This is a genomic window from Pseudoalteromonas luteoviolacea (genome assembly GCF_018100925.1).
In the GTDB taxonomy this organism is placed as follows: domain Bacteria; phylum Pseudomonadota; class Gammaproteobacteria; order Enterobacterales; family Alteromonadaceae; genus Pseudoalteromonas; species Pseudoalteromonas obscura.
Window position 1 is genome coordinate 1 of sequence record NZ_JAGJEH010000017.1, and the last position, 57,671, is coordinate 57,671.

General features: G+C 44.2%; 46 protein-coding genes and 4 tRNA genes (1 of these 50 running past the window's edge). 26 read left to right on the forward strand and 24 right to left on the reverse strand.

Translation table 11 applies throughout. The features are described 5' to 3' along the window. Positions 1 to 135: 135 nt before the first annotated feature. The 7 genes from J8M00_RS25210 to murB form a co-directional block, all read right to left on the reverse strand. Positions 136 to 211: transfer RNA gene (locus tag J8M00_RS25210), tRNA-Thr, on the reverse strand. 12 nt (positions 212 to 223) lie between these two features. Then, positions 224 to 298 (reverse strand) — tRNA-Gly (locus tag J8M00_RS25215). 45 nt (positions 299 to 343) lie between these two features. After that, positions 344 to 428: transfer RNA gene (locus J8M00_RS25220), tRNA-Tyr, on the reverse strand. 44 nt (positions 429 to 472) lie between these two features. After that, positions 473 to 548, reverse strand: a tRNA-Thr gene (locus J8M00_RS25225). A gap of 117 nt (positions 549 to 665) precedes the next feature. Next, positions 666 to 1,373, reverse strand: coding sequence for a type III pantothenate kinase (locus J8M00_RS25230; protein ID WP_211013157.1), 708 nt, complete (start codon positions 1,371 to 1,373; stop codon positions 666 to 668). Continuing rightward, positions 1,373 to 2,368, reverse strand: a complete 996-nt coding sequence (gene birA, locus J8M00_RS25235; protein ID WP_211013158.1) for a bifunctional biotin--[acetyl-CoA-carboxylase] ligase/biotin operon repressor BirA — start codon at positions 2,366 to 2,368, stop codon at positions 1,373 to 1,375. Before birA ends, J8M00_RS25230 begins: the two co-directional genes overlap by 1 nt. Beyond that, positions 2,361 to 3,371 carry a UDP-N-acetylmuramate dehydrogenase gene (gene murB / locus J8M00_RS25240; RefSeq protein WP_211013159.1) on the reverse strand — a complete coding sequence of 337 codons (1,011 nt, stop codon included), beginning with the start codon at positions 3,369 to 3,371 and terminating at the stop codon, positions 2,361 to 2,363. Before murB ends, birA begins: the two co-directional genes overlap by 8 nt. A 131-nt stretch (positions 3,372 to 3,502) precedes the next feature. Between murB and J8M00_RS25245 the strand changes: the two genes are divergently transcribed. After that, positions 3,503 to 5,347: a M1 family metallopeptidase gene (locus tag J8M00_RS25245; RefSeq protein WP_211013160.1), complete on the forward strand. Its 1,845-nt coding sequence runs from the start codon at positions 3,503 to 3,505 to the stop codon at positions 5,345 to 5,347. A 64-nt stretch (positions 5,348 to 5,411) separates the two neighbouring features. Here J8M00_RS25245 and J8M00_RS25250 read toward each other — a convergent pair whose 3' ends face one another. Then, positions 5,412 to 5,999 (reverse strand): DUF2057 domain-containing protein, encoded by a 588-nt coding sequence (locus tag J8M00_RS25250; RefSeq protein ID WP_211013161.1) that lies wholly within the window; start codon positions 5,997 to 5,999, stop codon positions 5,412 to 5,414. A gap of 155 nt (positions 6,000 to 6,154) precedes the next feature. Here J8M00_RS25250 and J8M00_RS25255 point away from each other — a divergent pair, with 155 nt between their 5' ends. The 5 genes from J8M00_RS25255 (at position 6,155) to J8M00_RS25275 (ending at position 17,007) form a co-directional block, all read left to right on the forward strand. Next, positions 6,155 to 6,526, forward strand: a complete 372-nt coding sequence (locus J8M00_RS25255) for a histidine triad nucleotide-binding protein (RefSeq protein ID WP_211013162.1) — start codon at positions 6,155 to 6,157, stop codon at positions 6,524 to 6,526. Positions 6,527 to 6,753: 227 nt separating this feature from the next. Beyond that, positions 6,754 to 7,410, forward strand: a complete 657-nt coding sequence (locus tag J8M00_RS25260; RefSeq protein ID WP_023400213.1) for a helix-turn-helix transcriptional regulator — start codon at positions 6,754 to 6,756, stop codon at positions 7,408 to 7,410. 178 nt (positions 7,411 to 7,588) lie between these two features. Further along, complete coding sequence (locus J8M00_RS25265) at positions 7,589 to 9,748, forward strand: ATP-binding protein (protein WP_211013163.1); 2,160 nt, start codon at positions 7,589 to 7,591, stop codon at positions 9,746 to 9,748. A gap of 276 nt (positions 9,749 to 10,024) precedes the next feature. After that, positions 10,025 to 13,345 carry an amidohydrolase family protein gene (locus J8M00_RS25270; protein ID WP_211013164.1) on the forward strand — a complete coding sequence of 1,107 codons (3,321 nt, stop codon included), beginning with the start codon at positions 10,025 to 10,027 and terminating at the stop codon, positions 13,343 to 13,345. 353 nt (positions 13,346 to 13,698) lie between these two features. Then, positions 13,699 to 17,007 carry a methyl-accepting chemotaxis protein gene (locus tag J8M00_RS25275; RefSeq protein WP_211013165.1) on the forward strand — a complete coding sequence of 1,103 codons (3,309 nt, stop codon included), beginning with the start codon at positions 13,699 to 13,701 and terminating at the stop codon, positions 17,005 to 17,007. A 35-nt stretch (positions 17,008 to 17,042) separates the two neighbouring features. Here J8M00_RS25275 and J8M00_RS25280 read toward each other — a convergent pair whose 3' ends face one another. Both J8M00_RS25280 and J8M00_RS25285 read right to left on the reverse strand, forming a co-directional pair. Next, positions 17,043 to 17,813 (reverse strand): nitrilase-related carbon-nitrogen hydrolase, encoded by a 771-nt coding sequence (locus J8M00_RS25280; protein WP_211013166.1) that lies wholly within the window; start codon positions 17,811 to 17,813, stop codon positions 17,043 to 17,045. After that, entirely contained in the window at positions 17,801 to 18,940 is a 1,140-nt protein-coding gene (locus J8M00_RS25285; protein ID WP_211013167.1) for a methionine aminotransferase, read from the reverse strand. Before J8M00_RS25285 ends, J8M00_RS25280 begins: the two co-directional genes overlap by 13 nt. A gap of 97 nt (positions 18,941 to 19,037) precedes the next feature. Here J8M00_RS25285 and J8M00_RS25290 point away from each other — a divergent pair, with 97 nt between their 5' ends. Genes J8M00_RS25290 through J8M00_RS25300 form a run of 3 tightly spaced genes read left to right on the forward strand, consistent with a single transcriptional unit; the run spans position 19,038 to position 20,877 of the window. Continuing rightward, entirely contained in the window at positions 19,038 to 19,655 is a 618-nt protein-coding gene (locus tag J8M00_RS25290) for a methylthioribulose 1-phosphate dehydratase (RefSeq protein ID WP_211013168.1), read from the forward strand. Beyond that, positions 19,652 to 20,338: an acireductone synthase gene (gene mtnC / locus J8M00_RS25295; RefSeq protein WP_211013169.1), complete on the forward strand. Its 687-nt coding sequence runs from the start codon at positions 19,652 to 19,654 to the stop codon at positions 20,336 to 20,338. Before J8M00_RS25290 ends, mtnC begins: the two co-directional genes overlap by 4 nt. Beyond that, the gene (locus tag J8M00_RS25300; RefSeq protein WP_211013170.1) at positions 20,335 to 20,877 is read left to right on the forward strand and encodes a 1,2-dihydroxy-3-keto-5-methylthiopentene dioxygenase; all 543 of its coding nucleotides are present in this window, start codon (positions 20,335 to 20,337) and stop codon (positions 20,875 to 20,877) included. Before mtnC ends, J8M00_RS25300 begins: the two co-directional genes overlap by 4 nt. Positions 20,878 to 20,932: 55 nt before the next feature. Here J8M00_RS25300 and mtnA read toward each other — a convergent pair whose 3' ends face one another. Next, the gene (gene mtnA, locus J8M00_RS25305; RefSeq protein WP_211013171.1) at positions 20,933 to 21,940 is read right to left on the reverse strand and encodes an S-methyl-5-thioribose-1-phosphate isomerase; all 1,008 of its coding nucleotides are present in this window, start codon (positions 21,938 to 21,940) and stop codon (positions 20,933 to 20,935) included. A 124-nt stretch (positions 21,941 to 22,064) separates the two neighbouring features. On the opposite strand from mtnA, the gene mtnK reads away from it, so the two are divergent. Beyond that, entirely contained in the window at positions 22,065 to 23,267 is a 1,203-nt protein-coding gene (mtnK, locus tag J8M00_RS25310) for an S-methyl-5-thioribose kinase (RefSeq protein WP_211013172.1), read from the forward strand. 36 nt (positions 23,268 to 23,303) lie between these two features. Here mtnK and J8M00_RS25315 read toward each other — a convergent pair whose 3' ends face one another. Beyond that, positions 23,304 to 25,070, reverse strand: coding sequence for a DUF885 domain-containing protein (locus tag J8M00_RS25315; protein WP_432652293.1), 1,767 nt, complete (start codon positions 25,068 to 25,070; stop codon positions 23,304 to 23,306). A 310-nt stretch (positions 25,071 to 25,380) separates the two neighbouring features. Between J8M00_RS25315 and J8M00_RS25320 the strand changes: the two genes are divergently transcribed. The 12 genes from J8M00_RS25320 (at position 25,381) to J8M00_RS25375 (ending at position 37,949) form a co-directional block, all read left to right on the forward strand. After that, positions 25,381 to 26,388 (forward strand): GGDEF domain-containing protein, encoded by a 1,008-nt coding sequence (locus tag J8M00_RS25320; protein WP_211013173.1) that lies wholly within the window; start codon positions 25,381 to 25,383, stop codon positions 26,386 to 26,388. 107 nt (positions 26,389 to 26,495) lie between these two features. Then, a complete protein-coding gene (gene ubiE / locus J8M00_RS25325) occupies positions 26,496 to 27,251 on the forward strand; it encodes a bifunctional demethylmenaquinone methyltransferase/2-methoxy-6-polyprenyl-1,4-benzoquinol methylase UbiE (protein ID WP_023400226.1) in 756 nt (251 codons plus the stop codon). 20 nt (positions 27,252 to 27,271) lie between these two features. After that, positions 27,272 to 27,871 (forward strand): ubiquinone biosynthesis accessory factor UbiJ, encoded by a 600-nt coding sequence (locus J8M00_RS25330; RefSeq protein ID WP_211013174.1) that lies wholly within the window; start codon positions 27,272 to 27,274, stop codon positions 27,869 to 27,871. Between the two features lie 16 nt (positions 27,872 to 27,887). Then, positions 27,888 to 29,501, forward strand: a complete 1,614-nt coding sequence (ubiB, locus tag J8M00_RS25335; protein WP_211013175.1) for a ubiquinone biosynthesis regulatory protein kinase UbiB — start codon at positions 27,888 to 27,890, stop codon at positions 29,499 to 29,501. A gap of 63 nt (positions 29,502 to 29,564) precedes the next feature. Further along, on the forward strand, positions 29,565 to 29,801 hold the full coding sequence (tatA, locus tag J8M00_RS25340; RefSeq protein WP_211013176.1) for a Sec-independent protein translocase subunit TatA: 237 nt from the start codon (positions 29,565 to 29,567) through the stop codon (positions 29,799 to 29,801). Positions 29,802 to 29,806: 5 nt separating this feature from the next. Further along, complete coding sequence (gene tatB / locus J8M00_RS25345; protein ID WP_211013177.1) at positions 29,807 to 30,124, forward strand: Sec-independent protein translocase protein TatB; 318 nt, start codon at positions 29,807 to 29,809, stop codon at positions 30,122 to 30,124. A 26-nt stretch (positions 30,125 to 30,150) separates the two neighbouring features. Then, entirely contained in the window at positions 30,151 to 30,897 is a 747-nt protein-coding gene (gene tatC, locus J8M00_RS25350) for a twin-arginine translocase subunit TatC (RefSeq protein ID WP_211013178.1), read from the forward strand. Beyond that, on the forward strand, positions 30,890 to 31,390 hold the full coding sequence (locus J8M00_RS25355; RefSeq protein ID WP_211013179.1) for a type VI secretion system-associated protein TagO: 501 nt from the start codon (positions 30,890 to 30,892) through the stop codon (positions 31,388 to 31,390). The genes tatC and J8M00_RS25355 overlap by 8 nt, the downstream gene beginning before the upstream one ends. Then, entirely contained in the window at positions 31,391 to 32,182 is a 792-nt protein-coding gene (locus J8M00_RS25360) for a TatD family hydrolase (RefSeq protein WP_211013180.1), read from the forward strand. Then, positions 32,179 to 34,065 (forward strand): sensor domain-containing diguanylate cyclase, encoded by a 1,887-nt coding sequence (locus J8M00_RS25365; RefSeq protein WP_211013181.1) that lies wholly within the window; start codon positions 32,179 to 32,181, stop codon positions 34,063 to 34,065. The genes J8M00_RS25360 and J8M00_RS25365 overlap by 4 nt, the downstream gene beginning before the upstream one ends. Before the next feature lies 1 nt (position 34,066). Continuing rightward, complete coding sequence (gene hemB, locus J8M00_RS25370; RefSeq protein WP_211013182.1) at positions 34,067 to 35,074, forward strand: porphobilinogen synthase; 1,008 nt, start codon at positions 34,067 to 34,069, stop codon at positions 35,072 to 35,074. A 145-nt stretch (positions 35,075 to 35,219) separates the two neighbouring features. After that, the gene (locus J8M00_RS25375; RefSeq protein WP_211013183.1) at positions 35,220 to 37,949 is read left to right on the forward strand and encodes an ExeM/NucH family extracellular endonuclease; all 2,730 of its coding nucleotides are present in this window, start codon (positions 35,220 to 35,222) and stop codon (positions 37,947 to 37,949) included. A 35-nt stretch (positions 37,950 to 37,984) separates the two neighbouring features. On the opposite strand, the gene J8M00_RS25380 is transcribed toward J8M00_RS25375, so the two are convergent. From J8M00_RS25380 to J8M00_RS25400, 5 genes are all read right to left on the reverse strand, one after another. Then, the gene (locus tag J8M00_RS25380) at positions 37,985 to 38,410 is read right to left on the reverse strand and encodes a hypothetical protein (RefSeq protein WP_211013184.1); all 426 of its coding nucleotides are present in this window, start codon (positions 38,408 to 38,410) and stop codon (positions 37,985 to 37,987) included. Positions 38,411 to 38,812: 402 nt separating this feature from the next. Further along, positions 38,813 to 40,900: an elongation factor G gene (gene fusA / locus J8M00_RS25385; RefSeq protein ID WP_211013185.1), complete on the reverse strand. Its 2,088-nt coding sequence runs from the start codon at positions 40,898 to 40,900 to the stop codon at positions 38,813 to 38,815. A 163-nt stretch (positions 40,901 to 41,063) separates the two neighbouring features. Next, positions 41,064 to 41,852, reverse strand: a complete 789-nt coding sequence (locus J8M00_RS25390) for a TIGR00266 family protein (protein WP_211013186.1) — start codon at positions 41,850 to 41,852, stop codon at positions 41,064 to 41,066. Between the two features lie 118 nt (positions 41,853 to 41,970). After that, positions 41,971 to 43,272: a GntP family permease gene (locus J8M00_RS25395; protein ID WP_211013187.1), complete on the reverse strand. Its 1,302-nt coding sequence runs from the start codon at positions 43,270 to 43,272 to the stop codon at positions 41,971 to 41,973. A 124-nt stretch (positions 43,273 to 43,396) separates the two neighbouring features. Next, positions 43,397 to 44,233 carry a hypothetical protein gene (locus tag J8M00_RS25400; protein WP_211013188.1) on the reverse strand — a complete coding sequence of 279 codons (837 nt, stop codon included), beginning with the start codon at positions 44,231 to 44,233 and terminating at the stop codon, positions 43,397 to 43,399. 1,220 nt (positions 44,234 to 45,453) lie between these two features. Here J8M00_RS25400 and J8M00_RS25405 point away from each other — a divergent pair. Continuing rightward, on the forward strand, positions 45,454 to 46,923 hold the full coding sequence (locus J8M00_RS25405) for a sensor domain-containing diguanylate cyclase (protein ID WP_247687563.1): 1,470 nt from the start codon (positions 45,454 to 45,456) through the stop codon (positions 46,921 to 46,923). Here J8M00_RS25405 and ylqF read toward each other — a convergent pair whose 3' ends face one another. After that, entirely contained in the window at positions 46,924 to 47,868 is a 945-nt protein-coding gene (gene ylqF / locus J8M00_RS25410) for a ribosome biogenesis GTPase YlqF (RefSeq protein WP_211013189.1), read from the reverse strand. Between the two features lie 103 nt (positions 47,869 to 47,971). Between ylqF and J8M00_RS25415 the strand changes: the two genes are divergently transcribed. Together J8M00_RS25415 and J8M00_RS25420 are read left to right on the forward strand one after the other, a co-directional pair. Beyond that, positions 47,972 to 48,508 (forward strand): YaeQ family protein, encoded by a 537-nt coding sequence (locus tag J8M00_RS25415; protein WP_023400243.1) that lies wholly within the window; start codon positions 47,972 to 47,974, stop codon positions 48,506 to 48,508. An 8-nt stretch (positions 48,509 to 48,516) separates the two neighbouring features. After that, positions 48,517 to 49,122: a DUF7379 domain-containing protein gene (locus tag J8M00_RS25420; RefSeq protein ID WP_211013190.1), complete on the forward strand. Its 606-nt coding sequence runs from the start codon at positions 48,517 to 48,519 to the stop codon at positions 49,120 to 49,122. Between the two features lies 1 nt (position 49,123). On the opposite strand, the gene J8M00_RS25425 is transcribed toward J8M00_RS25420, so the two are convergent. Then, positions 49,124 to 49,333, reverse strand: coding sequence for a hypothetical protein (locus J8M00_RS25425; protein WP_023400245.1), 210 nt, complete (start codon positions 49,331 to 49,333; stop codon positions 49,124 to 49,126). A 353-nt stretch (positions 49,334 to 49,686) separates the two neighbouring features. Between J8M00_RS25425 and J8M00_RS25430 the strand changes: the two genes are divergently transcribed. Then, positions 49,687 to 50,154, forward strand: a complete 468-nt coding sequence (locus J8M00_RS25430; protein WP_023400246.1) for a Dps family protein — start codon at positions 49,687 to 49,689, stop codon at positions 50,152 to 50,154. Here J8M00_RS25430 and J8M00_RS25435 read toward each other — a convergent pair. The 5 genes from J8M00_RS25435 to J8M00_RS25455 form a co-directional block, all read right to left on the reverse strand. Continuing rightward, the gene (locus tag J8M00_RS25435) at positions 50,151 to 50,552 is read right to left on the reverse strand and encodes a hypothetical protein (protein WP_211013191.1); all 402 of its coding nucleotides are present in this window, start codon (positions 50,550 to 50,552) and stop codon (positions 50,151 to 50,153) included. The genes J8M00_RS25430 and J8M00_RS25435 overlap by 4 nt on opposite strands. A gap of 48 nt (positions 50,553 to 50,600) precedes the next feature. Beyond that, on the reverse strand, positions 50,601 to 52,667 hold the full coding sequence (locus J8M00_RS25440) for a S9 family peptidase (RefSeq protein ID WP_211013192.1): 2,067 nt from the start codon (positions 52,665 to 52,667) through the stop codon (positions 50,601 to 50,603). Positions 52,668 to 52,948: 281 nt separating this feature from the next. After that, entirely contained in the window at positions 52,949 to 56,089 is a 3,141-nt protein-coding gene (locus tag J8M00_RS25445) for an efflux RND transporter permease subunit (RefSeq protein WP_211013193.1), read from the reverse strand. Between the two features lie 16 nt (positions 56,090 to 56,105). Continuing rightward, positions 56,106 to 57,272, reverse strand: a complete 1,167-nt coding sequence (locus J8M00_RS25450) for an efflux RND transporter periplasmic adaptor subunit (RefSeq protein WP_211013194.1) — start codon at positions 57,270 to 57,272, stop codon at positions 56,106 to 56,108. A gap of 89 nt (positions 57,273 to 57,361) precedes the next feature. After that, positions 57,362 to 57,671, reverse strand: partial view of an ABC transporter permease gene (locus J8M00_RS25455; RefSeq protein WP_211013195.1) — the final stretch only. Its footprint extends 2,093 nt past the window's final position; only the last 310 of its 2,403 coding nucleotides appear in the window; its start codon lies off the right edge, out of view; it ends in the stop codon at positions 57,362 to 57,364.

A 57,671-nucleotide genomic window follows, 5' to 3' on the forward strand; every position in this document is an offset into this window, starting at 1 on the left:
GACGGAACCTATAAGTTTTTGTGTATCTAGATTACATATAAAAATAATCCACGCGCGCGCGGATTAGGTTTATTCTTTACAATTATAAATGTTTTTGTGACAAATCAAAGGAAGTATTTGGGAAGATCCGGAGACTGGTGCTGATAGGCAGATTTGAACTGCCGACCTCACCCTTACCAAGGGTGCGCTCTACCAACTGAGCTATATCAGCACACCAGAAATCTGGAGCGGGCAGCGGGAATCGAACCCGCATCATCAGCTTGGAAGGCTGAGGTAATAGCCATTATACGATGCCCGCTTTAGGAACCTGTTCTTAACTACCTCAGAACCGTCAAGAATAAAGTGGTGGAGGGAGCTGGATTCGAACCAGCGAAGGCTGAGCCGTCAGATTTACAGTCTGATCCCTTTGGCCGCTCGGGAACCCCTCCACATAAAAATTCTTTTCTAAAGCGTGTTCTAAATCTTTTAAAGATGGTGCCGACTATCCGAGTCGAACGGATGACCTACTGATTACAAGTCAGTTGCTCTACCAACTGAGCTAAGTCGGCACTGCTTTAGTACGGGGCGAGATATTAGAGCAACCGATGACACTATGCAACAGTTAAATCAAAAAAAATCGCAATTTCTTGTTTAAATGCTCATATTTACGACAAAACATTCATTATTTAAACGTTTTGCTGATATTTACGCCAAAACACCAGCCCTTGCATTACTAGATCATCAAAATAGATCCCAGATGGATCAAGATGTTGCTGTATCAACTCGCCGTATCCGCCCGCATAAATCAGCTGTACTTCATTACCCACTCGCTCAATTTGTTCCACAGCTTGTTTAGCCAGTGCCACGGTGGCACTTAATGCAGCATTTTTCACAGCATTAGGCGTGTTAGTTCCCAGCACGGTATCAAACGAAGTAGTTGAATCACTGAATACTTTTTGCGTATTGGCAACCAAGCTTTCAATCATCATGTCCAAGCCCGGTAAAATCCACCCGCCTTGATGCTGACCATCGGCTCCAAGAACATCTACTTTAGTTGCCGTGCCTGAGTCGACAATAATGCAGGCTTTGTTAGGAAATAAATGATAACTCGCCACCACAGTCAACCATCTATCGATCCCTAAATTTTTAAATTCAGGGTAAGCGCACTTGAGCGCCCCCAGCGAAGCTGAAACAGACGCAAAATAGTGAGGAATTTGGTGCAAGTGAGCATTGTGTAATATCGGTTCAAGACCTTCATTACCACCTACCTGAGCTATCAATACTTCCTCTATTTTCTGCCAAGGTATATGCGCTGCACTAATAACCGATATATTACCACTGCGCTCTAACGCAACTTTTACTGCCGTATTACCGACATCCACCAGTAATCGCATTAGCCTTCCTTTCGCAGTGATAGTTCACCACCATAATAGGTTTTGCACTCACCATCTTGGCGCAATATCAATCCACCCTGATGATCAATTCCCTCACAGATCCCGCGCCATTGCCTTTGTCCAGTGCTCAAACTAACAGCCTGATCGCGAAATGCATTGAGCTCATTCCATTGCTCAACCATCTCGCTTAGACCATTCTTTTGGTACATGTAGAGACGCTTTTGCAAACATAACGTCAGTACCACCACAAGCTGATTTTTATCAATGTCAGCGATGTGCTGGCTTAGGTCAGTCCATGCTTGGTCAATGTATTGCGCAGCGGTATTTGGCATCGCCACATTTAACCCAATACCAATCACTAAATGACATGGGCCCTCCATTTGGCCATCTAACTCCACCAGCACGCCTGCTAATTTGTGTTCATTAATATAGATATCATTAGGCCATTTTAACTGCACGTCCAATTCATACAGGGCTTTTAGAGCATCGTACACAGCTAGACCAACAGCAACCGACACCCCCATCGCTGCTTGCATACCCTCTTCAAAATGCCAGTAATAGCTGTAATACAAATTTGCCCCAAATGGCGACTGCCATTGCCTACCACGGCGACCCCGACCCGCCTGCTGCATTTCAGCAACGAGCACATGTCCCGAGTTTAAATCATCGACATTAGTTTGAATGCGGCGCATTAATTCGCTGTTGGTTGAGTCGATGATAGGTTGTACCTCTATACGACAAGGGCTGTCACTGAGCGCTTGCCAAATGGGCAAAATTTTATTCTGGTCTAACAGCGGTAAACTGTGATTGAGCCGATACCCTTTTCCCGATACCTTAAAAATATCGATGCCCATATCTTGTAATGACTTGATATGCTTAGAGACTGCTGCTCGGCTGATACCAAGCGCCTCACCCAATGTCTGACCTGAAATAAAATGGTCGCGACTTAATGCACTCAATATAGCAAGTTTATTGCCCACAGGTGCTTTAACCATAGTTGTCTCCTTGAACCCATTCACCTTGCTGGGCAACCAGCCTCACCTCAGGTATTAATGCAATGGCAAATTTCTCTGATACTGCCTGCTGAATGTACGCAATCATATTTAACAGTTCCGTCCCTTGCCCTTGTTGATCATTGACCAAAACCAGCGCTTGCTTGTCATAGACACGAATGCCTCCTATTCGATGTCCTTTCAATCCAGCTTGTTCAATGAGCCAACCCGCAGCGAGTTTAACCGTGAGCTCACTCACCGGATACACTGGCATATCTGCATACTGCTCACACAATTTGCGCGCAGTTTCTTTGCTAACCACAGGATTTTTGAAAAAACTCCCAGCATTGGCACATACGTTGGGGTCTGGTAATTTACTGCGTCGTATCTGCATTACCCGCTCAGCGACATCCTTTGCATTCACACTCTGTCCAACGAGATCTTTTAATGGTCCATAATTTAATACTGGTCGCCACTGTTTGGGTAATTTAAGTACCACTTGTGTAATAACAAAACGCCCTTGTAATGCCCCTTTGAAAGTCGAATCTCGATAGCCAAATTGACAAGCAACCTTGTCCAGTGTCTCAAATGCCTTTGTGTCTATGTTGTACCCCGTAAGAGAATCAAACACATCTGCCAATTCGACCCCATAAGCGCCTATATTTTGCACAGGAGCGGCCCCGACAGTTCCGGGGATCAAAGCAAGGTTTTCTAATCCACCAATGCCCATGTCCAGTAGTTTGAGCACCAATTGGTGCCAATTTTCTCCGGCACCTGCTTTCACTGTATAGTGCAGCTCGGTTTCTGTGACTTCAATGCCTCGATTGGCCACCAGTACTACCGTACCGTGAAAGTCTTCTAAAAAAATACAGTTACTGCCCTCTCCCAAAATGAAAAAGGGGGTATCAAAATCAATGTGAGTTAACTGCTCCGGCACTTCTATGCGCACCAGTTCACGGCAGCGAGAGGGCAAAGCAAATGTATGTAAGGACTGTAAAGAGTGCACTGGCAGCGCCTATCTAAAATACCAACTATTTTCCTTAGTTTACCCGATTGATGTCTCCAACGCATCCGAGTGTCATTTATATACTGAAGTGGTATAACAGGGATAACTCTCAATCATGAGCAAGGATAAAAATGAAACTCTCAGCCTTAACATTTGGTCTCGCATTGGCGGGCCTCTCTCATACTGTTTTGGCGGCAAAAGCCGTCGATGAACACACTTTTGCCAACCTAGACGATGTAGTGAGCACACACTTACACCTGGATTTAGATGTTGACTTTGATGACAAGCAGCTAGAGGGGTTTGTCGAGCACACATTACAGTGGCAAAACAAACACGCCCGTACATTAGTGTTAGATACCCGCGATCTTGAAATTGACCGCGTTATGTACCAAACATCTCAGGGAAAATGGCACCCGGCCCAGTTCACGTTGGCGCCTCGCAATGGGGTAAAAGGCGCGAAGTTAACGATTAAGTTTAAACAACAGGCTACCAAAGCGCGTATTTACTACAATAGCTTGCCTCAAGCCTCTGGCTTACAGTGGTTGACACCGGTGCAAACCGCCAGCAAAACACACCCATTTATGTATAGCCAGTCCCAAGCAATCCATGCCAGAAGCTGGATCCCTGTGCAAGATACCCCAGCGATGCGCACCACTTATACCGCACGTATCCAAACACCCAAAGATGTGCGCGCTGTAATGAGCGCTGATAATTCAGAGGCCTTCGTAAAAGACGGCGATTATTGGTTTGATATGCCCCAAGCCATCCCGCCTTACTTAATCGCCATTGGTGCCGGTAATCTCGAATACAAAGAAATGTCTCACCAAACAGCGATTTTCGCAGAGCCACAAATCCTCGAAGCATCTGTGGCCGAATTCAACGATACGCAGGCAATGATAGACAAAACCAATGCCATGTACGGTGAATATGCATGGGGCAGATATGACTTATTAATGTTACCACCGAGCTTCCCATTTGGCGGTATGGAAAACCCTCGTTTATCTTTCATTACACCGACCGTTGTAGCTGGAGATAAAAGCTTAGTCAATTTGATCGCACATGAACTCGCCCACTCTTGGTCAGGTAACCTTGTTACCAATGCCACTTGGGAAGACTTGTGGCTCAATGAAGGTTTCACCTCTTACGTTGAAAACCGGATCATGGAAGAAGTATTTGGCCGTGACCGTGCAGTTATGGAACAAGCCTTAGATGCCGCAGGACTGCGCGCACAGCTCAACAACATTCCAGCACCCGACACACGTCTAAACTTAAAGCTCAATGGCCGCGACCCTGATGATGCATTCAGCAAAGTGCCCTATATCAAAGGTCAGCTATTTCTCATTTACCTTGAAGAAAAGTTTGGCCGCGAAAAGTTCGACGTGTTTGTCAAAGGTTACTTTGATGCTTACGCTTTTAAATCACTGACTACCGCTGAGTTTGTGCAGTATTTAGATAAGCACTTATTGAAAAAACATCCGGGTATCGTATCTCTAGACAAAGCCAAAGAGTGGATATACCAGCCAGGGCTCCCTGCAGACGCCCCAACACCAACCTCTAATGCATTTAACCAAGTTGATGCGCATATGCAGGCTTGGCTAAGTGGAAGTAAACAACTCAATACTTTACCGACACAAAACTGGACAGTACATGAGTGGCTACACTTTTTAAATAATTTGCCAAGAGATCTGTCTTTGGACAAGATGCAGGCGCTGGACAAAGCGTTTAACCTAACAAATTCAAGCAATGCCGAATTAGCATTTGCTTGGTATATGCTCGCAGTCGGTAATGGCTACCAAGCTATCTACCCAGCGCTGGACAAGCACCTAACAGGAATTGGCCGACGCAAATTAATTGTTCCACTATATAAAGCATTGGCTAAGACGGATAAGCGAGATTGGGCTTATCGCGTCTATCAGAATGCTCGCCCAGGTTACCACCCACTGGCGCAGGGAACTGTTGACGCTATTTTTAAATAGACACGCCCTCAGAGATAAAGCACATTGCTTTATCTCTGACAAATTTCCACATTAGGACACACAATCAATGCTGTGCTTCGATGGAGGCTAAAAATGCCGCGCGTTGCTCCGGAGTAGCCTGCTGCCACCAAAATTCAAGCATTGATACTGCATCAGGTTTTCCTGCACTCGGCGCAGGCTTATCATTATCTATTTTTGCAGCAGATGTGTTATTTGGCACAGAAACATGTACTGGCGCTGCAACCGACTTTGTCGCTTCGCTCACACGACTAGCCGACACTTTGTTACCTTGCTTAGCTTGTAGCCAAATAGCAGGTGACTTTGCAAAAGCACGAGCTTGCTCTACCGTTTCTATAGACTTAAAGCGTACTTGGTAATCACCTTCCTTAATGTCTACCTCCACCCAGAATGGCTTTGAGTCAACTACCTCATGTTCGTCGTAGTCCAGTTCAAATAAATCTGAATACTTCACCTTGATCCGGTGAACACCTGCCGGTAATTCTAACGTGCGCACTTTGTTAAAAAATGAATGCTCAATTTCTCGCTCATTAACTTGTAAAGGCAGCAATTCTTCTGGGAAATTAACTTCCCCAGCAACAGAAATACCACTATAAAGTGCTATAAAAATTCCAAATATACTATTTTTCTTCATATTTCCTCTTTATTTGATTGCTACCTTGGTGGGGTAAGGTATTTGTGCCAAATTTAGTTACAATTATGAATAAGCATGAATTGTAATTTCCCTTGTATCTTGTTGAGTCCGCGCTATGCTGAACAGCTAAACTAACGTATATAAGGATAAAAGTAATGAGCCAAGAGACGATTTTTACAAAAATAATTAATCGTGAAATACCTGCAGATATTGTGTACGAAGACGACAAGGCGCTTGCATTTAAGGATATTAGTCCACAGGCTCCATTTCATGTTTTGGTGATCCCAAAGCTGCCGATCGCAACAATTAACGACGTGAACGAAGAAAATGCGCACTTAGTTGGGCACTTACATCTAGTAGCAGCTAAACTTGCGAAAGAGCACGGATTTGCTGAGGATGGTTATCGCGTTGTTATGAATTGCAATAATGATGGTGGACAAACCGTATACCACATTCACTTACATGTTCTAGCTGGACTGGAAATGGGTTGGCCTCCGTACCAAAGTAGGAAAAAAGTAGTATCTTAAATTATTCTTTGTTAAAAAATGTAATTAACTAAGCTATTACTCTACGAAAAAAAATTTATAATTTAATCAACCAGTTGAAGCTTTATCTAAATTTGGTCGTTTACAAAATAGGCTATCGTGCCACACTTTATGTCGTAAACTTCTTTTTATTGATGAAATTTCTAATACAAAAGGTCTGATTCACGTGTTAGCATTGCGTTATCAGACAGAATGAGAGTGTTTTTCAAATGAGCAGTACTGCATTTTTATTGCTAGATAAAGAGCCTATCAACACGATAGGAATAAACGTTTTGCAACCCCTGTTAAAAACACAAGGGTTAGACGTCGTCACAGGGACTGATATTTCCGAAGTACCAGAAGATACTCGGTTGCTTTTTATTGAGACAGCAGTCAATGATGCATGGGGCAAGCTGAAAGAGCAGTTAGTTAACCTCAAAGTCAGTTGCGACATCGTGCTGTTCAACTTAGATGAAAACCCTGAATTGGCTAATCGTGCATTACTCAGCGGCATTCGCGGTGTATTTTATACCACAGATAACGCAGATGTATTAATGAAGGGCATCCGCTTACTGATGGAAGATCAGCTTTGGTATCGCCGAGAAATCATGTGTAATGCGTTAAATCGCATGCTGCAATTTAACAAAGATGCGCTTCACAAACTGACTGAAGGTGATATCGAGCCTGTAAAACTCACTAAACGTGAAAAAGCGATCATTTCTTTGATGAGTAAAGGCGCCAAAAATAAAGAAATCGCGGAAGATTTAAATATCAGCCCACATACGGTGAAAACCCATCTATATAGTGCATTTCGTAAAACGAAATGCCGTAACCGTATCGAACTTTTGTCATGGGCACAGCAAAATATCCCTGACGAGATACGTTAATACACAACGTACACTTCCCTCTTCTGTCAAAAAGCATGCGATTAGCATGCTTTTTGTTTTTTAGACTTATCATGTAACGGTACGACAAGCCATCTCATTAATTTCTCGGTGCATCGCTTTACTGCGCTGAGTCTTCGCTCTATCCTAGGTACGTCTTTTAATTGTTAACAAAGCCCCTATGTTGGACCACAAAACCCTGTATGTAGCCAGTGCAGCGATGACGGCAATGATGACGCTCATTAATTATTTAACGTGGCGTGCAAATAAAAATACACCCGGTGTATTGCTGTATATTTTTTATCCATTAATTCTATTTGCCGCCATATCCATGTTCGCACTGCACAGCTTTCTCTCGCAGTGGCAAACCATCGGCATTGCCAACACCTTACTGTTTCTCGCTTCAATCATACATTGCTGGGCAATAAGTCAATTTCTTGGACAGCGGGGCGTCGAATTTAGAACTTACCTTTTTGCTACCTTAGCGCTACTGTCAGCACTGATCTATTATGCAATGGTGGATGACAATTTGCGCAAACGGATTTTAATCTCCGACCTTCAGCATATTGTAGAGGCAATCCTTCTCAGCTATTACTTTATTCGTTATGCCCGTAAACAATACCCCAACGGCAGTATTGTATATTTAATCGTACTGGGATTTATCTTTACTGCATTCATCGGTCGCACGGTATTTATGGGCGAGGTTGACCAAGTTTCTCTTTTTGATGACCCATGGTTTTCTATTGCCATATTTTTCAACGGTGTACTTGCTCCAATATTCTATGCAACCGGTATGGCGTTACTGTGTAATGAAAGACGCGAGCTCAACCTCAACAACCTCACAGAAAAAGCGCAAAAAGACCTCGAAATTCGCGGCTTGTTTTTATCTACCATCAGCCACGAGATCCGTACGCCACTCAATGGTATTCTAGGCAGTGCGCAATTGGTCCTAAACCGCAGCCATGATCAACACAGCAAAGCCTATTGTGAGGCAATCATTAATTCAGCTGAATCACTCAACTTATTGATTGATAAGGTACTAGACTATGCTAGTTTAGATCAGAGTGACGAAGTACTGTCGTCTGAAGACGTTGAGCTGAAAAGCTGGCTAGACAACTTGTGTTTATTGATGAGCCCACTGGCTGAGCAAAAGAAACTCACCTTTACCCTACTCTACGATTTGCCCGATCAAGTGTGCTACTACTGCGACCAACAAAAACTGCGGCAAATTTTACTCAACCTTGTCGGCAACGCCATTAAATTTACTGACAAAGGCGAAGTTAAACTACGTGTTGAACTGCTCGAAGAGGCCAATATGTCGCATATTGTCCGATTTAGCGTGGTCGACTCCGGTCCAGGTATTGAAGAGGAAGACATCGACAAACTGACCGAACCTTATGTGCAAAGTAACGCAGGTAAAACCAAAGGCGGAACAGGGCTTGGTTTAGCGATAACAGCGCGCCTTCTCAGCAAGCTGGGCAGCCAACTTGAAATCATCAGTGAACTGGGTAAAGGCAGCTCGTTTAGCTTTGACGTCAGCCTACCTGTCGGCGAGCTGAGCTTAGTTGAGCAGCGCCATCACAACCCAGAATACCCCACGGGGCTATCGGTACTGTTGGTCGAAGACTTAGACTTAAACCGCAAGATCGCCATCGAATTTATGGCTGCGGATGAGCATAAAATCAAATTGGCTTACGATGGTTCAAGTGCCATAGAGCACCTTAAAGAACATGTGTTTGACGTGGTATTGTTAGATATGAATTTGCCTGATTTTACCGGGCAAGAGGTACTTAGACATCTGCAAACCATAGAACACAAAAACAAGCGTACGCCATTTTTAGCCTTCACTGCGAGCTTAAGCCCTGAAGAGATTAAAGAATACCTCTCTCTAGGGATCAAAGATGTGGTGGGTAAGCCCATAAAACAAGAAAAACTACGACAGGCGATCAGTGACTCCCAAAAAGCCCAAAAACCAGATATGCGCGTAGAGTTAAGCGACACTTTATATGATGATACCGCTGTTAATTCACTTAAAAGTGGCTTTAGTGAAGATGAAGTATCCTCAATTTACAATGAATTTGTCTTATCTGCCCGCAATAAGTTGATCCACATCCAACAGCTTCTAAGTGAAGATGAAGAACAATGTATTAAGTCTCTCCACCGCCAAGCCAGTACCGCTTTGCAATTAGGCTTTAACCGCTATGGCCTTGCTTTGAAAAAAATAGAACGTCGCCTGCTAGACGGAAAACAGTGCGACGATGATTTAACACAGGCGATGGCACTGTGGCAAAAAAGCTTAGAGGCCTATTTGCAATTCGTGCGCCAGCAAACATTGAGCTAACCGTAGTTATTGCAGCTCCCTTTGGGAGCTGCAATCTTGCCTAATTAACAAAGTTCTCTTTCTAATTGCTCAAGAATTAATACAAGTGCCTCAAGAGCAGTATAAAAATAATGCAAAGTTGCCGCAAATGAGCGCACTTTTATCGACACATTGTCGACTTTAGTTAAAAAATTCGCCATCCTACCCGGGTAAATAGAAAATAAGCTCACAACAAGACAAGAAACCAAAACTCAGCAACAGACTGAGACTTGGCTTGACAACACATAGGAATACACCATGGCACTATTTAAATCACCTATTGCCGCTGCGATAGGTGCCGCATTGATCGGACTAAGCACTCCTTCTCTAGCCGCTGCAGGCGCAGAAGAAAGCACCGCAAAATGGGATGTACTCAACCCACCAGGTGAAAAACAAACAATCACCATAGATACCAATGAAACAACTTGGAGTAACGTGGATGTTAGCCCTGATGGCCAACACGTGATCTTCGACATGCTAGGTGATATTTACGTGATGCCAATTTCAGGCGGTAAAGCAAAGGCCATTACCAATGACCGTGCTTGGAACTTCCAACCGAAGTTCTCACCTGATGGCAAACATATCGCGTTTATTTCCGATCGCGCGGGTGCTGAAAACCTGTGGGTAATGGATATTGATGGCAGCAATATGCGTCAAGTATCTGATGAGTCACACAACCTACTGCACAATCCATCATGGTCACCTGATGGTCAATATATCGCGGTAAAACAAGGGCAAGTAACTGGCCGTACTATCCCGGGTGGCTCTATTCGCATGTACCACATTTCAGGTGGTAAAGGCGTGCTAGTACGTGAGAGATTGCACGGAGCCAAATCACAAAAGAATATTGCAGAGCCTGCGTTCTCAACTGATGGCAAAAAAATATACTACTCAGTGGACGCCACACCTGGTGTACGCTGGCAATACAACAAGAATGCTCTTACTTCGGTATTTGAAGTTCGCTCTTGGGATCTAGCAACTGGCGAAGAAGAAACGGTTATTCGCGGTGCAGGTGGTGCGATCCGTCCAACGCCAAGCCCTGATGGCAAGTCTCTGGCGTTTGTAAAGCGTGAAGACAATGGCGAGAAGATGATCAGTGCACTGTATATCAAAGATTTAAAGTCTGGTATCGAAACACAGATCTTCACAGGCCTAGATCGAGATCTGCAAGAAGCCAATGGTGCACAAGGTAATACACCAGCGTTTGCCTATACACCAGATGGCAAAGCTTTAGTATTTTGGTCAGGTGGCGTATTCCACAAAGTGGATATTGCTACAAAACAAGCGCAAGTTATACCAACTCGCGTCGTAACGGAAAAAGAAATCACGCCGGCATTAAAATTTGCGGTTGATGTGGCGCCTGACAACTTTAAAGTCAAGCTGGCACGTTGGTCACAGATCTCACCAAACGGCGAAACAGCATTGTTCCAAGCTTTGGGTCACCTCTATGTCAAAGACATCGAATCTGGCAAAGTGCGTCGAGTGACCAAACAAAATGATCACTTTGAATTCTACCCAAGCTACTCACGCGATGGTAAATACATTGTCTATACGACATGGGATGATCAGGAACTAGGTAGCATTCGTGTTGTTTCAGCCAAAGGTGGTAAAGGCCGTGTCATTACCCAAGATCCAGGTCATTACATTTCACCGAGCTTCTCACCAGATGGTAAAAAGGTCTTGTTCAAGAAAGTAACTGGAGGTTACCTATTGAGCGGTGATTGGTCAATGCACCCGGGCATTTACCTAGTCGATGCCAAAGGTGGCGAAGCCAAGCGCGTTGTAAAAAGCGGTGACAACCCGCACTTTGGTGCCGATCCTAAGCGCATTTATTTCTCAGTTGCCAGCAGCGAAACCAGTCGAGAGCTAAAAAGTGTCGACTTAAACGGTCATGAAGAGCGCAGTCATTTCAAAGGCGAATACATCTTTGATTACAAGGTCTCTCCTGATGGCAACTATGTCGCTTTTATTGAGCACTTCAATACATTTGTTGCCCCATTTACTAGCACAGGTAAAACACTATCGATCAACAAAGGCGGTAAGTCTTTCCCTGTAAAGCAAGTATCTAAGTACTCTGGTGACTTCCTAAACTGGAAGGCAGACAGCAGTGCTCTGACTTGGGCATTTGGTCCAAACTTATACCAACGTAAACTGACTGATACTTTCTCTTTTGTAGAGAATGCTGCAGATAACTTAGATGAGTTAACCGCAGAAGGTATTGATTTAAGCTTCGAGCAACCTTCAGACAAGCCAAAAGGTTTGTTGGCATTGGTTGGTGGTAAAGTTGTAACGATGCGTGATGCAGAGAATCAACAAGAAGTGATCGAAGACGGTGTGGTACTTATCGAAGACAACCGCATTATCGCAGTGGGCGCTCGTGGCGATGTCACCATTCCGAACTCTGCAAAAGTGATGGATATCAAGGGTAAAACGGTTATTCCAGGTCTTGTTGATGCACACGCACACGGTAGCTACGGTAGTCGTGAGCTACAACCTGAGCAAAACTGGAACCAATTCTCAAATGTAAGCTTTGGTGTAACCACTATTCACGACCCATCTAACAACTCTAACGAAGTCTTCTCTATGGCTGAGCTACAGCGTGCTGGTTTAACCGTTGCTCCGCGTATTTACTCTGTGGGCCGTATTTTATACGCAGGTGAAGCTCCGGGTTATAAAACGCCAATCAACAATTTAGAAGACGCTCAATTCCATGTTAAGCGCCTCAAAGATGCTGGTGCAATCTCAGTTAAGAGTTACAACCACCCTCGCCGTGATACTCGCCAGCAAGTACTGGAAGCGGCAAAGCAAATGGAAATAATGGTGGTACCAGAGGGTGGTTCGAAGTTCCAGCAAAACATGAACATGATCATCGATGGTCATACTGGCCTTGAACATGCTCTGCCTATTCCGAATATCTATTCAGACGTCACACAGATGTGGAGTCAAACAGAAGCTGGATTCACACCAACTTTCAACGTAGCGTACGGCGGGATCAAGGGGGAAGACTATTTCTATAACACCACTAATGTTTGGGAAAACGAGCGACTGATGAGCTTTGTACCTGAATATGTGGTTAAACCTATGTCTATCCGTCGTGAAAAGGCACCTGAACACCACTACAACCATATCGATGCTGCAAAATCGGCAAAACAATTGCGCGACAAAGGTGTAACGGTTCATATTGGTGCACACGGTCAGCGAGAAGGTTTGGGCGCACATTGGGAGCTATGGTCAATGGCACAAGGTGGCTTCAGTGCATGGGAAGCGCTGCGCAGCGGTACCATTGATGGTGCCAGATACCTTGCGATGGACCACGACATTGGCACCATTGAAAAAGGCAAGCTTGCGGATTTAGTCATCATTGATGGCGATGTTCTAAACGACATTCGTGAATCAGAAAAAGTGACCTACACGATTTTAAATGGTCGCGTATATGACGCAGCAACCATGAACGAAATCGGTAACGACACGCGCAAACGTCAGCCATTCTTCTTTGAAAATGGTAACAAGACGCCAATGCACCCAGATACTGAAGCATACATGGAAGAGAAAGCACATAAGTATCATTGGAAGCACTAATCGTTAAACGATAAATCAGAAAAAAGGAAGCAGCATACGCTGCTTCTTTTTTATAAAAATAAAAAAGTCATCAAAAATTCACAACACAGTTCGCTCATCTCTCATTATTGCAATATTCAGAGTTACCAAGCTACGCATTCAACAATCAAAACTAGCAGCAATTTTTGCTACTCCCCAACGCTAGATCTTATCGGGAAGTGATCTACACTAACGTTAATTCTGTACGTTTATTAGCCACACTTTTTGTATGGTTTATGCTGGTTGAAAACCATTGATAAACAATCAGTAGGCAGAATCATGTAGCAACACTCGCGTCGTACAAATGCCAGAATACAAGGATCGGAGGGCCACTTATGTCTCGTATTCGTCACTTCTTAAAATCTCTCGATTTAGCAAAAAAGCTGATGATCGCTTTTTTACTGGTCGCCCTCATCCCCACAGCTGTCATTATTACCTTTTCGTTGATCCAAGCTTCTAACACGATCAGCGAACAGGTATATGCACAATTGGGTGCTGTCGGGAAGGTGAAAAAACGCGCCATCGAAAGACATTTTAAAACCGTCGAGGATAAACTCCAGGCATTAGCTATCAACCCTTATCTACTTGAAGCAACACAAGATTTGCTAGATGGGTTTGATGAAATAGAATCAACCGACAGCCTACCCAATAATTTACAACGCTTTTACCAGCAAGAGTTTCTGCCTCGTTTCGAGCAGCAAACTAATAGCAAAGTCGCGCTCAACTCACTATTAGATTCATTGTCAGGACAAGGGGTGACACTGCAAACCCGCTATATTGCCGACAACCCCAACCCCATCGGAAAAAAAGACACATTAAAAGCGACTGGTCATCTCGATGCTTATGACAAAGCCCATCAACGCCATCATGAATTTTTCCGAAAGCTCACTGAAGTTTACCAACTTTACGATATCTTCATCGTGGACAACTACAGCGGCAATATTGTCTATTCTGTGTTTAAAGAAGTGGATTTTGCAACCTCGCTTAAAACAGGTCCTTATGCCAATAGTAGCATCGCCGACGTATTCACTCGGGCGCTGATTGAGCAAGATCAAATGCTGTTTGCAGACTATGAACCTTATCTACCTTCTTACAATACTCCTGCCAGTTTTGTTGCTATGCCATTGGACTTCGGGGGTATTTCCCAAGCAACTTTAATATTTCAGCTTTCTATTGATGCCCTCAATGAAATCATGAGCGAACGTCATGGACTCGGCCAAAGTGGCGAAACATATTTAGTCGGCCCAGATGGTTTAATGCGCTCAGACTCATATTTAGATCCGGTCAATCACTCAGTAGAAGCATCTTTTGCAAACCCCGCAACAGGTGCCATAGCTACTGAATCATACAAACTGGCCATGCAGGGCCAGCAAGGGCAAAAGGTCGTTATCGACTACAATGGTAACCCCGTGCTATCCGCATACAGTGATCTTCAAGTCTTTGATGTACGTTGGGCACTGCTGGCCGAAATTGATGAGGCAGAGGCCTTTTCCCCCGTTGTATCACTGCGTCAAACGATGGCAATTGTTATGGTCATCAGTATTGTGGTGATTCTTTTTACAGCACTGTGGTTTGCCAGAAGCTTATCTCGCCCTGTCCATAATCTAGTTACTACCATGCGCGCAGTGCAATCTCGCGGCGACTTTTCGCTCCGCGCCGAGGTAAGCTCTAGAGACGAAATAGGACAAAGCGCTCAAGCATTCAATTCCTTACTCGATGCGCTGCAACTATCTATATCAGAAGCCAATCGCGTTTTAAATCAAATGGCCAAAGGGAGATTCAACGATCGTATCAGCGCGCCATGCAATGGCGAGCTCAAAGAATTAAAAGATGCCACAAACGAATGCGCTGGCTGCTTAGAAACCGCATTGGGCGAGATCAACTTTGTGATGAAAGCGATGGCAAAAGGACAATTTGATCAGCAGATCGAAGCCCAGTTAAGTGGCGACTTAAACACATTAAAATCCAATATTAACCGCTCAGTTACCTCCATTGATGAAACCATGAATGACATTGTGGCCGTTATGACCTGTGTTGAGCAGGGCCAATTCAAAATGCAAGTAGAAGTCGCTGCCAGTGGCAGTCTGGCGCGGCTTAAAGATTGTGTAAATAATTCGATCCGCAGCTTAAGTGGTGCAATTGATGAACTCAGTTGTACCATGAGTGCCATTAGCAATGGGGACTTTTCCCAACGGATCACACACCCTTTATCAGGGCAATTGGCGCAGCTCAAAGTCGACACGAATCAAAGTATGGACAACCTTGAAGCCATTATTCGAGATATCGGCAACACCATGGAGGCTGTCAGCGAAGGGGATTTTAAACATACTATCTCTACCCCAGCGCATGGCCAGCTCGGGCTGCTAAAAAGTAACATAAACCTCTCTATCTCCGGTTTAGACCAAGCCATCGGAGAAATTTCATCGGTCATGATGGCAATTAGCCATGGCCGCTTTGACCGCACTATAAACTCTCCACTTAAAGGACAGTTATCGACCTTAAAAAATGATATCAATAATACCGTCAATAACCTTGATCAGGTCATCGAGGAGCTTGTCAGTGTTATGGCAGCGATGAGTGAAGGCGACTTTTCTCACAAGATAGAGTCTTCATTACAAGGGCAGCTGCTGTGCTTGAAAAAGGATGTTAACAGCTCCATTGACGCAGTTTCAGACGCAATTCACGCCGTGACAGATAGCCTCAGTGCCATTGCAAAAGGTAACTTAAACAGCCACATTCAAGGCAACTATCAAGGTGTCTTTGCCACGCTACAACAAGACGTAAACACCACCACACAAAAGCTCACCCACGTGATCGAGAGTATTCAAAGTGCCGCCAGTTTGGTTGCTCACAGTACCGAAGAAATAGCAGCCAGCAATGCGGAGATAAGTCGACGCACCGAGGAGCAAGCGGCCAACTTGGAAGAGGCCAGCGCCAGCACAGGTCACATGTTAGAAGAACTCACTCTAGTCGTACAGCAATCAGAAACCGCCGTTGAAAAGTCTCACAATGCAGAGCACATTGCCAAAGAAGGTGGCACACTTTCACAAGATACTGTACGCGCCATTGATGAAGTAAACACCGCCAGCAAAGATATTAATGAAATCGTTTCTGTCATCGACGAACTCGCCTTTCAAACGAATCTCTTGGCCTTAAACGCAGCCGTGGAAGCTGCGCGTGCAGGTGAACACGGTAGAGGCTTCGCTGTGGTTGCCAATGAAGTACGAGAACTTGCCGGGCGCAGCGCGGCTTCAGCAAAGCAAATTAAAGACATTATCAGCAACAGTAACGATAAGGTCCAACAGGGCACCACTTTGGCCAACAGCTCAGGAGAAAAGCTGGAACATATTGTTCAAGCCGTGGCCGATGTAAACGACAATATTGTCAGTATTAATCGCTCGACGTTAACTCAGAAGCAAGCAATCGAAGAAGTAGACGTGGTCGTGCAGCGACTGACAGATTTAATTCAGGAAAACTCCGCAATCACCGAAGAGACCATGTCAGCAGCAAAACGAATGGCAACTCAGGCAATGGAGATGAAAAACTTGCTGAACTACTTTACGCTGGCTGATGAACCACGCACACAGTCAAATGAAATGACAGAGCCCAATCAAGCATTGCTCGTACATCAATACAATGTTTAAACTAGGTGGAGCAGCATTGGCTGCTCCACTAACCCTTATAATCTAATCTCAAACCCATCAGCATCTAAATGCGCTGGGAATTGGCTTTTGTATTTAGCCAATTGACTTTTATCCAGTGTGACCGTCACAACGCCCATCTGATCGTCATTCACCTGCTCAATGGTCTGGCCCAAATAGTCCAGTGCTATGGTTCCCCCATTGTGGGCAATGCCATTGCCATCTGGACCTATTCGGTTTGTAGCCAATACAAAACACTGATTTTCGATAGCACGAGCACGCAACAGAGTATCCCAAGCGAAGCGCCTTGCTGATGGCCAGTTTGCAACATTTACCATCACATCATAATCGTTTTTACTGCGTTGAAAGACGGGAAACCGCAAGTCATAACACACTTGTGGCAAGAGCTTAAAACCATTGATTTCAAAAATTTTTCTTTCACTGCCTTGCGTCACATACTGGCCTTCATTGCCAAGACAAAACAAATGACGTTTATCGTATGCTTGCTGCGACCCATCAGGCCAAACCCAATAAAAGCGGTTAGCTTTCTTATCACCGTTGGGAACCAGCACTGAGCCAGCCACCACACATTGCAAACGCGCTGCAAGTTGCTGCATAAAACTCAGCGCTAGTGCAGCCTGTTCTGCGGTGGCTTGTTGCAGCGCAAAGCCAGTGGCAAAGGTTTCAGGTAACAGCAATAAATCACACCCTGTAGGTGCAGCTATCAGCTGATCAATAATGGAAAAATTTTGCTCTGGTGACAGCCAAGCAATGTCGTATTGCACCAAACTAACTGTTAAAGTTGACATAGTTTCTCCGCCGCCGCGATAAGCGTATCGGTCTCTTTTGCAAAACACAGACGAATAATTTTATCTTGCGTTGGGTTTTCATAAAATACACTTAACGGAATAGCGGCTACACCACTTTGCTCAACTAATTGCTGGCAAAATGTCACATCATCTAACGTTGAAATATCACTGTAATCTAGTAATAAAAAGTACGTGCCTTCACTGGGTAAAATGTTAAATCGACTTGGGGCGAGCGCTTGCACTAACACATCGCGTTTTTGTTGATAAAAGTCAGATAACTCATCGACATGCTCAGGCGCGTCACGCAACATTTCAGCTAGGGCAAACTGTGCCGGCGTAAAACTAGAGAAGTTGACAAACTGGTGAATTTTTCTGAACTCACTCGACAGTGCGGGCGGAGCCACGCAATAGCCCATTTTCCATCCGGTACAATGGAAGGTTTTACCGAAACTCGAGATCACAAAAGCGCGTTCAGATAACGCAGGGTCACGCAATACACTCAGGTGCGATGCGCCATCAAATGTAATATGCTCGTAAACTTCATCACTGATAAGGTATATATCATGCTGATCCAAAAGCGCTTTCAGCGAGTCTAAATCAACTTGCTTGAGTGTTTTTGCACTGGGGTTGTGTGGAGAGTTTATGATAATCGCACGGGTTTTATCGGTAACCTTACTGCTAACCAACGTCCAATCTATCGCATAATCCGGCGCATTCAATGGAATGTGTACGGTTTTACCTCCCGCCAATTCTACAGCAGGTCGATAAGAGTCATAGGCGGGATCAAAGACGATAACTTCATCACCTTCGCGAACCAGCGCTTGAATGGCAACAAACAAAGCCTCTGTTGCACCCGCTGTCACTGTTACCTGTGCGGCTGCATCAATGTCTTGGTGATATCGACGAGCAATCAATGCTGCAATCTCTTGTTGTAGCGCAGGGATACCCGGAGAGGGAGCATATTGATTGTAGCCTGCAAGTGTTTGCTCAGCCAGCGCTTGCTTTAGCTTAGTCGGAGTATCAAACTCAGGAAATCCTTGCGACAAGTTAAGGGCACCATGTGCATTGGCAAGACCCGTCATCTTAGTGAAGATACTGGTACCGACATCTGGTAATTTACTTTCCATACTGTAACTCTTTTGGTTATGGCGTAGGCGATAAAGCGATGCTATCATTGCCAAAGATAGAAGTATAGCCGTCCAAACCTCTTAAGGTAGATCGAATATGCAAACAAAGGCAGCAAAACAAGCACTGATTGACGCTGGACGCTGGGTAAGCCAACAAGGTTGGGTCCCTGCAACAGGTGGTAATTTTTCGATGAAGACAGATGATGGCTTCGTCGTCACCGCCAGTGGCTTTGACAAAGGGTACCTAACCCCTGAGCAATTTTTAGAACTAGACCAACAAGGCAATATTGTTTCGGGTGATGGTAAGCCTTCCGCTGAAACAGCTTTACACTTAAAGCTGTATGAGTTGCAACCTCAATCTGGTTGTATTTTACATACACATTCTGTTGCAGCTACAGTACTTTCGCGCTTTATACGTAGCGACAGTTTTGCGGTTACAGGTTATGAAATGCAAAAGTCTCTATCCGGTATTCACAGTCATCTGGATACGCTCTCCATCGCCATTTTTGACAATGATCAAGATATTCCTGCCTTGGCGGAACGCGTAGCCAAGCACCACCAAACACACCCCATTACCCACGGGGTCTTGATCCGTGGTCACGGCCTGTACGCGCTTGGCAACAGTATTTTTGAAACTCGCCGCCACATTGAAGGGTTAGAGTTTTTATTTGCTTGTGAGTTAGAGCGGATAAAACTAGAAGGAGCAGTAAAATGATTAAAGCCATACTCACAGATATTGAAGGCACTATTACCCGCATATCATTCGTGAAAGACATTCTTTTTCCTTATGCCGCAAAACACCTCGCCGACTTTGTCACAAGTGCGCAGCATGATGCGCAGGTAAGCGCTCAAATAGAGGCGGTCAGATCAGAGCTAAATCAACCGAATGCGAGCTTAGAAACCGTCATAGATACCTTGCTGAATTGGATTGAAGCCGATCAAAAAATCACCCCACTTAAACAACTTCAAGGCCTGATCTGGCAAAACGGCTATCAACAAGGCGACTTTACAGGCCATATCTATCCGGATGCATACACCTATTTAACCGAACAGCATCAGTCAGGAATCGTACTGTACGTCTATTCATCTGGTTCAGTCAAAGCGCAACAACTGCTTTTCGCGCATTCAGATTTTGGTGATATGCGACCGTTATTTAGCGACTATTTTGATACCCGGGTAGGCGCTAAGCAGCAAGCCCAGTCATATCACAACATCCTTCAAAGTGTCCCCTTTGCTGCACACGAAGTCCTTTTTTTAAGTGATGTAGTCGCAGAGCTTGATGCAGCGAAAGAAGCGGGAATGCAGACATTACAGTTGTGGCGCGATGGGCAAACAAAAAGTCCTGAACATGACTTCATAACCGACTTTGAGCAAATAAAAGATGAGAAACCGTCATGAGTTACTTACATATCTACCAAGAACACCAGCCAAATACGGCCACGTTTCAAAGTGACGATGTTAAACAAATTACCCAGCAACTCGCAGAAGTGGGGGTACGCTTTGAACAGTGGCAAGCAACACAAATACTGGCACTCGATGCTTTAGAAGCAGACATCATAGAGGCATACCAGCACGATATCACACGCTTAAAAGCACAGGGTGGATATCAAACTGTTGATGTGATCGCGCTGCAAAAAGGTAATCCGAATGCAGCACAATTACGCGAGAAATTTCTTTTTGAGCACACCCACAGCGAAGATGAAGTGCGCTTTTTTGTCGCAGGACAAGGTTTATTTTGCCTACATATTCAAGACAAAGTGTATCAAGTGCTGTGTCAACAAGGCGACTTGATCTCCGTGCCACAAAACACCCCACATTGGTTTGATATGGGCAGCGATCCTGAGTTTACGGCCATTCGTCTGTTCAATAATACCGAAGGCTGGGTTGCCAAAGAAACGGGGTCGAACATTGCAAAACAATTTCCAATGTTAGACTAAGAGCCAATCTCAAAGTGACACACAGGGCAAACATCACCCGCTGTGTCACTTCACATTACAGCGCTGAAAACGCCGGTCTGGTGTACACACCACTATCGAATACCCAGCCAGTTACCAGCTTTGCCGGTGTCACATCAAAAGCAGGATTATAAACATCAGCTTGCTTGGGTGCCCACTGACAGTCACCAAAACTGCCACTCACACCTGTCACTTCAAGTGCACTGCGCTGCTCTATTTCAATGTCTTGTCCACTGGCACACAGTGGATCGAAAGTCGTTTTTGGCGCCACCACATAAAAAGGTATCTGATGAAAATGTGCTAACACAGCTAGGTTATACGTGCCAACCTTATTTGCAAAATCACCATTTGCCGCCACCCTATCCGCACCGACAAATATTTTGTCCACCTTGCCAGCAGCCATCAAAGAAGCTGCCATGCTGTCGCACAATAAAGTGTACGGGATCTGCCAGCGAGCAAGCTCATACGCAGTCAACCGCCCACCTTGTAATAAAGGGCGCGTTTCATCTACCCAGACATGAATATTGCCATGGCGCTGTGCTGCTTGATAAATCACGCCAAGTGCAGTGCCAATTCCCGCTGTAGCCAGTGCTCCTGTATTACAGTGGGTTAATATATTATCCCCGGCATTGACTAGCTCAACACCATGCTCCGCAATACGTTTACACAGCGCAATATCTTCTTCAAATAATTGTTCAGCGACGGCAACAACCGACTCAACATATCGCTCATCGTTTACGACCGCTCTCAACCTATCCATACAGTGTTTGAGATTCACCGCCGTTGGACGCGTAGCTTCTAAATCATCTATCGCCTGACCTAATTCTTGCTGTGATCCGCCCTGCTCAGCCAGATATGCCACCAATAACGTTGCCGCTAGGCCAATTAAAGGCGCGCCTCGTACTTGAAGGTTATTGATCAGACCCTGCATCTCACTGACAGTTTGACATACATGCCAAACCTCTTGATGCGGCAATAAATATTGGTCAAGCACCTGCACTTTACCATCTTGATATTTCAAACTTTGAGCGATTAGGTCTTTCATTTTGTTTAAAGGATAGGCAGTTATTGTTGTTACTCATTCTACATAAAGATCTAAAGATGTATAGACATCTAAACATTTAAAAATATAGAATGCCAAAAGTTACTTTAATTTTTGGTGAATAACAGTGAGCAAATACGTTGCCTTTAATAACGACACCGCCTTAAGTTACGTCCAAGAACTGGGGCAATTCTTTCCTACAGACTCGGTGCTTTCATGCTACGAGTTTGGCGATGGGAATCTCAATTTGGTGTTCCGTATCCAAGATACAAACCAGCGAAGTATCATTTTGAAGCAAGCCCTGCCCTATGCACGTTGTGTCGGTGAAAGTTGGCCTCTCACCCTAGATAGAGCCAGGATTGAAGCAAGTGTTTTGCAAAAGCATGGTAAGGTCTGCCCAGCGTTAACAGTAAAGGTGCTCCACCACGATAGCGAACTGGCAGTGACTATTTTGGAAGATCTCAGCGATTTGGCTATTTTGCGTGGTGAGCTTAATCAGGGGCAAACATTTCGCCAGCTAGGCTCAGATGTCGCAACTTACCTTGCAAGAACGAGCTTTTACCACTCAGACTTTTATTTATCACCAGCAGATAAAAAAGCCTTGGTACAAGAGTTCACCAACCCAGAGCTTTGCTCTATCACTGAAGATTTATTTTTCGACGATCCCTACCGAGTACATGAGCGCAATAACTTTCCAGCAGAATTAACGGAACAAGTTCACCTACTGCGACAAAACAGCACATTGCTGGTCAATATCGCTCGATTGAAAAGCAAATTCTTTTCTTCGCCTCAGACATTGCTGCATGGCGACGTTCATACCGGAAGTATCTTTGTGTCGCAAAACCAAACCAAGTTTATTGATCCTGAGTTTGGTTTTTTTGGGCCAATTGGTTTTGACCTAGGTTCCTTTATCGGAAACTTATTACTCAATTACTGTGCGCACAATGGTCGTGTTGCCGAGGCACCCAAACGTCGTGATTTACACACCTACTTACTCAATACCATCTCTACTTGCCTACAAGTATTTGAGCAACAGTGGTTAGCACTGGCGAAAGAAGAAAGCCGCGATTTAGCGTTGCAAGCACCCGGTTTCAGCGAGCAATTTTTACAAGAAGTCCTGCAAGACGCTATGGGCTATTGTGGGACAGAGCTTATCCGCCGTACCATCGGATTGGCGCATGTTGCTGATATTGATGAAATCGAAGCTACTGACAAGCGCTTAGCGGTTCAAAAACAAACTCTGTTGTTGGGGGAGCAATTAATCCTCAATGCAAAAAGCTGTCGCTCTACTGATGATTTTTATCAGCTCATTATCAGCTTTGTCCACTAATAAAAAAGCCGCCCAATGGCGGCCTTTTCACCGAGATTATTTTTGCAGTTGCGCCTGTTCAATATACTTGGCAATTTGTGCTTCAAGAACAAACAGGGGCACTGAACCATTTTTCAAGATTTGATGATGGAACTCGCGGATTTCAAACCGCTCACCTAGCGCTTGCTCTGCTTCAGCTCTAAGACGTCTAATTGTCAATTCACCCACCTTGTATGACAGGGCTTGACCAGGCCAAGAAATATAGCGATCAGTTTCTGTTTTCACGTTATGTAGCGACAATGCCGTGTTATCTTGCATGAACTGCATCGCTTGCTCACGACTCCAGCCAAACATATGCATTCCCGTATCGACAACCAAACGGGCTGCACGCCACATCTCATAGGTTAACCGACCAAAGTCACTGTAGGGATCTTGATAAAACCCGGCTTCAATACCGAGATACTCTGAATAAAGTCCCCACCCCTCACCAAATGCCGAAATATATTCACTTCGATATTCGGGTAATTGGGTTAACTCGTCATTCATGGAAATTTGTAAATGGTGCCCTGGCACGCCTTCATGAAGGGTCAACGCTTCTAATACATACAGAGGCCTTTTATCCAGTGCATAAGTATTTACCCAATAATAACCCGCGTCCGTTTCCGTTGATGGGCTGAGATAGCGACCCGTGGTGTACTTAGGTGCTAAGCTGTCTGGCACTGGCGCAACCCCATATGGCACCCGCGGCAACGTCGATGTATAGAAGAACTTTGGTAACTGCGCATCCATCTTTTTCGCGATAAATGAAGCTTCTTTTAACAGCTCCTCAGGTGTCTTGGCATAAAATTGTGGATCTGTACGTAAAAATTCGACAAATTCCGCAAAAGTGCCTTCAAAACCGACCTTTTCGATGATTTTGTCCATTTCAGTACGAATGCGCTTCACTTCTTGCAGCCCCAGCTCATGGATCTGCTTGGGTGTCATAGACGTTGTGGTGAAATGCTTAGCGCGATTTATATAAAATGCCTTGCCATTTGGAGAGGTAGACCAAGCAATATCATCCTTCGCAGCAGGTCGATACTCATCGACGAAAAAGTCATAGTAGGACTGATAAGCTGGATTTGCATATTGGAGAATGGCCGCTTTTGCTTGCTGCTGCAGTTGCTTAAATTCGGCATCAGGCAAACCCGCTTGGTTAACTTTAAATGGCGCATAAAATGGTGAACGCTCAACATCATCCACTGCTATATAAGCTGTTATAGAAGACTCAAACCCTTTCAACACCACTTTAGGTTGGGTTAAACCTATTTTCATACCTTCTCGCATCCATGCCATTTGCTGAGAAAAGTACCTTGGCAATTGTTTGATGCGTTCAATCAACAGCTGATAACCAAGTGCAGTGGTAAAGTCATGTTCTCTGATCTTAAACATCAGCGACGTGTGAAATCCAGATTCAGATAACAGCGGTACATAGTGGTGTTTAAAGTGATACAAATCGACTTTATTTTGTACCTGTGCCCGTAAAATCGCAAAGTTGATCTGATTTTCAGTACTTAGCTGAGACTCATCAATTGCATCGAACTGTGCTAGCAAAGCCAACCTGCGCTGATTTCTGTTGGCCAAGCCTTGTGCTGACATATCTTCCAGCAAAAATTCCGCGTCCAGCGACGTAATGGCAGAGCTATCTATCTCGGCACGAAACGCCATTACCTGTTCGGACAATGCCACAAAGGTTTGATCTGGGCTAGATGATGTCGTCTGACACGCTGACAGACTTAATGCCAGTGCAATGGCACTGAGTGGTTTAACAATGGCGTTCAACACAGGGGTTCCTTAACGTTCGCTGGGATAGCGCACCATAACGAAGGCTCCTATCTCGATGCAAGTATATTCGACCAAAGATCAGCAAATGCACTCACCAAAATCTCTCTACAGGGAGGATAGTATAAAGTTGTTGATAAAATCGCCTAAAGAACATAAACGGGTAACTTTTTACCGTTTAATAGGCAAATTTTACTTTCAAAAAGTCGCATTTACGATTAATGTAGCGGGGCTTCAGATAGGATGAAATCATGACTTGTGCCGAAGGACATTAAGGCTTAAAAAATAACTTTAATGTGTGGTGTATAAGTAGATGACGTTCCATGATCCAATGGCAATAGCCCAAGAAAAGATGACCAAAGTATGTCATTTTTTGGAGCTACATTCTCTACCGCCAACACCACTCAATTATCAAGTGGCCTATACCTTTATCAGTCGTAGCAATGAACCTCTCACCTCTCGTTTGGAGCGGGATCTACGCAACAGCACCACCATCGACACGGTATATATAGAGCAGCTATATTTCGAATTTATATACACCGAGCATCAAGAAGAACTCGCGGTACTCAAAGAAGTTGATAATGTCATTGATGAGCTATCCACATCCTCGGCGCGCGCTCAGCATAATATTTCGCAATTTACACAAAATATTCGCAAGTACACCAGCGAACTAGATACTCAAGATATCGCGAAAAGTAAACAAGTACTCGGTGAATTTGCCAATCAAACGGAACGTTTTCTCGAACAGCAACAGCGTTTCAAAAACGGCTTACAAAAAGCCAGAGCTTCGCAAAACCAGCAGTACATAGCACTCAATAGAATTCGAAAACAACGTTTGATCGACCCACATACAGGCTTGTATAAACGACACTATCTCAATCAAAAGACGCAGCTTTGGTTAGATCAAGATAAAACCTTGTGTGCTATTTCTATTCAAGTAGATAACCTCAGCGATTTTACAGCTAGGTTTGGGGATATGATTGGTGAAACTGTTTTGCAACGCGTTGCGAACAAAATCAAAAAATATGTCTTAGAAAGTGGCGTACCCGGGCGTACAGGTAAGCAAGAGTTCACCATTTTACTTGCAGATATTGAGCCCGAAACAGCCAAGGTCATTGCGGCTAAAATCCGCAAAGGCGTTGAAAAGCTAAAATTTATCAGCAATAAAGGCAATGTACAATTTCCAGAAGTCCAACTGGCAATTGGAATTGCAAAAAGGCAAGCTGAACGCGATTTTAATGAATTGGCCGGCCAAGCATCGTACGCAGCTCAAAAGGCACATGCTTTGGGCCGTGACTGCTATATTTCAGGCGCCATCTAAGCACTCTTTTTCTATAAAAATTTTGCGATTAGCTGCCACTATAAATTGCACCTAAGTGTCGCTATCAAGTACACTATACCCATCTAAACTGTGTCACCAAGGCCAACATGAAAGAAGAAAATCGCGATACCACACACTTTGGTTATAAAACTGTAGAGTCCAATCAAAAAGAGTCACTGGTTGCAGATGTTTTTCACTCTGTCGCAGCTAAATACGACATCATGAATGACTTTTTATCGTTTGGAATACACCGTCTATGGAAACGTCAAACCATTGCTTGCTCTGGTGTGCGCAAAGGCCATCGTGTGTTAGATCTTGCCGGTGGTACAGGTGATTTAACGGCCAAGTTTAGCCAATTAGTTGGCGATACAGGCCAAGTGATTCTGGGTGATATCAATGACTCAATGTTGAAAGTTGGCCGTGACAAACTGCGTGATCTAGGTTTAGTTAACAACATTGAATATGTGCAAATGAATGCTCAAGCGTTGCCTTTTCCAGATAACAGTCTCGACGTTATCACCATCGCCTTTGGACTGCGCAACGTAACAGATAAAGACGAAGCGCTGCGCTCGATGTATCGAGTACTCAAACCGGGTGGACGCCTGTTGGTTTTAGAGTTTTCAAAAACCGAGAGCGAAGCACTGTCAAAGCTATATGATTTCTATTCATTCAACATCCTGCCAAACGTTGGTAAGCTGGTCGCCAATGACAGCGAGTCTTACCGCTATTTGGCGGAATCAATTCGTATGCACCCGGACCAAGAAACCTTAAAAAGTATGATGGAAGATGCTGGTTTTGAACAAACTAGCTATCAAAACTTCACCGGCGGCATCGTTGCGCTGCATAGAGGATTCAAATACTAAAGGTTAGTAAGGATAAGTTTATGTGGGTTTCTGTTTTGACGGCTGTTGCCGAGCAAGCTGTTAATCGTCTTTTAACGCTTGAACCAAATCTTGCCAGCGATCTGCAAAGTACAGCACACAAAGTACTTGCTTTGACGCTAACTGACTTAAACTTATCCTGTGCTCTGCACTACAACGGCAAACATTGTTTTGTCTATGGTAATTACCACGACAGTGCAGATTGTCATATTACCACCTCTCTTGATTGCTTGGGTGAATTAAAGGACCCCAGTCAACTGACCCGTTTGATCCGCTCCGGTAAGCTAGACTTAGAAGGCGACCTTCACCTTGCACAGTCCTACAGTAAAGCGTTTGCCAATTTAAACATCGATTGGGCAGAACACCTGTCTCGTTATCTTGGTGATGCCGGCGCAGAGCATTTGGTGAGTAGCGTCAAACAGTGTGCTAACAGCGCACAACTACATTCAAAGTCTTGGCAACAGGTGGTAACTCAGCTCTGTCAGGATGAATTAAATGTGACTGTCCACCCTATGGAATTACAACAATTTAAAGCTCAAACCAGAGCGCTTTCATCGCAACTGGCTGCGCTTGAACAACGCATTAATGCACTAACTGACTGACTTTAAGGAGCTGGAATTGTCCATCGCTCGCCTATATCAAATTGGTAAAACATTTCTAAACTACGGCCTAGATGAACTGCTACCTCAGCAACTACACCCTTGGTATGCAAAGCTCCTTAGAAAAAGCTTATTTTGGCTGCCAAACAAGCATCAAGATAAGTCGGCAGGCGCGCGGTTACGTCTTGCACTTCAAACTCTAGGGCCTGTATGGGTCAAATTTGGCCAAATGCTGTCAACGCGACGAGATCTATTACCTCACGACATGGCTCAAGAGTTAGCACAATTGCAAGATAACGTAGAGCCTTTTGATGGCGGTGAAGCACAAAAACTCATCGAGCAAGCGTTAGACCTAACCCATATCAGCACCTTGTTCGAACATTTCGAACAGCAACCACTGGCATCCGCATCCATTGCACAGGTACACACAGCGCAATTACAAACCGAACATGGCCTAAAAGATGTGGTGGTCAAAGTGATCCGTCCTGACATTGAAAAGCAAATATTGGCCGATCTTTCGTTAATGGAGCAATTTGCCAAAATTCTTGCTTGGCTCGTCAGTGAAGGGCGCAGGCTTCGCCCTGTTGAAGTTGTTCGTGAATACCGTAAAACACTGCTGGACGAACTTGATTTAATGCGCGAAGGGGCCAATGCCATTCAACTTAGACGCAACTTTGAAGGCTCGGAGGCACTGTATATTCCAGAAGTGTATAGTGAGTTTTCACGCCAAAATGTTTTAGTGATGGAGCGCATCTATGGTATTCCTGTATCTGATACCGATACTCTAGAAGCGCAAGGCACTGACATGAAACTGCTCGCTGAACGCGGTGTCGAAGTCTTTTTTACCCAAGTTTTCCGCGATAGCTTTTTTCACGCAGATATGCACCCAGGCAATATTTTTGTCTCGTATGAACACCCGGATAATCCACAATATATTGGTATTGACTGCGGTATCGTCGGCACCCTAAATCGCGAAGATAAGCGCTACTTGGCTGAAAACTTCATTGCCTTTTTCAACCGCGACTATCGCCAGGTTGCCCAGCTGCATGTCGATTCGGGCTGGGTTCCAGCTGATACCTGCGTAGAAGAATTTGAATTTGCCATTCGCACTGTGTGCGAGCCAATATTTAACAAACCGCTTGCCGAAATTTCGTTTGGTCATGTGCTCGTTAATCTATTTAATACTGCACGACGTTTTAACATGGAGGTTCAACCGCAATTAGTGCTACTGCAAAAAACGCTGTTATACGTTGAGGGGCTGGGCCGTCAGCTATACCCTCAACTGGACCTGTGGAAAACAGCCAAACCGTTTTTAGAGCATTGGGTTAAAGAGCAAGTGGGACCAATGGCGGTCGCGAAAAAGTTGTATCAAAACCTGCCTTTTTGGGCTGAAAAAATGCCCGAACTGCCAGATTTGATCTATCAAAACCTCAAACGCCAACACCACCGCCCTCAAGTAGCTTCACCAAGCTTCAATAAACAAACAATGCAGAGCATTTTACTCGGCATGGCGGCATCGACCTTTGCAATTATTGCCGGGCTTTGTTTTATCGCCGAACTCAGCGGCGCAAGCCTTGGTAGTGCTGTGTTGGCAAGCTTGCTATTTGTTTGCGCTTGGCGTAAAACAGGGTGATATTTTATACGCTAGGCGTATAATCAATTCAGTAAATACAAATAACACATAAATGGAGTCGTTATGGGATTAGGTGGAATCAGTATTTGGCAATTGTTGATTGTCCTTGCAATCATTGTTTTGCTTTTTGGCACGAAAAAATTACGCGGTATGGGTGGTGATCTCGGAAACGCAGTGAAAGGCTTTAAAAAAGCAATGTCTGATGAAGACAGTAAAGAAGCGGATAAACCAAAAGACGCGATCCAAAGCCAAACACAAACTAAATCTGCTAGCACCGAAACAGATAAAGAAAAGGTATAATTTACATGGGCATGTGGGAGCTCGTCGTCATTTTGATTGTCGGTTTAGTGGTGCTGGGGCCGGAACGCTTACCCGTGGCCATTCGAACAGTCAGTCGCTGGATACGTACCGTAAAATCAGTCGCTAACTCTGTAAAAGCTGAGGTGAATGAAGAACTCAGAGTTCATGAACTTCATGCCAATTTGAAAAAAGCTGAGCAACAAAACATGAATGACTTAGCACCGGAGTTACAGGAGTCCGTTGACGAACTCAAAAAGGCGGCAGAGTCTGTGCGCCACAGTTACCAGAGTGACTCCACAAAACAAACATCGAAGAAAGACTAGCCCCGTCAGAAGTAACAGGAATCCCCATGTCAGAATCGGAGAACAGTGGTTTTATAGGTCACCTCATTGAGCTGAGGGACCGAATTATCAAAGCCCTGCTTAGCGTATTGGTTATCTTTTTATCTTTGGTTTATTTTGCCAACGATATCTATGCTTTTGTTGCCAACCCACTGGTATTGAGCTTACCAGAAAATGCCACAATGATAGCAACCGACGTGACAGCGCCGTTTTTTGCCCCTTTCAAACTCACTTTGTTTGTCTCTTTGTTTTTGGCGATACCCTTTATCTTGCATCAAGTCTGGGGGTTTTTAGCGCCGGGGTTATACCAACATGAAAAGCGCATGTTAATGCCGATATTGCTCTCTAGTATCGTGCTTTTTTATGCTGGAATTGCATTCTGTTACTTCGTTGTTATGCCAATTATTTTAGGCTTTTTTACCGCCGTTGGCCCAACAATGATGACACTGTCCCCAGATATTAGTAGTTACCTCGCTTTTATTCTGAAACTCTTTTTCGCTTTTGGCATTGCATTTGAAATTCCGGTCGCCATCATGTTGCTATGTTGGAGCGGTGTGACAACAACTCAAAGTTTAAGAGATAAACGTCCTTATATTGTCGTCGGCGTATTTGTCGTGGCAATGTTTTTGACACCGCCAGATGTACTGTCACAAACCTTACTTGCCGTGCCAATGCTATTATTATTTGAAATGGGCATTATACTCGCGGGTATATACAGCAAAAAATCTCAGCAACAGGAAATGAATAATGAATAATTGGTTTGCCTTAATGACCTTGTGTGCCTCTATTGCAGCGCATGCCCATGAGACGATTGATGCAAACCTAACAGCTTGCCAAAGTATTCAGCAAGATCAACAGCGACTGCAATGCTATGACCAAGCTATGAATCAATATCAGAGCAGACAAGTTGTCAAAAATAACCAAGCGAACACCGCGTTACCACACCAACATAACGCAGTAGAACAAACAAATTCTCACCAGCCAGAGCGCTTTGGTTTAGAAAATAAAATCACACAGCAAAAAGACTACGTAGACAACATCACTGCAAAAGTTACCCAGGTGAACAAATCAGCGCATGGAGTACGCACATTTGAATTGTCAAATCAGCAAGTTTGGAAACAAATCGGCAGCGATGCGTTTTTTGCGAAACAAGGTGACTCTGTCACCATCAAACGAGGCTCGTTTAGCTCCTTTCTAATGAGTAAATCGGGTTCTAGCCGGACAATTCGCGTAAAAAGAATAAAATAAATGCACACAATGATCGACGCAGGGGTCAATTTAACCAGTGCGCAATTTGATAAAGATCGCGCCGACGTCATTCAAAGAGCCAAAGACGCAAAAATCAATAACATGCTCCTAATTGGCTGTGATTTAATCACGAGCCAAGAAAGTCTCGATTTGGCAAAAACTCACCAATTTGTGAGTACGGCGGGGATCCATCCACACGATGCGAAAGACGCTCCAGAAGATTATATAGCACAAATAACCCAGCTTGCACGTGCACCACAGGTAGTAGCCATTGGCGAATGTGGCCTCGACTTTAACCGTGATTTTTCACCACGTGACCAACAAGAAAAGATCTGTCGAGCCCAATTGGCGCTTGCACAGCAATTAAATATGCCAGCATACCTTCATGAGCGCGATGCCCATGAGCGCATGCGTGCTTTGCTCTTGGAACATCGCATCAAAGGGGTGCTGCACTGTTTTACAGGTGACCGCCAAGCGCTGAAGTTTTATCTCGATTATGGCTTGATGATCGGTGTGACTGGATGGGTATGCGACGAAAGACGAGGCCAGCAATTACGTGAATTGATTCAATATATTCCCAGTGATAGGCTGTTAATTGAAACTGATGCCCCGTATTTATTACCACGTACGCTGTCGCCTAAACCCAAATCTAGACGCAATGAGCCAGCTTATTTGCACGCTGTTGCCGAGCAAATCGCTTTACTAAAAAACACCGATGTCGATACCATTGCAGCCCATAGCCGTGATAACTTCAATGCGCTGTTTATGGCGCAAAAACAGAGTGCTCAATGATGAAGGTATGGTTACTGTTAGGTCTTCTTTTGAATGTTTATCAGGCGTTTGCCAGCATCGAGTTTAATCCCGAGACACAAGCGAACACCTACAAACTCCATGCTCAATTTATGCATGAAGCCTCAATGCCTTTCAGCTATACAGTAACCACAATTGACAATATTCAAGACTTACTCAACAGCCGTCCCAATTGGCAATATCATGATTCTGGGGCGCTTAACTTAGGCGAAGTCGAACAACAAGTATGGCTCAAAATAGTTCTTCGAAATGATAGCCTTATAGAATTGCCACTGCTGCTCAGCGTGAATAATAACCTACTGGACAATATCACGGCTTATATCATGCAGCCGAACCATGCCATATTGACGCTAGATCTGGGTGACAGTAGGCCCTTGATGCAACGCCCAATTAAGCACGAAGCACAGTTGATCCCCCTTGAGCTCCTCGGCAAGCGCCAGACAACGCTCTACCTCAAAGTCAAACACCATGGCGCCCTCAATATCCCACTCAGTTTGTGGCACCCGGTGGAATACTTAAAGTATAAAAGTAAGTTTAATCTTATTTACGGTATTTTAGCTGGTTTCTTGCTGGCAATGATCGCGACAAACTTTACCATGTACAGCTTTACACGCCGCAAGTACTTCCTTCATGGCACTTTGTTGCTCTCTAGTGTATGGCTGTTGTTGGTGCATTTGTATGGCTTTGGCTATAGGTACCTGTATGCAGACTGGCAATGGATGCAACAATACGGGCAAAGCATTCTAGTTCTCCTGTCAACATTAGCTATTATTCCTATTTTACGCAGCCGAATATTGCCGATTAGCACAGCTCCCAATGTAGATAGCTGGTTAAAATACCTGCTCGCGGGAGGCCTTGTTATCACTTTGTTGTGCACATTTTTACCCATCACCATGGCGCTAAAAGTGGCTTATGCCTTTGCCATCACCTCGGTAGTATACTTTTTTGTGATCACCATCAAGTCGCCGTTACAAAAACTCAGTCAAAGAATACCTGCGGTAACTGTTTACCTAAGCTTGATGATATCTTTATGCTATCAATTTGGTTTTGAGCTAGGACTCCTTTCGGGCGCATTGCTTGAACGTCCAGTTACCTATGTGTGTTCACTCTTTGTGTGTATCTATATTAGTTATGCGTTGGCAAAGCAATACATTTTCGAACGTGAAAGCCATATCAAACAACAAGAGCAAAAATTGGCTAAAACACGTGCGGAAGATGCGCTTCTTAAAGAAAAACTGATGATCCATGAACAGGCACAACAAGACCTCGAAAGCAGTATTGATGAGCGCACATTTGAGCTTCAAGTCACACTGCGTGAATTGGAAGAAAAGAACCGAGAGCTTGAACGGCTCAATATGGAAGATCCATTAACCAAAGTGAAAAACCGCCGTTATTTCGATAAACGCCTAATGATGGAAGTCAGACGCTCTCGCCGAGAACAAACCACTTTAAGTGTGATTATGCTCGATATTGACCACTTTAAGCGAGTTAACGATGTATACGGTCACTTGGCTGGGGATCAAACCATTTGTGCCTTTGCCAATACCATTCAACAGCATTTGAAACGACCTCATGATGAAGTCTTTCGTTATGGCGGTGAAGAGTTTGTGATTTTATTACCGAATACTGATGCAACTGGCGCACAAGAGCTTGCTGAAAAAATTCGTCAGGCAACAGCAACTTGCACAGTCACTATTGCAGATCAAAGTATTCAGTTTACAGCCAGCGCGGGTCTTTACAGCGCCATCGCACAAGATACACAAAACCCGACCCTATTCACTGATTTCGCTGACAAAGCACTTTACGAAGCTAAACAACAAGGGCGCAATCAAGTTTGTATTTATCAACATAAGCAGGAGACTTAATGTGGCTCAATCAGGACTAGATCTATTTCCTTACACACGTATGCGACGTATGCGTCGAGACGACTTCTCTCGCCGTTTAATGTGTGAAAACACTTTAACCGTAGCCGATCTAATTTATCCTGTCTTCGTTTTAGAAGGGAAAAATCGCCGTGAACCCATCCCTTCAATGCCGGGGATCGAGCGTTTGTCCATCGATTTACTCGTAGAAGAAGCAAAACAACTTCACACATTAGGCGTGCCAGCTATCGCTATCTTTCCGGTTACACCAGCAGATAAAAAGTCTCTCATGGCGGAAGAGGCATATAACCCAGAAGGCCTCGCACAGCGCACTATTCAAGCACTCAAGGCTGCCTGTCCTGAACTAGGTGTGATCACTGATGTAGCACTAGATCCATTCACAGTTCATGGCCAAGACGGCATCATAGATGACAGTGGGTATGTAATAAATGATGTCACGACTGAAATTTTAATTAAGCAAGCGCTTTCTCATGCAGAAGCTGGAGCGGATGTCGTGGCACCGTCAGACATGATGGATGGTCGTATCGGGGCCATCCGCGACGCCCTAGAAGAAGCTGGTCATATTCATACTCGTATCATGGCCTACTCAGCTAAGTATGCGTCAAGTTATTACGGCCCATTCAGAGATGCGGTTGGTTCAGCAGGCAATTTGAAAGGCGCTGACAAAAAAACCTATCAAATGGACCCCGCAAACTCTGATGAAGCACTGCGTGAAGTTGCCCTAGATCTGCAAGAAGGTGCTGACATGGTGATGGTAAAACCAGGTTTGCCCTATCTCGATGTGGTCAGAAGAGTAAAAGACGAATTTGGTGTACCTACATTTGCCTATCAAGTCAGTGGTGAGTACGCAATGCATAAAGCGGCCATTGACAATGGTTGGCTCGCAGAAAAACCTGTCGTTATGGAATCTCTTTTAGCATTTAAGCGCGCTGGTGCTGATGGCATTTTGACCTATTTTGCTAAACAAGTCGCGATATGGCTCAATGAATAATTAAAAATTAAAGAATATTTTATAAAGGAGCAATAAATTGCTCCTTTTTTTTATCTTGATTATTAACATTTATTCATTAATGTGTAACATACTCCCCGTAAGCTGTCGGCCCCTTTTGGGCCTAAATACACTACACGGGACAACTATGATAAAAACAAAACTAACACCACTGGCGATGCTAATCGCTGCAACAACCGCATCTGCACAAGCTCAAGTCATTATTTCAGAGTATATTGAGGGCAGCTCGAATAATAAGGCGATAGAGCTATATAACACATCTGATGAAGCGATTTCTCTGTCAGACTACACTTTGAGTTACTACTCTAACGGCAATACCAGTGCGTCTAACAATATCTCATTGAGTGGTTCAATCGCAGCCAAAGGTACTTTTGTCATTGCCAATAGCAATGCAGTGGCGCTAATCAAAGATAAAGCCGATTTAGATATCGGCGGCAGCTGGTTTAATGGTGATGATGCAGTCGTTCTGCATAAAGGAGATGCCATCGTTGACAGTTTCGGCCAGTTGGGTACAGATCCAGGCTCCAACTGGGAAGGCGGTGGTGTAATTACAAAAGATAAAACACTGCGTCGTAAACCAGAAGTCACTATCGGCCGAAGTACAGCTGATGCTGCTTTTGACCCGAGTGAACAATGGTTGCAATTCGACAAAGACGACTTTTCTGGGTTAGGTGTGCACGGCCAGAGCAATACAGACGACGGTGGTGAAGAGCCAATAGAGCCGCCAGCTGAGCCTTTAGTGTGTGGCGATCCGATCACCACAATCAATGCAATTCAAGGTAATGGTGAGATTAGTCCACTTAAAGATCAAGTCGTTGTCTTAGAAGGCGTTGTCACCGCTGATTTACAAGCAGACAACCAACTTAAGGGGTTCTTTGTACAATCACTATCTGCTCATATGGATACCGATCCAAGCACGTCTGAAGGTCTATTTATTTATGATGCAAATTCAGACGTAAACGTTGGTGATACCGTGCGTATTAAAGGCACAGTTCAGGAGTTCTACGATTCAACACAACTGGGCAATGTAGAGCAAGTTGAGATCTGTGGTAGTGCTGAATTTAGCGCAACCCAACTGACACTACCGGTCAGTGACCTCAGTGATTTTGAAGCAATTGAAGGCATGTTGGTTACTATCAACCAGCCACTTTATATTACAGACAATTATGGTCTATCTCGCTATGGCGAACTCGGCCTTGCGTCTGAAAGGCTGTATCAAAGTACTCAAGTTGCTGAGCCAGGTGAAGCCGCCAATGCAGTGGAAGCCACCAATAAATTAAAAGCTATCACGCTTGATGATGGTTCCACAACGCAAAACCCAGAAACAGTTCCTTACCCTAGCACAGGCTTTGATGCATATAACACACTGCGTTTAGGTGACAGCACGAACAGCGTGACCGGTGTCGTAGCATATAGCTTTAGCAAATATCGTATTCACCCAACCATGACGCCCGAGTTCGTCAATACCAATCCCCGTACAGACGCCCCAGACCTAAGTGAAGAAGGCGATCTGCGTATTGCTAGTTTCAATGTATTAAATTACTTCAATGGTGATGGCCAAGGTGGTGGTTTCCCAACACCGCGTGGCGCAGACAACGAGGCTGAGCTACAGCGCCAGCAAGCCAAATTAGTATCGGCAATCACAGCATTGGATGCTGACGTACTAGGCTTAATGGAAGTAGAAAATGACGGCTTTGACGAACTCAGCGCAATTGCATCTTTGGTCAATGCACTTAATGCAGCAAACCCCAGTAATCAATATGCATTTGTGAACTTCAATGTAGACAAAATTGGTACAGACGCCATCACTTCAGCCATTATTTATCGTGCAGATAAAGTAGCTGAAGCAGGAATTGCAAGCTTCACCACTGCAGAGCCATTTGACTATGGGAACCGTCCACCAATTGCCCAAAGCTTCCGTGCTATCAGCACAGGCGAAGAGTTTACTTTTGCCGTAGGCCACCTGCGCTCTAAAGGAAGTTGTAGCAAAGCAGAGGGACTAGACAAAGACCAAAATGATGGCCAAGGCTGCTGGAACGCGACACGTACACAAGCTGCAACCCTTTTTACTGAGTGGTTAAACAGCAAGCCGACAGGCAATCAGGATGCAGATATCCTACTCGTTGGTGATATGAATGCCTATGCGAAAGAAGACCCAATCTCTGAGTTTGCTAACCAAGGCCTTCACAATGTGATCCACCATATTGATGGCAATACACACAGCTACTCATATAGCTACGGTGCCCGTATCGGGAGCTTAGACCATGCTCTAGCAAGTCAATCTCTACTTGATAAAGTGACCGATGCAACAGATTGGCATATCAGTGCAGATGAACCAATCGCGCTCGATTACAACACGGAATTCAAATCAGAGCACCATGTTGCAGCCTTATATGCTGAGCACATGTATCGTGCATCAGATCACGACCCAGTGATTGTTGAGTTTAAAACTCAACCACCGGTAGCGCCAGTCAACCCGGTTCCAGAGATCACGACGGGCCAAAGCTTCTCGGTCAAAGAAGACACACCCATCAACTCTGTGATCGGCATACTTGACTTTATTGACAGAGATGCAGAAGAGACACCGGTTGAGAAATTCATTGTTTCTGGCAGCACTGCTGTGCGTATTAATGCCAATGGACAAATTGTCACCACAGGTGAACTCGACTATGAATTTGATAACCGCCTAAACTTATTAGTTCAAGCACAGGACTCTGCTGGGAACCTTTCTGAACAAGTTGAGGTCATTATCCATATTGAAAACGTGGATGACACCGATGAAGAGCAAAGCGGCAGCTTTGGCTGGTTAAGCCTACTTGCACTTCCCTTCGCTTTCAGACGTCGCATACATAAGTAACATGCAATAAAAAAGCGCCTTGCGGCGCTTTTTTATTAAGCTTTAACTTCTGAGAGCGACGCGCCTACTAGCGCACAATCAAACTGCTTAGCAGCCCTTAGCACCTCATCTTGATTAGCCATCCAGTACGGAAAAGAAGCCTGCTTATTTGACTGTAACTGCACTGAGAGTATATATGAACCAGCTATTTTAGTGACTTTTAGCGCTTTAATATCATCGGAGTGCAAATAACATGTTCTAGAAAAGGTCCGATAACTAAAACCAGCCTTATCAATGTGAACGTATTTCTTCCCAAAGATAACACTAACCACCGACAGCATAGTCGCAATACTGCCCACACCACCGATCAATTTTGCCATCATTGAGAGATCAAGCTTCAAAAACATTACGTACAGTAGAATAAACACCATCAGCTGTAATGAATACACGTACCAGTTGATTTGTAAGTTGATTGTTTTCATGAGTACCTCCAAATTTTACTCAATTCACTCACCTAAAGACTACAAGCCGCACATGATAAATTCGCCATGTCCCTAAATCAAGTTCGCTTGATAGTTTTTTTCAACAATACGGTGTTAATTTAACCAGTAGAATCATGCTTCATATACCTGATCAGAAAAATATGCCAACTTAACCTATTGATAATTTGATTTATTTCATGATAAAGGTGTATTTTTATAAAAAGGGAAAATCCAAAAGGATTGGAATTATTGCTTGACAATTGTTTACATTTTACAAATAAATAAATTCATTAAATAAGAATTGAAGATGCGAAGTGAATCAATTTACCAAGTAGGTTGATTGGCAGGCGCATAAAAAAACCGCCCTAAGGCGGTTTTTATAAAAAGAAAGGTGTTGGCTAATTACTTAGCAGCTTTCTTTTCTTTCTCAGCAGCGATTACCGCGTCAGCAACGTTTTGCGGACATGGTGCATAGTGAGAGAATTCCATTGAGAACTGACCACGACCAGACGTGATAGTACGTAGGTGACCAATGTATCCGAACATTTCAGATAGAGGTACTTCACCCTTGATACGAACGCCCATTGCGCCAGCTTCTTGGTCTTTGATCATACCACGACGACGGTTAAGGTCACCGATTACGTCACCTACGTTGTCATCTGGAGTGAACACGTCAACTTTCATGATTGGCTCAAGAAGTTGTGCACCCGCTTTAGGGATAGACTGACGGAAAGCGCCTTTAGCAGCGATTTCGAATGCGATTGCTGATGAGTCAACTGCGTGGAAACCACCGTCGAATAGCTCAACTTCAACGTCTAGTACAGGGAAGCCAGCTAGAACACCTTCTTCCATCATTGACGCAAAGCCTTTCTCAACTGCAGGCCAGAATTCTTTAGGTACGTTACCACCAACAACTGAAGATGAGAACGTGAAACCAGAACCAACTTCACCAGGCTTGATACGGTAGTCGATCTTACCGAACTGACCAGAACCACCAGACTGCTTCTTGTGCGTGTAGCTGTCTTCAACTTCTTGCGTGATAGTTTCACGGTAAGCAACCTGCGGCTGACCAACAACTAGCTCAACGCCGTAAGTACGCTTAAGGATGTCTACCTTGATGTCTAGGTGAAGCTCACCCATACCTTTAAGGATAGTTTCACCTGAATCTTCGTCAGTCTCAACCTGGAATGACGGATCTTCTGCAACCATCTTACCGATAGCGATACCCATCTTCTCGTTACCACCTTTATCTTTAGGTGCAACAGCGATAGAGATTACTGGATCAGGGAAGATCATCGCTTCTAGAGTACATTCGTGCTTAGGATCACATAGAGTGTGACCAGTTTGAACGTTCTTCATACCTACAACTGCGATGATGTCACCAGCTTGTGCTTCAGTAAGTTCGTTACGCTCGTCTGCCTGCATCTCAACCATACGGCCGATACGCTCTGTTTTACCAGTTGCAGAGTTAAGGATCGTGTCACCTTTCTTCATGCGACCAGCGTAGATACGGATGAACGTAAGTGCACCGAAACGGTCGTCCATGATTTTGAACGCAAGCGCTTTAAGTGGCTCGTCAGCGTCAACTGTCGCAACGTCACCAGTAGGCTCACCAGTTTCAGGATCAGTTAGAGGCTGAGGATCAACTTCTGTTGGAGACGGTAGGTAATCAACAACTGCGTCTAGTACTAGCTGCATACCTTTGTTTTTGAATGCAGAACCACAGAAAGTTGGGAAGAAAGCAAGGTCACGTGTACCTTTACGGATACAAGCTTTGATTTGCTCTAGTGAAGGAGTTTCACCTTCCATGTATGCTTCCATTAGGTCGTCGTCTTGCTCAACAGCAGACTCAACTAGCATCTCATGGTACTCTTCAACTTTCTCAACCATGTCAGCTGGAACGTCAGTGATTTCATAGTTTTCTGGAAGGCCTGTCTCGTCCCAGATGTATGCTTTCTTTTCTAGTACGTCAACAACACCTGTGAACTGATCTTCGATACCGATAGGAAGAGTCATAACTAGTGGGTTTGCGCCAAGTACTTTCTCTACTTGACCTACTACGCGGTAGAAGTCTGCACCCATACGGTCTAGTTTGTTTACGAAGATACAACGTGCAACTTCTGATTCGTTCGCATAACGCCAGTTAGTTTCTGACTGAGGCTCAACACCACCAGAACCACAGAATACACCGATACCGCCGTCAAGAACTTTAAGTGAACGGTATACTTCAACTGTGAAGTCAACGTGTCCAGGAGTATCGATAACGTTTAAACGGTGGCCTTTCCACTCACAAGTAACAGCTGCTGACTGGATAGTAATACCACGCTCTGCTTCCTGTTCCATGAAGTCAGTAGTTGACTCACCATCGTGTACTTCACCAGTTTTGTGAATCTTACCAGTAAGCTTAAGAATACGCTCAGTGGTCGTAGTTTTACCCGCATCAACGTGCGCGAAAATACCAATGTTTCTGTATTTCGATAAATCTGCCATTGTTTTACTCTATTTAAAGTAGAAAAATTATTCGGCGGGAGTATATCACCTCTTTAGGCGAACATCATCCTTGAAGTCGATTAAAATGCAGCCAATTTGCAATTAAAACGCATTCGCTGCGATATTGCATTGTTGAACTGCATTAAATAAGCCGTGTTTAAGCTTAATCACCGTCAATAATATCGCCAACACTGCCTAACACGGAGCCTTCACCTTGCCTGCTGCCACCGTGTTTTGGCGCATGTTCAAGCACACGATCCGCCAACCTCGAGAATGGTAAACTTTGGATCCACACAGTGCCATGACCACGCAAAGTTGCCAAAAAGAGGCCCTCTCCTCCAAAGAACATACTTTTTAGACCTTTGACACGCTCGATATCAAACTCAATGCCTTCACTAAAGCCAACCACACAGCCGGTATCCACTCTGAGGGTTTCTCCATTGAGCTGCTTTTCCACAACGGTGCCACCGGCGTGGGCAAATGCCATTCCATCCCCTTGTAAGTGCTCCAAAATAAACCCTTCACCACCAAAAAAACCTGCGCCGAGTTTACGCTGAAATGCAATATCAACTTTGGTCCCTAGCGCCGCACATAAAAATGAATCTTTTTGTAAATACACTGAATTGCCTAGCTGTGCCATATCTAACGCGAGAATAGAACCCGGGAATGGCGCAGCAAAAGCCACGCGTTTTTTGCCACTGCCTTCATTGGTGAAATGCGTCATAAATAGCGACTCACCACTTATTAAACGCTTACCTGCACTGAATAACTTACCCATAAACCCTTGGTCGACATCCGAACCATCACCCATTTTGGCCTCAAAGCTAATGCCATCTTGCATATAGTTCATGGCGCCGGCTTCCGCTATCACCGTTTCATTTGGATCGAGCTCCACTTCAACCATTTGCATAGATTCGCCAATGATTTCGTAATCAATTTCATGACAATGCATATTTTTCTCCTTTTATGTGCTCTGTTTGCTGATTTGACTCAGCCCTTGTGTTTGTCAAAGTTAGTACAATGCAATTGATTTTGCATGACAACAGCCAAGCTACAGTACAACCTTGCGATTAAAACCAAATGAATAACCCAAGTATCAAGGCTACGCCCAACAAGGGAACGCATACTGTTAAGACTGCTAATGGCCAATAGGCGTCCTGATGCTTTTCGCCACAAATCGCGCGGACCGTTGTCACAACATAGCCATTGTGTGGCAAGGTATCCAGTGCACCCGAACTAATCGCGACAACACGATGTAACTGGTTTTCATCGACTCCCAAATCTAAATAGTGCGGCGCAACTAACGGTAATGCAATTGCTTGCCCACCAGATGCTGATCCCGTCAATGCCGCAATAACACTGATCGCAATAGCGGCGCCAAGCAGCTCATTGCCAGGAATAGAGGTCATCAAAGCGACAGCTTCTTGAAATGCTGGTGTGCCTTTAGCCACAGCACCAAAGCCCACCACTGCAGCGGTATTGCCGATCGCCACTAATGCCCCCGTGGTGCCCAGATTAATGGCTTTTGAGATGTCTTTAAAATATTTAAAATTGACTGCCAAGATCGTCAAAACACCACCCAGTAAGGCCACAATCAAAGCACTTTGCTGTAGTTTCTCATGCAGAAAAAATGACAAAGCCAGTACCACGAACAGCGGTACAAGACCGGTGATTGGGTGAGGGAGATGGCGGCTGTCTTCGATGGGATCATCATGCCTTGCAACAAATTGCTCACCATTTGCCACTGCTTTTTTAATCATTTTAACGAGTAAAAAGTAACCCAAAACAGCCATAAAAACTGCGACAACCAAACTCTCCTGCCAGGCCGCATAGGGGGAAGTCCCCAAATACTTAATTGGGATCCAGTTTTGTATTTCGGGCGACCCCGCCGAAGTCATGGTAAAAGTGACCGAGCCAAATGCCAGCACTGCAGGAATAAACCGCCGAGGTAAGTTTGCATCTTTAAATAAGCTCAGTGCCATTGGATACACAGAGAAGGCCACAATAAATACACTGACACCACCATAGGTAAGTAGTGCGCAGGCCAGCACTATCGCAAAAACGGCATGTTTCATCCCTATTTTGTCAGTGATGTAACGCGCTATGGCATCCGCAGCCCCGGTGTCTTCCATAAATTTACCGAATAGTGACCCCAGTAAAAACATAAAAAACCAAGCTTGGATAAAACCGCCAAACCCCGACATATACAAGGAAACAAAATTGCCCCCTTCAGCGCCATTAAACAGCGCAATATTACTGCTAAGCGCCACCAACACAGCACACAAAGGCGCCGTAATAAACAGGTTCATTCCCCGTAATGTCAGCCAGATCAGCGCACCCAATGCAAAAATTAACCCCAAAGTACTGACCATGAAACCACCCCTATTGTTATTTTTATGTAACTTTTATACCTCGTTCTATAGATCAAATACAACCAAGCCCGATTGCAAAACCGGGCTTGGTTGTATTATTCACTGTACTTAAAATAACGATTTATCACTTTAAATAGCACATTTTCTGCGCAGCGAGGTTTGGTAATGTCCCTGTTTCGGACGTTGTGCACATCCAGTTCATTTTTGCCAAGGACTCCTCCAATAAATACTCCAATTCGCGAGAGGCTGGATTTGATTTATTCACCTCATAATGCACGGTGACAGTGTCAGTATTAAAATCAGCGATAAATGCCCACTTGGTAAATGGCGCACAATTGTGACCGTTAAATTTGCAAACCTTTGTCGGATATACTTGACCCATAGATCCGCGCCTTTCACCCCAGATCATGACCTGCGGCATGCCTGGGGTGTTATTGGTGCGATTAATAATTGACGAAGCAATAGCCCCTATATCGGTTAAACCAGCGGTCGTATCTACACCACCTGCAATATTGTCAGCGAAAGTTTTGTCCCGTGAATCTGTACTTGTATTGTGGTAACGACGATTGGTAGAACGCTGCGGCGATATTACGGCTTCAAGCGTTTCTTCATTTAGGGCATCAATTGGAGGGCTCATTGGTGTGCAATCACCCCACGGGTTAAAGCAAGGTTCTTCTTCGATATAATAACGGCCGTAAAATGTATTATTTTGCGAAGCACGCACAAAATCTTCCATCAAACGTTGAGTAAACCAAGTTTGAGAGCACTCATAAGAACAATCAACGAACAGTTGCATATATTTCGCTTCTGATCCCCGGTGCTTAGTTATAAAGTCCACTTTGACTTCTTTACCTTGAGACATAAAGTACATAAACGGTTCGTAAACACGTTCAAACGCCACACTAGTTATGCTACAGCACAACAAACTCAGCGCAGCAAATAAAGAGGCTAAATTACGCATATAATCTCCTTTTAATGTTAGCTCTTGTATTTATCCATTCACAAAACAAACTAGCAAAATAATTTTAACATAAATTCAAACACAAGCTATATTCGGAACAGCCACGGCCCAAAAATAAATGAGAATTATTTGCAAATAAGTATTGACACCAAGACAAATGTTATTGATAATCAATCTCAACAAAGTAAGTGACGGTTTATTTTGTTGAAGTACTCTAATTTTGTTTCTCGACCCTGAAACACGTTGAGCGAACGTAACACGCTAGGTAATAACGCGTTGCTTTACGCCCCTAAAGCAACCTGTAAAGACCGACTATTTTACTTGCTACATTGCTCATATCAGTGACGGTAGATATGAACACAAAAAGCCCGCTTGACCCGCGGGCTTTTCTATTTTCAGAATGTGATCAACACACGCCGCTTTGCCCAACTCTAGTGTACAATGCACAACTTCACCTACTCGCGCTGAATACACTAATCAAGATCTTCAACCAAACAATACAAATGAGAATTATTTTCAAAAACATATTGACATAGGTCAAAATACAATTGATAATCAATCTCAACAAAGTGAGTAGACGGCTCATTTTGTTAAGTACGCTAAATTGTTTCAAGACCCTGAAACACGTGGTGCACACGTAAAATGCATAGGTTGCATGTGCTTTATCTTAACGCCCCTTAAGTAGAGCACACCCAACCCACTTACTATTTTACTTGCTACATTGCTCATATCGGTGACGGTAGATATGATCAAAAAAGGCCCGCGATTGCGGGCTTTTTTATTGCTTGCCATTCATATCTGTTGTTAGTCACTCAATATAATTACACACTACAAGGCCTGCTTTATCGCAAGCCAGATAACTCTCAACGACGCGTTAAGTACACCCCAAACCCGCCCAGTAATGCAAATAAGAATTATTTTCAAATATATGTTGACACCCACTCAAATCTAATTGATAATCAATCTCAACAAAGCGAACAACCTCTCACTTTGTTGACGTACTCAGATTTTGTTTCTCGACCCCGAAAAACACGTGTGGCGCACGTAAACAGCCACAGGTTGTCAGTGATGAGCATTAACGCCCCTTAACGTGAGTCACTAACAACCAACTTACTATTTTACTTGCTACATTGCTCATATCGGTGACGGTAGATATGAACCTAAAAGGCCCTTACAGGGCCTTTTTTATTGCTCGTAAAAAACAGCTGTAATCTGGTGTAATGGATTGGTTTCATCCTGACTGCTACAGTCTCGGCCTCTTTGTTCCAATATCTAGTGCAATGACTAACACACGATACCGATATAACTGCATATTGACGGTGCTTTTATTAGCTGGGTTTATATTTACCAGCTGGTTTAGTTTGCTCATTGCAAAACAGTCTTTGTTTCGCGGTATTGAAAATGATGCGCTGCCATTGACCAGCCACCTTATCCATACCGACTTGCAAAAGCAGTTGCAAGCACCGATCATTATCTCCTCTCAAATGGCCAACAATACTTTTTTGCACACTTGGTTAGCCAACCCTGATAAAAAACCGGACGTTTTATTTCAATATTTACGCCAAACACGCAGTGACTTTGACGCGGTGACCAGCTTTTTGGTTACCAGTGATGACAAAACCTACTACCGCTATGATGGTAAATACACCACACTTGATGCGAGAGATGAGTGGTACCAAGAAACCATGGACAACGCAGCACCTTACACCCTCAATGTTGACTTAGACCCAAGAGACGACCATCAGGCGACAATATTCGTGAACCACAAAATTATGGTCGACAATACAGTGAAAGGGATCACAGGTGTTGGCATTAAGCTAGATCATTTGAAGCGTTTAATTGATAAGTATCAGCATACCTACGATAGAAAAATTTATTTTATCGATCACAAAGGTCGCCTGTTGTTTTATAACGACACAACCTTTACCCACTACTCCCTCGCTGATAAGTTTGGTCACCACGGCGCTAAGTTGTTGGACAATAAAACCTATAAGTTACGCCTAGAACAAGAAAATACGACATTATTTATTAACTCTCGCTATTTAGAGCACTTCGGTTGGTATCTTATTGTCGAACAATCACTGGATCAGGATAACTCAGTCTCGGACAGCCTATATATCAACTTACTGATGGGCATAGTCATAACCAGCGTCATTTTATTTAGTGCTCAACTCACTTTTAATCATTACCAAAAACGTCTTGAAAAAATGGCGACCTATGACAAGCTGACGAGTACGTACAACCGTCAAGCTTTTGAGCCAAAGCTGCAACTTGAATTGCAAAAAGCACGTAACCAGTTTTCACCCTTGGTGATGATGATGCTAGATATTGATCACTTTAAACAGGTCAATGACCGCCATGGCCACCTTGTCGGAGACAAAGTACTTGAGCACGTTGCACATATCTGTAAAACAGTTATAGGTGAAAGAGGTACAGTATGTCGTTGGGGTGGTGAGGAATTTGTTGTCTTGTTACCAAAAACAGATTTGGCTCAAGGGCGAGAAATCGGCGATGCTATCCACCAGGAGCTCAAAGTGAGCAGCTGTGAAGTCAAGGTCACCGCCAGTATCGGCATTGCACAATATCATATTGACGAATCAGAAGATGGTCTACTCAAACGCGCTGATGCCGCTTTGTATCACGCAAAAAGCACTGGACGAAATCGCTCAGTGCTGGCTGAGGCCGCTTAATTAGCGGCGGTTTTTTCTCGCTCGTGCGCGGCGTTGTCGCTTCTCTTCTTCACGCGCAGCTTTTTTAGCTTCAGCTGCGGCGCGGATCTCAGCGACCATCTGTTCTTCTTCTTCACGCATTTGCGGTGTTTCCATTGTCACATGGCCCAGTACAGCATCGCGCAGTTCGTTGATGAGGATCTCTGACATTTTATGGGTATCCACCTGATTACCACCGCGAATACAGCCGCGTTTGCGTCCGGCCATTTCAATAAACGTCCAATCACAGTCTGGCAGCTCATCTATTTTATAGCGGCTCTTTAATAATTCAGGGTATGCCTTAAGTAGATACTCAGCGGTATAACTCGCCACTTCTTCATAGTTAATGGCGGTATCACGAATGGCACCCGTTGCGGCTAGGCGATAGCCCGAGTTTTCGTTTTCTACTTTTGGCCACAACATGCCCGGCGTGTCATACAGCATGATACCGTCTTCTAAGCGAATGCGTTGCTGCGCTTTGGTCACCGCCGGCTCGTTGCCTGTTTTGGCTACTATGCGTCCAGCTAAAATGTTGATAAGCGTAGATTTACCAACATTAGGAATACCCATAATCATCGCTTTCAACTGTTTATCTTGGCCCACTTTATGTGGCGCCAGCTTTTTACATAGCGCATTAATACGATGTACTTCAGCCGCTTTATCATGGCCAAATGCCAAGGTTTTTACACCATCTTCTTGCTCAAAATATGCCATCCAAGCTTTGGTCATTTCCGGATCAGCTAAGTCCGCTTTGTTTAAGATTTTGATGACCGGCTTGTCACCGCGTAATTGCGCAACCATGGGGTTTTCACTGCTATACGGAATACGCGCATCAAGTACTTCAATAATGACATCCATTTGCGGCATGATCTCTTTGATCTCATTGCGCGCCTTATTCATATGTCCAGGAAACCATTGGATGGCCATAAAAATCTCTCCAAAACTAAAATCTGTGACTATTTTAACGTAAAACGCACCAGATAGATAAATCTTGATATACTGGGCCTTTAAAAACTCTCAGCATATTAACATGGCCCTAAAATCTACAATTCTAAAAGCACACCTAAATATCAGTGATATGGATAGGCATGTCTATACCGATAAGTCACTTACTTTGGCACAGCACCCCTCTGAAAATGAACAGCGATTGATGGTGCGTTTACTTGCCTATATTTTGCAGTACACCGAAGAGTTGAGCTTTACCAAGGGGCTGTGTGTAGATGATGAGCCTGCAGCATGGCAGAAAAACCTGACCGATGATATTGAGCTGTGGATTGATGTTGGCTTACCTGATGAGAAGCGGCTTAAAAAAGCGGCTGTGCGTTCACAGCAAGTGGTGCTATACACCTATGGCGAGAATACCCAAGAGATTTGGTGGAAGAAAAATCAATCAGCTGCAAATCAATATAGTAATTTGACCGTATACAGCTTGCCTTATTCTGCGACTTCACAAATGACTGAGCTGTTCGCCCGCTCCATGGATTTGACAGCCACCATTCAAGATGGCGAAATATGGCTCAGCGACTCATCTCATAGTGTGCAAATAGTGCCACAACAACTTAAGTAAGGTTCAACATGAAAATAAAGCGGATCGTCGTCCTTCACGGGCTCTATATGTCAGGTTTTGTGATGCAGCCGCTTTGTACTCGGTTAGAAAAAACCGGATGTGAGATTCTAAATTTAAGTTACAACACGCTCGACCCGAACAGACAGGCAATCTTCAATCAAATAGATCAGTTTATCGGTGATAAACCCACTGCTTTTGTCTGCCATTCAATGGGGGGCTTGGTAGCCAGAGATTACTTAACCAACGCGTCCCAGCAAAGTCAGCACGTCGAAAAAGTCATCACGCTTGGCACGCCACATAAGGGCAGCGCCATTGCAAAACATATGCATGACAAAGGCCTTGATGGCTTGCTAAAAAATAGTGTCGAATATTTGTTGAGTGAGACCAATACCTGGCCATTTTCTGCACGCCTTTATAGCATTGCAGGCGATCTGCCGCTCGGCTTAATGCCATTGTTACAAAAAGGCAGTCGCTCAGATGGCACTGTTTTATTGGATGAAACCAAATTAAAAGGTATGGCCGAGCACAAAATCTTCCACCGCAGCCATACCACGTTAATCTACTCTCGCAGCGTGATGGACTATATTATTGAGGTCATCAGTCGCGATACTTAAACTATTTATCGGCTTTTTGTGCCACTTTATATGCAACTAGGGCAATGATACCTGTGATCAGTGGTACAGGTGCCGCCAAGTATCCAAAGCTGTCAGAGTTGGCATAACTTGCACCAGCCAAATGACCTACCAACCCGACCACAAAAGTCACCAGCGCAATGACAACCACGGTAAGCTCACCTTTATGTTGTGATTCTGTTTTACCTTTCATAGTGCTCTCCTTAAGAATAACGCCCTGAAAATGGCTCAAATAAAACAAAATGGGCGCTTTGCATAATCATTATGGCTTGAATAAAAGTATGATTTTTGACCTACATCAAGCAGTAAAATCACTCTAAATAGACACTAAATTGAGTTTGTTGTGGATCAAAAAATTGATGAATGATTAAACACATTGGCAAGGTTTAAGCAGGCTCAACCCGCTTTTTCGATGGCGATAATCGGTTTTAATCGTTAGTCTTTGACCTGTCATTCAGCCACACTGTAAAGCATACAAGGTCACACAGTGACACACTTTTTAAAGCGCCGTGAAGTACACGGATCAATAATACAAGGTAGCAAATTATGACGAACAGTATCGGTTTAGATGAACAGAAAAGTGAACAACTGGTTGCAGCATTAAACATATTATTGAGCAGCTACCAGATCCAATATATGAATGCCCGCAGCTTTCATTGGAATATCAAAGGCCGTGAATTTTTTGAACTACATGTGAAGTTTGAAGAAATTTATAATCAATTGCTGTTGAAAGTGGATGAGTTAGCGGAGCGTATTCTCACCATTGAAGGTACGCCATTACATGCTTTTAGCGACTACTTAAGCGCCAGTGAAATTGTTGAAGCAAAAGATATCCAAAATGGCCCAGAAGCGGTTGCAACACTCCTTGCTGGTTTTACACAATTGATTAAGTCACAGCGTCAAATTCTGGCTCAAGCCGCAGATGCAGAAGACGAGGGCACAGCCTCTTTGATGAGTGATTACATTACCGAACAAGAAAAACTGGTGTGGATGCTCAAAGCTTACCTAGGTTAGTCCAACCAAGGCGCAGCACCTCGGTATGCCGGGTGCTGACTCAGATATGCTGCAACATCAAGGTATAGCTGTATCTTGATGTTGCTGTCAGTCCACAGCTCACGGATGACTTTACGTGACAATGCATCGATACCTATGTAGTCAATCCTGCGATAGCCACGCATTTCCATATCTTTACAATATGTTTTGAGGGCCGACATACTATCGAGCGTCGTCATTTCAAAATCACTCAAATTGACCACTGCACATTGTAATTGACCCGGTTTAAATGCTTGCCAACGCTTAAGTGCATCCTGCTCTAAGGCTATCACCCCTTCACAGTTAAATGCGCCAACTAAATTGACAAATACCGTAGGCGGCGCAATATCAATTTGCCATTGACCGTGTGCTGAAAACATCCTCCCTCCTAAACCAAGGTCGCGATGCCTACGCAACGCAATGGTTAATTAGTCAGTTGGTTGTGGCAGCAAAGATATGAAAAATGCCATTTCTAACGCTTTTTCATGTAAGCTCTTAAATCTGCCTGAAGCACCACCGTGCCCCGCATCCATATCTGTTTTAAATACCAATACGTTGTCGTCAGTTTTCAGTTCTCTGAGCTTGGCAACCCATTTCATTGGCTCCCAGTATTGGACTTGCGAGTCATGCAGACCAGTAGTGACCAAAGTATTAGGATAGTCCTTCGCCGCTAAATTGTCATAGGGAGAATAGGATAAAATTGTCTCGTAATCGGCTAACTGATTAGGATTGCCCCACTCGTCATATTCATTGGTCGTTAAAGGAATAGATTCATCAAGCATGGTGGTCAATACATCCAAAAATGGCACATGACATCCAACACCTAAATACAGCTCTGGCGCCTGATTCATCACAGCGCCCATTAATAATCCACCTGCACTGCCACCAGATGCGAAGATCTTATCTGTCGCGCCGTACTGTTGCGTGGTTAAAGCGCGCGTCACATCCACAAAGTCATTAAAGCTATTTTCTTTATTGGCCTTTTTGCCATTTTCATACCACTGGCGACCAAGCATTTCCGAGCCGCGAATATGTGCAATTACGTAAACAAATCCTCTATCCAATAAACTCAACGTCGAGCTGGAAAACACCGGATCGATTGTATAACCGTAGGCGCCATAACCATATTGCAACAACGGGTTGGTGCCATCTTTATTGAAAAGAGATTTACGATACACAATAGAAACAGGTACTTTTTCGCCATCGCGGGCTGTGATATGTATACGCTCAGATGCATAGTCCTGTGGCTTAAAGTCTCCTAGCACTTTGACTTGCTTCTTCAGCGTTTTTTGTCCCGTTGCCAAATCACACTCATAAACGCTGCTTGGCGTAGTTAGGCTTGAGTAAGTAATACGCACCGACGTTGAACTCGGCTCCGGATTATACCCTAAGCCAGCAAAGTAACATTCATCGGCAAAGCCTAGCTGATAACTCGCACCTGAATAATCGTGGATCACAAAACGGATCTGACCCATTTCCCGTTCCGTGATCACAAAGTGCGAATCAAACAGCTCTAGACCTTCCAATAACACATTTTTACGGTGTGCGATTAGCTCCTGCCACTGGTTTGGGTCATTTACCGCATCCAATGCAACACGTACCATGCGAAAATTTTTCGCATCACTATTAGTCAGTAGATAGTAATACTCGCCAAACTTATCTAAACCATACTCATGGCCCTCTTGACGTGCTAGCAGTCGCTGGAAATCGCCCATCGGCTGCTCAGCATCAAGATAAAGGACATCACTGGTTTCTGTCGCAGATAAATATATAAAGATTTGGCTGTCGTCGCGGCTTTTGCCTAGGCCCATGTAATATTGACTGTCTTGCTCTTCGTAAACGAGTACATCTTCACTTTGCGGCGTACCTAGAACATGACGGTAGACTTGAAACCCAAGTAGCGTTTGAAGGTCTTTTTTCACGTAAAATACAGTGCGATTGTCATTGGCCCAGATCACTTCACCTTCCGTTTCAAGGAGGCAATCTTCCAACATTTGACCTGTGGTTAAATCTTTAAACTTCACGGTATAAATGCGGCGGCCATCGGTGTCTTCGCTATACGCCAGTAAGTTATCATTTGGACTTACTGTCAAGTCTGCCAATTCGTAGTATTCAAACTCTTTGGCTAACTCATTCACATCGAGCAATAAGCTTTTGTCATCCATCGCTTCATTCAACGCACGATAGTGACGGCCATACTCTTCCTCACCGCTTACCTCATTGGTATACCAATAGCGACCATCTTTTACTGGCACGGATGAATCATCTTTGACGATACGCCCTTTCATTTCTTCAAACAGCTGGTCTTGAAGACTTTTTTGCGGTGTCATCACCGCTTCACAGTAATCATTTTCAGCTTTTAAGTGGGCTAATATCTCGTCATTTTGACGCTTATCATCACGCATCCAGTAATAATTATCTGTCCTTTTATGCCCATGAATTTCCATTTCATGTGGTACTTTTTTAGCCACTGGCGGGGTAAGCGCTTTGGTCATATAGTTGTTCCTGATTTGTTATTATTCATCCAGTTTAACATAGCAATGTGTGAGGTACAGCTTTGTACCATAACCTACATTAGTATCTTAATAATGCCTCAATAGTCTACACACATACGTTGATTATCTGGATTTATTAAAAGCCTGATTACTGAGCAAGACGAATTACGAAAGTGTTACTTTATAACTTTAAAGTTGACAACACCACCGCGCCTAGTTTTACAAAATAAAAACAAAAAACCCAGCACTAGGCTGGGCTTTTTTTGATACATTTTAATTATTTATGCAATTTTCTGAGCAGAGCCTTTCTTAAAGCCCTTACGCTTGCTCTTCAACTTTGAAAACACACTCTGAATATCGACCAGAATAATGTACAAACATGGTACCAATACTAAGGTGATCAACGTTGCAAACAGCACTGCAAAACCAAGTGAAATCGCCATTGGGATCACAAACTTAGCCTGCAAGCTGGTTTCAAAGATAATAGGGGTTACACCCGCAAATGTAGTGATAGACGTCAAAGTGATCGCTCTAAAGCGCGCACATCCAGCCTCAATAACCGCATCCTTCAAAGCCACGCCTTCTTTTCGCACTTGGTTGACATAATCGGTCATGACGAGCGAGTCATTGATCACAACCCCTGCGGCCGCAATTAAACCAAAGGTCGACATCATGCTCATATCCAAGCCATTTAGCCAATGCCCCCAAACGGCACCGATCAAGCTAAATGGAATAACCGACATAATGATCAGAGGCTGAGAATAACTCTTCAAAGGCACAGCCAGTAAAATGTAAACTATCATCATACCTGCAGCAAAGAACATAACCTGTTCATCTGCTTGAGCCTGTGTTTCCTCAACCGAGCCACCCAACTCTGTTTTCACCTCTGGAAATTGCTCCGTCAGTCTAGGTAATAAGTCCTCTCGGATATTTTCGACAACTTGCGATGGCTCAATGGTTTGCTCATCGATACTACCGTACACGTACACAGTACGATAGCCGCCTTCACGACGAATGTAACTAACGCCAGGTTTCTCGGTAAATTCAACCACATCGCCAAGCACGACCTCACGGCCGTCCGGTGTTTTGATCAGTGCATACTTGAGCGAGGCAACCGCCTCTCGATCCAGCTCTGGGTAACGAACCATCACACGGATTTCTTCACCATCTCGGATCAATCGCTGTGCTTCACCACCATAAAAGCTATCTCCTATTTGGTTCGCAACATCGGCCAAATTCAAGCCTAGGTCATAAGCAACAGGTTTAAGCGAAAGTTGCACTTCTTTGCTTGGTGGATCGATCGTAGAGCTGATATCAAACAAGCCTTTTTCTTGTTGCAGCATTGCGATGAACTGTCTGCCCGCAGCATTCAAAGTATCAACATCTGGACCATATAGCAGATAACCAAATTCACCATCGCCACTGCCTTCATCGTTTACATCGTCAATCACCAAGAGTGACTTCACACCAGCAACAGAAGGCATGGCCTCACGCCAGCGACGAGATAATTCAAACGCATCAAATGGACGCAAATCTTCATCTACCAATACAGCTAATACACTGCCTTCCGTGCGGCCTTCATTCCACACTAAAATGTCTCGGATCATTTTCTGACCATGCTCGCGTTCAATGTCTTTATCAACCTCGAGCATCATGCTTTCTATTTGCTGTAACGCCGACATAGTCTGCTCATCTGACACATTATCATTGAGCATTATCTTCACCATTGGGAAGTCGTGAGGTACTTTTGGCAGCGGTACAAAGCGCACTTGATTCGATGTTATCAAAGACATACTCACTAAAAATACTGCGATAAAGCCACAAAATACCGACCATCGCCATGCAACCGCTTTTTCAATAAAGTTTCGATAAGGGCCATTTACAAAAGCAAAGAAATGTTTGTTAAAACGTGCACGTCTGCTGTTTTCACGTAGTGGCTTAAATTTGGTATGACCAATATGGGCTGGTAAGATCCACTTTGATTCAATCAAACTGAATACTAAGCATAAGATCACCACAATGGATATCGATTTGAAAAAGGCGCCTTGCGGTCCACTCGACATCACCATAGGTGCAAATACAGCCATGGTTGTCAAAACACCAAAGGTCGCAGGTGTCGCTACTCGCTTTGCACCTCTTACTACACTGTCAACACTGGGGCCACTGCGTTCAACTTCGGTATAGGCAGCCTCCCCAATCACTATGGCATCATCGACAACAATCCCCAGCACCATGATGAAAGCGAACAAGGACACAATATTAATGCTGATCCCAAACGCTGGCATCAACATAATCGCGCCAAGGAAACACACAGGTAAACCTATCATTACCCACAGTGCCAATTTAAAGCGTAAGAAGATCGACAGCATTATGGCAACCAAAATTGCCCCTTGCAGCATGTTTTTCTTCATCATTTCAAGACGCGCATCAAGATAGTACGTCATATCAACGATAGGCGTTAACGTTACCCCTTCAGGTAATGTGGTGTTTTTTGCCTCAATGTATGCGTGCACAGTCTTAGCAACCGGGATCATATTTTGCTCTTTGGTCGCTTTTACTGATAGAAACGCCGCATTGATGCCGTTTTGTTTGAAGTAGAACTCACCTTCTACAAATTCATCTTTGATCACCGCGACATCTTGTAGATAAATTTTGGCGCCATTGCTCCCCACTTTAACAGGGATACGTTTAAACTCGTCACCTCGGTACTTCTGATTTTCGACACGCACAGAGATAATCCCGGCTTCTGTACGGATTTCACCTGCAGAAATATTAGTTGAATAGCGACGAATTGAATTACTTACATCGCTAATGGTTAAACCATAACGGCGTAATGTGTCAGGATCAATTTCAATGGCAATTTCATAGGCTGGAGTACTCCGTTCAACCAAGGACACATTAGAAAGCTGCAGAAGCTCATCTTCCACCTCTTTCGCCAGCGGCTTAAGCTCTTTGAGCGGAATGTCAGCAGCCAGTGCCATTTGGATCACATCTTGGCGAAATTCAACTTGCTGTACCCTGATAGGTTCCATCGCAGCGGGAAAGGTCGCGATCCCATCAACACGCGTCCGCACTTTTTCCACCACATCGCTTAAATCGGCATCCGTATCAATTTCCAACTGAACGCTGCCGCTTCCGCGACGTGCACGATATACACCTTTATCAACCTCAGTGACATCTTTGAGTGCCTCTTCAATTTTGATCAAGATGCTCTCTTCAATTTCTTGTGGAGACGCCCCTGGGTAACTCGCATTGATGCTAACAAAATTCAGCTCAATGCTAGGAAACATTTGCCGCTGAATAGTGAAATAGCTCACTATACCCATGATCAGAATAAAGACCATCATAAGGTTTGCAGCGACAGAGTTATGCGCAAAATATGCGATTAACCCTTTTTGGGAAGTTCTTATTTGCTCACTCATAGTTCATTCCCTGCTGTTACAGCTTTCCCACGTTATCAGAATCTCCATCTGCATCTTCAGAGCCGGCAACCTTGACAGCCATGCCGCGCTGCGGGTATTCCGGTAAGGTTACAACAACTTTATCGTTGTTAGATAACCCTTCTCCGACCAAGTAATACCTGCCTTCTTCACGGATCACTTGTACCGGGCGAGGCTCGAGCTCCGCTTCTTCATTTAATAGCCAAACCGTTTGGTTGTTCACGAGTTCTTGAGGAAGACGATAGATTTGACGAAGGGTTTTGCCCTCAAACTGCACTTGTACATAAGTACCAAATTTAATCGCCGGTGCATTGCTTATCAGCCCATATGGGTCTTCAATTCTAACCACTAAGCTACTCATGCGCGTTTGCTGATCAACGATACCTAAGTCACGATGAATGACGGCGTCGCGAGTAAATCCATTAACACCTCTTTGCGTTAAAGTCGCCTTTAGCCCAGAAACTTGTTCAGGTAGAAAAATAGAGTCAAACCCTGCGATAGGAATAACAATTTCTGCTTGCTCAATATTATTTAATTGTGCAACAGGGCTACCCGTACTGACAAACTGACCAAGACCCACTTCTCTCGACACAATCAATGCATTGAATGGTGCGACAACTTCACAGTTATCAAGGTCACGTTGCGCCCTTTTAAGTGCCGCTTTCGCTGATTTCACCGCGGCTTTAGCACTCATTAGCTGAGGCTTTCGCAAGAATAAGTCAGTATGCTTTTTATTAGGGAAGCGCTTTGCCTCATCTGCGGCAACATCAGCCAGCGCTTGCTCCTCAATCAATTGAGCCTGTGCACTCGACAATGATGCTTCCGCTTGCAGTACCGCTGCCTGATAATTGTCCTTTTCAATGCGCAGTAGAACATCACCTTTGCTTACCACACCACCTGTGACAAAGTTAGAGTGCCAATATTCAATTTCACCAGAGACTTGTACGGAAAGCATGGTTTGCTCTAGCGGTGTGACTTCACCATAACTATTGATTAAAACCTGATGGTCTTGCGCTTGCAGCGCTTCGACTTCTACAATGGGACGAGTATCCACTGCATCAGAAGCATCGTCGTTTTTGGCCACGGCATTAATGCCCTTAAACCCAATGATCCCTATACCCAACGCGACGAAGGGTATTATCCACTTCAGTATTCTTGCTTGCATGACTGTACCTATTGATAATTTCCTAGCGCTATATTATCAAGATTTCTCTTCCCTAGGGTGTGACATTTGTAAGAATCTGTTACAACTTCTCAATAATTTTTCAACTGTCCAGAAAGGTGATAAATATCTATAGTAAACAACACCATAAATAAGACAAATACAGAAAATAAGTAACAGAACAACAAAGTGTAGGTCACACTGGGTAATAAACTTACCAAACCTAGGATTACACATGTTGCGATTAAAAGCGCACCAGTAAAATGAGCTAGCCTGAATCGAACTTGCTCCTTTATCAGTTGCTTTCGTGTGGCACCTACTTGCTGCTTAATCAGTAATAGTGGCTTTTGCATTAACGCGATGTTACCCAGAAGCCCGTACAGCCCCACCAGCACTTGCATC

Bases quoted from the DNA above. Each gene is read 5' to 3' on its own strand.
- J8M00_RS25230 (WP_211013157.1), bottom strand. From the start codon at position 1,373: ATGCGATTACTGGTGGATGTCGGTAATACGGCAGTAAAAGTTGCGTTA.
- birA (WP_211013158.1), bottom strand. From the start codon at position 2,368: ATGGTTAAAGCACCTGTGGGCAATAAACTTGCTATATTGAGTGCATTA.
- J8M00_RS25245 (WP_211013160.1), top strand. From the start codon at position 3,503: ATGAAACTCTCAGCCTTAACATTTGGTCTCGCATTGGCGGGCCTCTCT.
- J8M00_RS25250 (WP_211013161.1), bottom strand. From the start codon at position 5,999: ATGAAGAAAAATAGTATATTTGGAATTTTTATAGCACTTTATAGTGGT.
- J8M00_RS25255 (WP_211013162.1), top strand. From the start codon at position 6,155: ATGAGCCAAGAGACGATTTTTACAAAAATAATTAATCGTGAAATACCT.
- J8M00_RS25260 (WP_023400213.1), top strand. From the start codon at position 6,754: ATGAGCAGTACTGCATTTTTATTGCTAGATAAAGAGCCTATCAACACG.
- J8M00_RS25265 (WP_211013163.1), top strand. From the start codon at position 7,589: ATGTTGGACCACAAAACCCTGTATGTAGCCAGTGCAGCGATGACGGCA.
- J8M00_RS25270 (WP_211013164.1), top strand. From the start codon at position 10,025: ATGGCACTATTTAAATCACCTATTGCCGCTGCGATAGGTGCCGCATTG.
- J8M00_RS25275 (WP_211013165.1), top strand. From the start codon at position 13,699: ATGTCTCGTATTCGTCACTTCTTAAAATCTCTCGATTTAGCAAAAAAG.
- J8M00_RS25280 (WP_211013166.1), bottom strand. From the start codon at position 17,813: ATGTCAACTTTAACAGTTAGTTTGGTGCAATACGACATTGCTTGGCTG.
- J8M00_RS25285 (WP_211013167.1), bottom strand. From the start codon at position 18,940: ATGGAAAGTAAATTACCAGATGTCGGTACCAGTATCTTCACTAAGATG.
- J8M00_RS25290 (WP_211013168.1), top strand. From the start codon at position 19,038: ATGCAAACAAAGGCAGCAAAACAAGCACTGATTGACGCTGGACGCTGG.
- mtnC (WP_211013169.1), top strand. From the start codon at position 19,652: ATGATTAAAGCCATACTCACAGATATTGAAGGCACTATTACCCGCATA.
- J8M00_RS25300 (WP_211013170.1), top strand. From the start codon at position 20,335: ATGAGTTACTTACATATCTACCAAGAACACCAGCCAAATACGGCCACG.
- mtnA (WP_211013171.1), bottom strand. From the start codon at position 21,940: ATGAAAGACCTAATCGCTCAAAGTTTGAAATATCAAGATGGTAAAGTG.
- J8M00_RS25320 (WP_211013173.1), top strand. From the start codon at position 25,381: ATGACGTTCCATGATCCAATGGCAATAGCCCAAGAAAAGATGACCAAA.
- ubiE (WP_023400226.1), top strand. From the start codon at position 26,496: ATGAAAGAAGAAAATCGCGATACCACACACTTTGGTTATAAAACTGTA.
- J8M00_RS25330 (WP_211013174.1), top strand. From the start codon at position 27,272: ATGTGGGTTTCTGTTTTGACGGCTGTTGCCGAGCAAGCTGTTAATCGT.
- tatA (WP_211013176.1), top strand. From the start codon at position 29,565: ATGGGATTAGGTGGAATCAGTATTTGGCAATTGTTGATTGTCCTTGCA.
- tatB (WP_211013177.1), top strand. From the start codon at position 29,807: ATGGGCATGTGGGAGCTCGTCGTCATTTTGATTGTCGGTTTAGTGGTG.
- tatC (WP_211013178.1), top strand. From the start codon at position 30,151: ATGTCAGAATCGGAGAACAGTGGTTTTATAGGTCACCTCATTGAGCTG.
- J8M00_RS25355 (WP_211013179.1), top strand. From the start codon at position 30,890: ATGAATAATTGGTTTGCCTTAATGACCTTGTGTGCCTCTATTGCAGCG.
- J8M00_RS25360 (WP_211013180.1), top strand. From the start codon at position 31,391: ATGCACACAATGATCGACGCAGGGGTCAATTTAACCAGTGCGCAATTT.
- J8M00_RS25365 (WP_211013181.1), top strand. From the start codon at position 32,179: ATGATGAAGGTATGGTTACTGTTAGGTCTTCTTTTGAATGTTTATCAG.
- J8M00_RS25375 (WP_211013183.1), top strand. From the start codon at position 35,220: ATGATAAAAACAAAACTAACACCACTGGCGATGCTAATCGCTGCAACA.
- J8M00_RS25380 (WP_211013184.1), bottom strand. From the start codon at position 38,410: ATGAAAACAATCAACTTACAAATCAACTGGTACGTGTATTCATTACAG.
- fusA (WP_211013185.1), bottom strand. From the start codon at position 40,900: ATGGCAGATTTATCGAAATACAGAAACATTGGTATTTTCGCGCACGTT.
- J8M00_RS25390 (WP_211013186.1), bottom strand. From the start codon at position 41,852: ATGCATTGTCATGAAATTGATTACGAAATCATTGGCGAATCTATGCAA.
- J8M00_RS25395 (WP_211013187.1), bottom strand. From the start codon at position 43,272: ATGGTCAGTACTTTGGGGTTAATTTTTGCATTGGGTGCGCTGATCTGG.
- J8M00_RS25400 (WP_211013188.1), bottom strand. From the start codon at position 44,233: ATGCGTAATTTAGCCTCTTTATTTGCTGCGCTGAGTTTGTTGTGCTGT.
- J8M00_RS25405 (WP_247687563.1), top strand. From the start codon at position 45,454: ATGGATTGGTTTCATCCTGACTGCTACAGTCTCGGCCTCTTTGTTCCA.
- ylqF (WP_211013189.1), bottom strand. From the start codon at position 47,868: ATGGCCATCCAATGGTTTCCTGGACATATGAATAAGGCGCGCAATGAG.
- J8M00_RS25415 (WP_023400243.1), top strand. From the start codon at position 47,972: ATGGCCCTAAAATCTACAATTCTAAAAGCACACCTAAATATCAGTGAT.
- J8M00_RS25420 (WP_211013190.1), top strand. From the start codon at position 48,517: ATGAAAATAAAGCGGATCGTCGTCCTTCACGGGCTCTATATGTCAGGT.
- J8M00_RS25425 (WP_023400245.1), bottom strand. From the start codon at position 49,333: ATGAAAGGTAAAACAGAATCACAACATAAAGGTGAGCTTACCGTGGTT.
- J8M00_RS25430 (WP_023400246.1), top strand. From the start codon at position 49,687: ATGACGAACAGTATCGGTTTAGATGAACAGAAAAGTGAACAACTGGTT.
- J8M00_RS25435 (WP_211013191.1), bottom strand. From the start codon at position 50,552: ATGTTTTCAGCACACGGTCAATGGCAAATTGATATTGCGCCGCCTACG.
- J8M00_RS25440 (WP_211013192.1), bottom strand. From the start codon at position 52,667: ATGACCAAAGCGCTTACCCCGCCAGTGGCTAAAAAAGTACCACATGAA.
- J8M00_RS25445 (WP_211013193.1), bottom strand. From the start codon at position 56,089: ATGAGTGAGCAAATAAGAACTTCCCAAAAAGGGTTAATCGCATATTTT.
- J8M00_RS25450 (WP_211013194.1), bottom strand. From the start codon at position 57,272: ATGCAAGCAAGAATACTGAAGTGGATAATACCCTTCGTCGCGTTGGGT.